Source organism: Nitrospira sp. CMX1 (assembly GCF_054902215.1).
The window spans coordinates 1-57671 of sequence record NZ_JBUBKD010000028.1 but is presented as its reverse complement, the minus strand read 5'-3'; the positions used below and the strand labels follow the sequence as shown (position 1 = coordinate 57671).

The 57671-nt window shown below is 54.0% G+C and carries 59 protein-coding genes, 2 tRNA genes and 1 pseudogene (1 of these 62 running past the window's edge); 18 read left to right on the top strand and 44 right to left on the bottom strand.

Annotated features, from left to right (window positions below):
• Both bioA and lhgO read left to right on the top strand, forming a co-directional pair.
• Positions 1–902, top strand: the 3' portion of a protein-coding gene (gene bioA, locus ACYX34_RS07825; RefSeq protein WP_462075994.1) for an adenosylmethionine--8-amino-7-oxononanoate transaminase. 499 nt of this gene lie to the left of the window's left edge; only the last 902 of its 1401 coding nucleotides appear in the window; its start codon lies beyond the left edge, outside the window; it ends in the stop codon at positions 900–902.
• A 15-nt stretch (positions 903–917) separates the two neighbouring features.
• Complete coding sequence (gene lhgO / locus ACYX34_RS07820) at positions 918–2117, top strand: L-2-hydroxyglutarate oxidase (RefSeq protein WP_462075993.1); 1200 nt, start codon at positions 918–920, stop codon at positions 2115–2117.
• Positions 2118–2123: 6 nt separating this feature from the next.
• Here lhgO and ACYX34_RS07815 read toward each other — a convergent pair whose 3' ends face one another.
• From ACYX34_RS07815 to ACYX34_RS07755, 13 genes are all read right to left on the bottom strand, one after another.
• Complete coding sequence (locus ACYX34_RS07815; protein ID WP_462075992.1) at positions 2124–2921, bottom strand: SAM hydrolase/SAM-dependent halogenase family protein; 798 nt, start codon at positions 2919–2921, stop codon at positions 2124–2126.
• Between the two features lies 1 nt (position 2922).
• On the bottom strand, positions 2923–3399 hold the full coding sequence (gene greA / locus ACYX34_RS07810; RefSeq protein WP_462075991.1) for a transcription elongation factor GreA: 477 nt from the start codon (positions 3397–3399) through the stop codon (positions 2923–2925).
• 221 nt (positions 3400–3620) lie between these two features.
• Positions 3621–6872, bottom strand: a complete 3252-nt coding sequence (carB, locus tag ACYX34_RS07805) for a carbamoyl-phosphate synthase large subunit (RefSeq protein ID WP_462075990.1) — start codon at positions 6870–6872, stop codon at positions 3621–3623.
• A gap of 19 nt (positions 6873–6891) precedes the next feature.
• Positions 6892–7851, bottom strand: a complete 960-nt coding sequence (locus ACYX34_RS07800; protein WP_462075989.1) for a M48 family metallopeptidase — start codon at positions 7849–7851, stop codon at positions 6892–6894.
• Positions 7852–7919: 68 nt separating this feature from the next.
• The gene (gene sppA, locus ACYX34_RS07795) at positions 7920–8870 is read right to left on the bottom strand and encodes a signal peptide peptidase SppA (RefSeq protein WP_462075988.1); all 951 of its coding nucleotides are present in this window, start codon (positions 8868–8870) and stop codon (positions 7920–7922) included.
• The gene (gene carA, locus ACYX34_RS07790; RefSeq protein ID WP_462075987.1) at positions 8863–10035 is read right to left on the bottom strand and encodes a glutamine-hydrolyzing carbamoyl-phosphate synthase small subunit; all 1173 of its coding nucleotides are present in this window, start codon (positions 10033–10035) and stop codon (positions 8863–8865) included. The genes sppA and carA overlap by 8 nt, the downstream gene beginning before the upstream one ends.
• Entirely contained in the window at positions 10032–10544 is a 513-nt protein-coding gene (locus ACYX34_RS07785; protein ID WP_462076031.1) for a DUF4149 domain-containing protein, read from the bottom strand. The genes carA and ACYX34_RS07785 overlap by 4 nt, the downstream gene beginning before the upstream one ends.
• 13 nt (positions 10545–10557) lie before the next feature.
• Complete coding sequence (locus tag ACYX34_RS07780) at positions 10558–11844, bottom strand: dihydroorotase (RefSeq protein ID WP_462075986.1); 1287 nt, start codon at positions 11842–11844, stop codon at positions 10558–10560.
• Between the two features lie 70 nt (positions 11845–11914).
• Entirely contained in the window at positions 11915–12838 is a 924-nt protein-coding gene (locus ACYX34_RS07775) for an aspartate carbamoyltransferase catalytic subunit (protein WP_462075985.1), read from the bottom strand.
• A gap of 22 nt (positions 12839–12860) precedes the next feature.
• Complete coding sequence (gene pyrR / locus ACYX34_RS07770) at positions 12861–13430, bottom strand: bifunctional pyr operon transcriptional regulator/uracil phosphoribosyltransferase PyrR (RefSeq protein ID WP_462075984.1); 570 nt, start codon at positions 13428–13430, stop codon at positions 12861–12863.
• 395 nt (positions 13431–13825) lie between these two features.
• The gene (locus tag ACYX34_RS07765; protein ID WP_462075983.1) at positions 13826–15472 is read right to left on the bottom strand and encodes a magnesium transporter CorA family protein; all 1647 of its coding nucleotides are present in this window, start codon (positions 15470–15472) and stop codon (positions 13826–13828) included.
• Between the two features lie 408 nt (positions 15473–15880).
• Positions 15881–17047: a THUMP domain-containing class I SAM-dependent RNA methyltransferase gene (locus ACYX34_RS07760; protein WP_462075982.1), complete on the bottom strand. Its 1167-nt coding sequence runs from the start codon at positions 17045–17047 to the stop codon at positions 15881–15883.
• A 445-nt stretch (positions 17048–17492) separates the two neighbouring features.
• On the bottom strand, positions 17493–18068 hold the full coding sequence (locus tag ACYX34_RS07755) for a YqgE/AlgH family protein (RefSeq protein WP_462075981.1): 576 nt from the start codon (positions 18066–18068) through the stop codon (positions 17493–17495).
• 466 nt (positions 18069–18534) lie between these two features.
• Here ACYX34_RS07755 and ACYX34_RS07750 point away from each other — a divergent pair, with 466 nt between their 5' ends.
• Together ACYX34_RS07750 and ACYX34_RS07745 are read left to right on the top strand one after the other, a co-directional pair.
• Positions 18535–19122: a tetratricopeptide repeat protein gene (locus tag ACYX34_RS07750; protein WP_462075980.1), complete on the top strand. Its 588-nt coding sequence runs from the start codon at positions 18535–18537 to the stop codon at positions 19120–19122.
• Between the two features lie 361 nt (positions 19123–19483).
• Positions 19484–19951: a tetratricopeptide repeat protein gene (locus ACYX34_RS07745; protein ID WP_462075979.1), complete on the top strand. Its 468-nt coding sequence runs from the start codon at positions 19484–19486 to the stop codon at positions 19949–19951.
• A 59-nt stretch (positions 19952–20010) separates the two neighbouring features.
• Here the strand turns inward: ACYX34_RS07745 and ACYX34_RS07740 are convergent, their stop codons facing one another.
• The 8 genes from ACYX34_RS07740 to ald all read right to left on the bottom strand — a co-directional run bounded on the left by ACYX34_RS07740 (position 20011) and on the right by ald (position 25407).
• Positions 20011–20406: a c-type cytochrome gene (locus ACYX34_RS07740; protein ID WP_462075978.1), complete on the bottom strand. Its 396-nt coding sequence runs from the start codon at positions 20404–20406 to the stop codon at positions 20011–20013.
• Between the two features lie 36 nt (positions 20407–20442).
• A complete protein-coding gene (queC, locus tag ACYX34_RS07735; RefSeq protein WP_462075977.1) occupies positions 20443–21141 on the bottom strand; it encodes a 7-cyano-7-deazaguanine synthase QueC in 699 nt (232 codons plus the stop codon).
• Positions 21142–21189: 48 nt separating this feature from the next.
• Positions 21190–21750 (bottom strand): TraR/DksA family transcriptional regulator, encoded by a 561-nt coding sequence (locus ACYX34_RS07730; RefSeq protein WP_462075976.1) that lies wholly within the window; start codon positions 21748–21750, stop codon positions 21190–21192.
• Positions 21751–21862: 112 nt separating this feature from the next.
• Positions 21863–22387 (bottom strand): adenine phosphoribosyltransferase, encoded by a 525-nt coding sequence (locus ACYX34_RS07725; RefSeq protein WP_462075975.1) that lies wholly within the window; start codon positions 22385–22387, stop codon positions 21863–21865.
• 5 nt (positions 22388–22392) lie between these two features.
• Entirely contained in the window at positions 22393–23346 is a 954-nt protein-coding gene (locus ACYX34_RS07720; protein WP_462075974.1) for a sigma-70 family RNA polymerase sigma factor, read from the bottom strand.
• A gap of 16 nt (positions 23347–23362) precedes the next feature.
• A complete protein-coding gene (locus ACYX34_RS07715; RefSeq protein ID WP_462075973.1) occupies positions 23363–23659 on the bottom strand; it encodes an acylphosphatase in 297 nt (98 codons plus the stop codon).
• Positions 23660–24191: 532 nt separating this feature from the next.
• Positions 24192–24268 (bottom strand) — tRNA-Pro (locus ACYX34_RS07710).
• A 35-nt stretch (positions 24269–24303) separates the two neighbouring features.
• A complete protein-coding gene (gene ald / locus ACYX34_RS07705; RefSeq protein ID WP_462075972.1) occupies positions 24304–25407 on the bottom strand; it encodes an alanine dehydrogenase in 1104 nt (367 codons plus the stop codon).
• A 178-nt stretch (positions 25408–25585) separates the two neighbouring features.
• Between ald and ACYX34_RS07700 the strand changes: the two genes are divergently transcribed.
• The 4 genes from ACYX34_RS07700 (at position 25586) to ACYX34_RS07685 (ending at position 27066) form a co-directional block, all read left to right on the top strand.
• Positions 25586–25969, top strand: coding sequence for a hypothetical protein (locus tag ACYX34_RS07700; RefSeq protein ID WP_462075971.1), 384 nt, complete (start codon positions 25586–25588; stop codon positions 25967–25969).
• A gap of 11 nt (positions 25970–25980) precedes the next feature.
• Entirely contained in the window at positions 25981–26334 is a 354-nt protein-coding gene (locus ACYX34_RS07695; RefSeq protein ID WP_462075970.1) for a (2Fe-2S) ferredoxin domain-containing protein, read from the top strand.
• Positions 26335–26353: 19 nt separating this feature from the next.
• Positions 26354–26767, top strand: coding sequence for a hypothetical protein (locus ACYX34_RS07690; RefSeq protein WP_462075969.1), 414 nt, complete (start codon positions 26354–26356; stop codon positions 26765–26767).
• Positions 26768–26832: 65 nt separating this feature from the next.
• The gene (locus ACYX34_RS07685) at positions 26833–27066 is read left to right on the top strand and encodes a hypothetical protein (RefSeq protein ID WP_462075968.1); all 234 of its coding nucleotides are present in this window, start codon (positions 26833–26835) and stop codon (positions 27064–27066) included.
• A gap of 45 nt (positions 27067–27111) precedes the next feature.
• Here ACYX34_RS07685 and ACYX34_RS07680 read toward each other — a convergent pair whose 3' ends face one another.
• Positions 27112–28170, bottom strand: coding sequence for a phytoene/squalene synthase family protein (locus tag ACYX34_RS07680; RefSeq protein ID WP_462075967.1), 1059 nt, complete (start codon positions 28168–28170; stop codon positions 27112–27114).
• 513 nt (positions 28171–28683) lie between these two features.
• On the opposite strand from ACYX34_RS07680, the gene htpX reads away from it, so the two are divergent.
• A complete protein-coding gene (htpX, locus tag ACYX34_RS07675; RefSeq protein WP_462075966.1) occupies positions 28684–29604 on the top strand; it encodes a protease HtpX in 921 nt (306 codons plus the stop codon).
• Positions 29605–29643: 39 nt separating this feature from the next.
• Here htpX and ACYX34_RS07670 read toward each other — a convergent pair whose 3' ends face one another.
• Together ACYX34_RS07670 and ACYX34_RS07665 are read right to left on the bottom strand one after the other, a co-directional pair.
• Positions 29644–29928, bottom strand: coding sequence for a hypothetical protein (locus tag ACYX34_RS07670; protein WP_462075965.1), 285 nt, complete (start codon positions 29926–29928; stop codon positions 29644–29646).
• Positions 29929–29949: 21 nt separating this feature from the next.
• The gene (locus tag ACYX34_RS07665) at positions 29950–30621 is read right to left on the bottom strand and encodes a hypothetical protein (RefSeq protein WP_462075964.1); all 672 of its coding nucleotides are present in this window, start codon (positions 30619–30621) and stop codon (positions 29950–29952) included.
• 66 nt (positions 30622–30687) lie between these two features.
• Here ACYX34_RS07665 and ACYX34_RS07660 point away from each other — a divergent pair, with 66 nt between their 5' ends.
• A complete protein-coding gene (locus tag ACYX34_RS07660) occupies positions 30688–32097 on the top strand; it encodes an MFS transporter (RefSeq protein ID WP_462075963.1) in 1410 nt (469 codons plus the stop codon).
• Here the strand turns inward: ACYX34_RS07660 and ACYX34_RS07655 are convergent.
• On the bottom strand, positions 32091–32312 hold the full coding sequence (locus ACYX34_RS07655; protein WP_462075962.1) for a hypothetical protein: 222 nt from the start codon (positions 32310–32312) through the stop codon (positions 32091–32093). The two genes, ACYX34_RS07660 and ACYX34_RS07655, sit on opposite strands and share 7 nt — an antisense overlap.
• 153 nt (positions 32313–32465) lie before the next feature.
• Here ACYX34_RS07655 and ACYX34_RS07650 point away from each other — a divergent pair, with 153 nt between their 5' ends.
• From ACYX34_RS07650 to ACYX34_RS07615, 8 genes and pseudogenes are all read left to right on the top strand, one after another.
• Entirely contained in the window at positions 32466–32912 is a 447-nt protein-coding gene (locus tag ACYX34_RS07650; protein WP_462075961.1) for a GatB/YqeY domain-containing protein, read from the top strand.
• Positions 32913–32990: 78 nt separating this feature from the next.
• Complete coding sequence (locus ACYX34_RS07645; protein ID WP_462075960.1) at positions 32991–33629, top strand: response regulator; 639 nt, start codon at positions 32991–32993, stop codon at positions 33627–33629.
• Positions 33630–33676: 47 nt separating this feature from the next.
• On the top strand, positions 33677–34681 hold the full coding sequence (locus ACYX34_RS07640; RefSeq protein ID WP_462075959.1) for a GGDEF domain-containing response regulator: 1005 nt from the start codon (positions 33677–33679) through the stop codon (positions 34679–34681).
• Between the two features lie 215 nt (positions 34682–34896).
• Entirely contained in the window at positions 34897–37098 is a 2202-nt protein-coding gene (locus ACYX34_RS07635) for a response regulator (RefSeq protein WP_462075958.1), read from the top strand.
• Positions 37095–37421: an Hpt domain-containing protein gene (locus ACYX34_RS07630; protein WP_462075957.1), complete on the top strand. Its 327-nt coding sequence runs from the start codon at positions 37095–37097 to the stop codon at positions 37419–37421. Before ACYX34_RS07635 ends, ACYX34_RS07630 begins: the two co-directional genes overlap by 4 nt.
• Before the next feature lie 471 nt (positions 37422–37892).
• Positions 37893–37968: transfer RNA gene (locus ACYX34_RS07625), tRNA-Ala, on the top strand.
• Between the two features lie 284 nt (positions 37969–38252).
• A complete protein-coding gene (locus tag ACYX34_RS07620; protein WP_462075956.1) occupies positions 38253–38963 on the top strand; it encodes a pentapeptide repeat-containing protein in 711 nt (236 codons plus the stop codon).
• Positions 38964–39252: 289 nt separating this feature from the next.
• Positions 39253–40021: pseudogene (locus ACYX34_RS07615) on the top strand (IS5 family transposase).
• Positions 40022–40030: 9 nt separating this feature from the next.
• Here the strand turns inward: ACYX34_RS07615 and ACYX34_RS07610 are convergent.
• The 19 genes from ACYX34_RS07610 to ACYX34_RS07520 form a co-directional block, all read right to left on the bottom strand.
• Positions 40031–41392 carry a sigma-54 interaction domain-containing protein gene (locus tag ACYX34_RS07610; protein ID WP_462075955.1) on the bottom strand — a complete coding sequence of 454 codons (1362 nt, stop codon included), beginning with the start codon at positions 41390–41392 and terminating at the stop codon, positions 40031–40033.
• Between the two features lie 17 nt (positions 41393–41409).
• Positions 41410–41814, bottom strand: a complete 405-nt coding sequence (locus ACYX34_RS07605) for a response regulator (protein WP_462075954.1) — start codon at positions 41812–41814, stop codon at positions 41410–41412.
• Positions 41815–41864: 50 nt separating this feature from the next.
• Complete coding sequence (locus ACYX34_RS07600; RefSeq protein ID WP_462075953.1) at positions 41865–42659, bottom strand: hypothetical protein; 795 nt, start codon at positions 42657–42659, stop codon at positions 41865–41867.
• Positions 42660–42767: 108 nt separating this feature from the next.
• Positions 42768–43469, bottom strand: a complete 702-nt coding sequence (locus ACYX34_RS07595) for a hypothetical protein (RefSeq protein WP_462075952.1) — start codon at positions 43467–43469, stop codon at positions 42768–42770.
• 506 nt (positions 43470–43975) lie between these two features.
• Positions 43976–44656 carry a M90 metallopeptidase family protein gene (locus ACYX34_RS07590; RefSeq protein ID WP_462075951.1) on the bottom strand — a complete coding sequence of 227 codons (681 nt, stop codon included), beginning with the start codon at positions 44654–44656 and terminating at the stop codon, positions 43976–43978.
• A complete protein-coding gene (locus ACYX34_RS07585; RefSeq protein WP_462075950.1) occupies positions 44637–45311 on the bottom strand; it encodes a hypothetical protein in 675 nt (224 codons plus the stop codon). The genes ACYX34_RS07590 and ACYX34_RS07585 overlap by 20 nt, the downstream gene beginning before the upstream one ends.
• A 29-nt stretch (positions 45312–45340) precedes the next feature.
• Positions 45341–46309, bottom strand: coding sequence for a trypsin-like serine peptidase (locus tag ACYX34_RS07580; protein WP_462075949.1), 969 nt, complete (start codon positions 46307–46309; stop codon positions 45341–45343).
• A 57-nt stretch (positions 46310–46366) separates the two neighbouring features.
• Positions 46367–46861 carry a hypothetical protein gene (locus ACYX34_RS07575; protein WP_462075948.1) on the bottom strand — a complete coding sequence of 165 codons (495 nt, stop codon included), beginning with the start codon at positions 46859–46861 and terminating at the stop codon, positions 46367–46369.
• Positions 46858–47376: a hypothetical protein gene (locus tag ACYX34_RS07570; protein WP_462075947.1), complete on the bottom strand. Its 519-nt coding sequence runs from the start codon at positions 47374–47376 to the stop codon at positions 46858–46860. Before ACYX34_RS07570 ends, ACYX34_RS07575 begins: the two co-directional genes overlap by 4 nt.
• 94 nt (positions 47377–47470) lie before the next feature.
• Entirely contained in the window at positions 47471–48421 is a 951-nt protein-coding gene (locus ACYX34_RS07565; RefSeq protein WP_462075946.1) for a hypothetical protein, read from the bottom strand.
• Between the two features lie 27 nt (positions 48422–48448).
• A complete protein-coding gene (locus ACYX34_RS07560) occupies positions 48449–49123 on the bottom strand; it encodes a hypothetical protein (RefSeq protein WP_462075945.1) in 675 nt (224 codons plus the stop codon).
• A 30-nt stretch (positions 49124–49153) separates the two neighbouring features.
• Entirely contained in the window at positions 49154–49462 is a 309-nt protein-coding gene (locus ACYX34_RS07555) for a hypothetical protein (protein WP_462075944.1), read from the bottom strand.
• 69 nt (positions 49463–49531) lie between these two features.
• On the bottom strand, positions 49532–49897 hold the full coding sequence (locus ACYX34_RS07550) for a hypothetical protein (protein ID WP_462075943.1): 366 nt from the start codon (positions 49895–49897) through the stop codon (positions 49532–49534).
• A 13-nt stretch (positions 49898–49910) separates the two neighbouring features.
• Positions 49911–50816 carry a transglutaminase-like domain-containing protein gene (locus tag ACYX34_RS07545; protein WP_462075942.1) on the bottom strand — a complete coding sequence of 302 codons (906 nt, stop codon included), beginning with the start codon at positions 50814–50816 and terminating at the stop codon, positions 49911–49913.
• 380 nt (positions 50817–51196) lie between these two features.
• Entirely contained in the window at positions 51197–51871 is a 675-nt protein-coding gene (purN, locus tag ACYX34_RS07540; RefSeq protein WP_462075941.1) for a phosphoribosylglycinamide formyltransferase, read from the bottom strand.
• Positions 51861–52901 carry a phosphoribosylformylglycinamidine cyclo-ligase gene (purM, locus tag ACYX34_RS07535; RefSeq protein WP_462076030.1) on the bottom strand — a complete coding sequence of 347 codons (1041 nt, stop codon included), beginning with the start codon at positions 52899–52901 and terminating at the stop codon, positions 51861–51863. The genes purN and purM overlap by 11 nt, the downstream gene beginning before the upstream one ends.
• Before the next feature lie 170 nt (positions 52902–53071).
• On the bottom strand, positions 53072–54463 hold the full coding sequence (locus ACYX34_RS07530) for a sigma-54-dependent transcriptional regulator (protein ID WP_462075940.1): 1392 nt from the start codon (positions 54461–54463) through the stop codon (positions 53072–53074).
• Between the two features lie 82 nt (positions 54464–54545).
• Entirely contained in the window at positions 54546–56879 is a 2334-nt protein-coding gene (locus ACYX34_RS07525; RefSeq protein ID WP_462075939.1) for a sensor histidine kinase, read from the bottom strand.
• A 141-nt stretch (positions 56880–57020) separates the two neighbouring features.
• Positions 57021–57410 (bottom strand): DUF1844 domain-containing protein, encoded by a 390-nt coding sequence (locus tag ACYX34_RS07520; RefSeq protein WP_462075938.1) that lies wholly within the window; start codon positions 57408–57410, stop codon positions 57021–57023.
• Between the last annotated feature and the right edge of the window lie 261 nt (positions 57411–57671).

Genomic DNA, 57671 nt, shown 5'->3' with positions numbered 1-57671 from the left:
TCGAACTGTTCCATGCTCGATTTAAACCGCTCCTCTTCCCGACGGTGGAAGCCGATCCGCCCCACTGCTACCGCTGTCCACTTCAACTCAGTTATCCCTCTTGCAACATCGCCTGCATGGAGCCGATTGAAGAGATCGTCAAGAGCCGTCACCGAGAGTTGGCCGGGGTGATCATCGAACCGCTCATGCAAGCCGCCGCCGGCATGATTCCTCAGCCGCCCGGCTATTTGAAACGAATCCGTACGCTCTGCACACAATTCAACCTCCTCTTGATCACCGACGAAGTGGCGACGGGATTTGGACGCACCGGCAAGATGTTCGCCTGCGAGCACGAAGGCGTCACACCGGATCTGATGGCACTCAGTAAAGGACTCACCGGGGGGTACATGCCCTTGGCGGCAACCTTGACAACGGATGAGATCTATCGCGGTTTTCTCGGCGACTATGACGAGTTCAAAACATTCTTCCATGGCCACAGTTTTACCGGCAACCCGCTGGGCTGTTCCGTGGCGCTCGCAAACCTTCATGTGTTTCGCCAGGAGAAGACGCTGGCTCGACTCCTTTCCAAAATCAAGCTCTTCAGCAGATTGCTGGCTCGGCTCGAGGCGCTCCCTCAAGTCGGCGACATTCGTCAACGAGGATTTATGGTAGGAGTTGAATTGGTCAAGGAGAAAACGACCAAAACCCCCTACCCACTCAGCGCCAAGGCCGGCCACCGCGTGGCAGCCATCGCCCGATCAAAGGGATTGATCTTGAGACCGATCGGGAATGTCCTCGTGCTCATCCCGCCGCTCTCGATCTCCAACCAGGAATTAAACAAACTGGTGGACATCCTGAAAGAATCTATAGAGACTCTGCAAATCGATTCAGAGTCCATCCACGGTACGCACAACAATCGGTAGCATGGTAGGCTCACTATGAAGACCTGCGATTTTCTTATCATCGGCGGCGGAGTGATCGGCCTCAGCATCGCGCGTGAGCTGCGAAGACGACGCGGAGATGCCAACATTCTTTTGATTGAAAAGGAACCGTCGTGTGGAGCCCATGCCAGCGGACGCAACAGCGGGGTACTCCACGCCGGCTTCTACTACTCGCCGGACAGTCTGAAAGCCAAATTCACACGCCTTGGAAATGAACGACTCACCGCCTACTGTGAGGAGAAGCGGATCTCCATCAATAGATGTGGGAAACTGGTCGTCGCCAAGGATGCCGCGGACTTGCCGTCGCTTGACGAGTTATTCCGACGAGGCCAGATCAACGGCATCGAGCTCCAGCCCCTCACAGATGCAGAAGCCAAGTCGATCGAACCTCGGGTCAAAACCTATCAACGGGCGCTGTTCTCCCCCCGTACATCGACCGTCAACCCGCTCCATGTCGTCAATGCGATGCAGCAAGATGCGGTTCGTGAGGGGATTCACATTCAGTGCAGTACGGCCTACCAAGGCCTGGACGACGAGACTATCCTGACAAATCAGGGCCGCATTGCCGCCGGATATGTCGTCAATGCCGCAGGCCTCTATGCCGATAAAATTGCTCTGAACTATGGCTTTTCAGAAAAGTATCGAATCCTCCCGTTTAAGGGACTCTATCTCTACTCCGATGAGCCCCCCGGATCGATTCGAACCAATATCTATCCTGTTCCTGATCTGAGAAATCCGTTCCTTGGTGTGCATTTCACGATCACGGCGGATGGGAAAGCGAAAATCGGTCCGACCGCCATTCCGGCATTGTGGCGAGAAAACTATGAAGGGCTCAGCAACTTCAACTTCGGCGAGCTGGCTGAAGTCGCGAGCCGAGGACTCGGCCTCTTGACCGGGGCGGGATTCGATTTTCGACGATTGGCGATGGAGGAAATTACGAAATACTCACGAAGTAAGATGGTGTCGCTGGCGTCGGTCCTCGCCGAAGGCGTCGACGAACGCAATTATCAGAAATGGGGACGCCCCGGCATCCGCGCGCAGCTCCTCGACATCACCAAAAAGAAACTTGAAATGGATTTTGTGCTCGAAGGCGACCATCGTTCCATGCACGTATTGAATGCGGTCTCACCGGCCTTTACCTGTTCACTCCCCTTTGCCGATTACGTCTGCGACCACATCGATAAGGCGATCCGCTGACAGGTGTCAACACAGACGGACTTCTTCACCCACGCCGACCTGAAGACAGCGGGCTGCACTATCTTCCTGTACGAAAATCTCCAAGTTTCCATCGCTATTGATCAGCGCAGACGGACTCTCACGATGCCCCAGGCTGTAACTTCCGACCACATCGCCGATGATGGAGGCTCCGATGTGAATCTCCACGGATTGTCCCATTGCCCCTCGAAATTCACGGATTTGTCTCGCCGTGATGTTGGAAATAAGATTTCCAAAACGGTCGACCGACACGATCTTTCCGATCAGCACATCCTCATGCCAGACCGGTATCGCAACAGAACGTCGAATGGGATCATGGACAGCGGGCCCGAAAAAGGACGGTGGGACTCCTTTGCTCAGCCAAGCCGCTGCCGGTGCAAAGACATCTCGACCGTCAAAGGTCGATCCGGCCGTTTCCAAACGATACTGTGGATTGCTGATCTGCCAGACCTTGGCTCCAAGCTCCTGCTCCAAGATCTCCGTGAATAACCCGTTATCCGGACCGACGAAGAACGACCCGGCGGCAGCCAAGAGCAGCGCCCGACGCTCGGTCCCGACTCCTGGATCAACGACCGCCACATAAATCGTTCCGGCAGGAAAATAGCGATAACAGGACTTCAGGAAATACCCGGCTTCCTGAATCTGATGGGACGTGATTTGATGGGAGAGATCAACCAGTCGCACAGCGGCATTAATCGAGAGAATCACGCCCTTCATGCTGGCGACAAAACTGTCACGTTCGCCAAAATCGGTCAGCAAGGCGATAAGGGGTCGTGCCTCCGGCACGTCAACATTCCTCGAATTTGATCTCCACGACTTCGTATTCGACCATCTTGACCGGAGTCGTCACCTCGACAAAATCGCCGACACGTTTTCCGATCAAGGCACGACCGACGGGAGACTGCACCGAAATCTTGTTGAACTTCATGTCGGCTTCGTCTTGCCCGACCAAGGTATACTGTTTCTTCGATTGTGATTCCTGCTCAATGACCAACACGGTCGCGCCAAAGACAACCGTTTCGGTGGTACGCCCGGTGATTTCGACAATGCGCGCATCAGCGATCTTCCCCTCGAGTTCGGAGAGCCGGGATTCAATGAACCCCTGCCGCTCTTTCGCGGCATCGTACTCGGCATTCTCACTAAGATCGCCATGTGCTCGAGCCTCGGCAATGGCTTCAATCACCTTGGGACGTTCGATCTTGCGCAAACGATCCAATTCAGCCTTGAGTGCTTCATAACCTTTCTTCGTGATTGGGGTCGGCATACTCCGGTCGCTCCTCAACTGGTTAGCAGAATGCTGCAACATGCCGCCAGCAGCATGACCACATCGCTCAGGGCCTCACTGTATTAGGAGAGTCCCCCTTCGCTCGCTGCAGCCTTGCCGGGCAGCCTTGTTGAGCATCTTCACAGGATTGTGGCATACGCACCGCACGGAACACTTCATCAGCTCACTGATGGGTATGAACCAAGTTGTACCGCAGCCTGTCAGGTCCGATGATACTCCTGCAAGGTCCGGATCGATAGATCTTTTTTCAGGATGGCTTCGATCGCCATCGTCGCAGCGTGTGCCCCTCGCATGGTCGTAAAATAAGGAATTCCTCGATGCAACGCTTCTCGTCTGATTGCGAGCGAATCGACATGTGCCGAGGCCGTACGTACCGTATTGACGACAATGGCTACCGATCCGTTCTTGATATGGTCAACGATATGCGGTCTACCTTCGGCCACTTTGTTCACGACCTCCACGGGAAGACCATGCTCTCGTAGATAGCCTGCCGTCCCGCTTGTCCCTTGAATTCGCATCCCCAGTTGACTCAATACCCTCCCGACTTCGAGCGCGGCAGGACGGTCCGATGCCTTCACACTAATGAACGCCGTTCCTGACGTCGGCAACACGGCCCCGGCCCCGGCTTGGGACTTGGCAAAGGCCCAACCAAAATCCTCATCGAGTCCCATCACTTCCCCGGTTGATTTCATCTCCGGCCCGAGGAGCACGTCGACTCCAGGAAATTTATTGAAGGGGAACACCGCCTCTTTGACCGAGAAATGCTCAGGGACCGGAGCCTGCGTAAATCCAAGCTCCTTAAGCGTTCGCCCCATCATCACCTTCATCGCTAACTTTGCAAGCGGTACACCGATCGCTTTGCTGACGAACGGAACGGTCCGGGATCCGCGTGGATTGACTTCCAATACATAAATCGTCTCCCCCTTGACGGCAAACTGGGCGTTCATCAGCCCGACCACTCCCAGCTCCTTGGCTAACATTCGCATCTGCCGCTCAATCTCGGCGACAAGAGACTTCTCAAGCGTATAGGGAGGGAGCGAGCAAGCTGAATCTCCCGAATGGACCCCAGCCTCTTCGATATGCTCCATAATGCCTGCGACCACTACGGTTTCCCCATCGGAAATCGCATCGGCATCGACTTCGATCGCATCGGCGAGGTACTTGTCGATCAACACGGGATGATTGGGCGATGCCTTGACCGCCGACCGCATGTATTCCAACAAACCGGCTTCGTCATAGACGATCTGCATGGACCGTCCACCCAAGACATACGACGGACGGACCATGACCGGGTAGCTGATCTGCCCGGCAATCTGCACCGCTTCCTCAACAGACCGAGCAGTCCCGCTCTCTGCCTGACGCAGACCAAGCCTATTCAACAGTTCACGAAACCGTTCGCGATCCTCCGCCAGATCAATCGCATCAGGGCTGGTACCGAGAATCTTGACACCGGCCTTTGAGAGCGGAAGCGCAAGCTTCAAGGGCGTCTGTCCCCCGAATTGCAACACCACGCCAAGCGGTTGTTCCCGATGGACGATATTCAGCACATCTTCATGGGTGAGTGGTTCAAAGTACAAACGATCAGAGGTATCGTAATCCGTACTCACGGTTTCCGGATTGCAGTTCACCATGATGGTGTCGATTGCCTCTTCGCGCAGCGCCATCGCCGCGTGGACACAACAGTAGTCGAACTCAATCCCCTGCCCGATACGATTGGGACCGCCGCCGAGAATCACGACCTTCTTTCGGTCTGCTGGTCGCGCCTCGCACTCGTGGCCATAGGTGGAATAGAGATACGGGGTCTGTGCCTCAAACTCCGCGGCGCAGGTATCGACTCGTTTATAGGTCACACGCCGGTCCCGATGTTCCATCCGTGCCTTCGCGACCGCCCCAGCTTCACAGCCTAATAAGAGGGCGATCCGATCATCTGAAAACCCGAGCTCTTTGGCTTCCCAGAGCAATCCTCCGCTCAAGCACCCAGCCGAGTTGGAAGCCTGCCCGACCAGGGATCGCTCAAAATCCACCAACTGCCTCACCTGATCCAAGAACCAGGGATCGACTTTTGTGATTGCAGCCAGCTCCTCATCGCCCAATCCGAGGCGCATCGCATCAGCCAGATACCACAATCGCTCGGGTAACGGTGTGCGCAACACGCTCTCAAGCTTCTCAATGGCCTCCGGACGATTAAAGCCAGTCGGCACACCGCGATCCAGACCAAACCGCGAAACCAAGCCATTCAGATCCAATTCCAACGAACGAATCGCCTTCTGGAGGGACTCTTTAAACGTTCGTCCAATCGCCATCACCTCACCAACCGACTTCATTTGAGTCGTCAAGGTCGGATCAGCGCCCTTGAACTTTTGAAAGGCGAATCGAGGAATCTTCACGACAACGTAATCGATGACCGGCTCGAACGATGCCTTGGTGACCCCGGTGATATCGTTGGTGATCTCATCCAGAGTGTATCCGACTGCGAGCTTGGCGGCGATCTTTGCGATGGGAAACCCGGTCGCCTTCGAGGCCAACGCCGAACTTCTGGACACCCGAGGATTCATTTCAATGACGACCATCTCTCCATTAGCCGGGTTGATCCCAAACTGGATATTCGACCCACCCGTGTCGACTCCAATCTCTCGAATAATACGCAGAGCCGCATCCCGCATACGTTGATATTCTTTATCGGTCAAGGTCATGGCCGGCGCCACGGTGATGCTGTCCCCAGTATGGACCCCCATCGGATCGAAGTTTTCGATGGGACACACGATGACGACATTGTCTTTCAGGTCACGCATGACCTCTAACTCATACTCTTTCCAACCGATCACCGACTCCTCGATCAGCACCTGACTCACCGGACTCATGGCCAATGCCCACTCAATCAGCCGCTCAAATTCTTCACGATTATAGGCAATATTTCCCCCTGTTCCCCCCATCGTGAACGAAGGTCGGATGATGGCGGGAAACCCGACGGTCTCCACAATCGCGACGGCCTCCTGCCGACTGTGCGCCGTCCCACTCTTGGGCACACGGAGCCCAATTCGCTGCATGGCCTGCTTAAAGGCTTCCCGATCCTCGGCTTTGTGAATCGCCTCCGCCGACGCGCCCACGAGGGTGACTCCGTATTTCTCGAGCACGCCTCGCTTGACCAAGCCCATCGTGGTGTTTAAAGCCGTTTGCCCTCCCATGGTCGGAAGCAGGGCATCCGGACGTTCTCGGTCAATGACTTTTTCGACCACGTCCAACGTAATCGGCTCCACATAGGTCCGATCGGCCATCTCCGGATCCGTCATGATCGTGGCCGGATTACTATTGATGAGGATGACCTTATAGCCCTCGGCTTTGAGGGCTTTACAAGCTTGTGTACCGGAGTAATCGAATTCACAGGCCTGCCCGATCACAATCGGGCCTGATCCGATCATCAGAATTGATTGGATATCCGTCCGTTTTGGCATGATGGTCCGCTGATAGTGGTTAACTGGATGGAAGTTCTGGGCCAATTAAAGGGTGATAAGGCGCCGGCGCTGGCCCCTGATTCTCCTGCGTGGCATGGTAATACTTCAAGGCTTCGGGAAGCCAGGCTTCGATCTGATTGATACGCGCAATATCAGACGGATGCGTGGACAAAAACTCGGGAATCGTATGTTGGGATCGGAAACAGACTTTATCAATCATCTGCCGAGGACATCCACTCATCCGCTCCCAAAACGGAACCGCCTCCCGGGGATCATACCCAGCCTGCGCCATCAGTTTGAGCCCAATGTAGTCGGCCTCTGATTCCTGTTTTCGCCCAAACGGTAACGACACCCCGACGCCATAGGCACTCATCGCCGCGATTGCCGCATCCGGTCGGCCGACTGCGGCTCCGGCCGCCAATGCTCCGACCTGACCGATCGTTTCCAAAATACTCCGACTATACCGTTCTGCTCCATGTCGCTGGAGGGCATGCGCGACTTCGTGACCGATCACGGTCGCCAAGCCATTTTCGTTTTTCGTAATCTTCAAAATTCCCGTAAAGACTGCCACCTTCCCGCCCGGAAGGGCGAACGCATTAATCGTGCGATCATCTCGAATGATTGCAAACTCCCATTGATATTCTGGTTTGTTGGCAACGGCAGCAATTCGATTCCCCACCCTATTGACGAGCTCATTCAACTCAGGATCGTCGCTCACCGGGGCTTTTCGAAGTAATTCCCGATAGGCACCGACCCCCATTGCCATTTCTTTTTCTTCGGAAATATAAATAAACTGATCGCGTGCCGTTCCTGGAGCTCTGACACATCCGCTCACTGCCGAAGCGACGGCTCCCATGGACCCTATAGTCAAAAGACACGAGAGCTCCGCCGCTCGGCGAACAACCCCACGCAGCAATGTTCGCCGATCCATGGGCACAGAGAACAATCGGTTGATCTCGTGGTCCGACGGTTGCGCCATCTTGGTTCCTATACGCACCCTCCAATTTCATTCTAACACCAGCCACACGATCGGCATTCTTCTTTTTGCTACGGCATCCACAGGTACATAAATTGAGGAGTTCCCCCACGCACCAATGTGGCAAGGTCGAACTCCGCAAGACTGGCAAGTCCGCTTGGCGCCATCAGTTTAGAATAGACATTGTTCGAATACTCACCCGGACGTTGGTACGTGACGACGCGGGCTTCCGTCAAACCGGCCTGTTTCTTCGCGACCTCGACGGCGTCTTCGAGGTAGCCGATCTCATCGACCAGCCCGGCCTCCTTTGCTTGCTCCCCGGTATAGATGCGACCATCAGCCAGCCGCTTGATCTGCTCCATCTGCAAATTGGCACGGCCTTCCTGCACGATACTCAAGAATCGCTGATAAAATGAATCGATCAGCCCTTGGAAAATCGCTCGTTCTTCCACCGTCATCGTTCGAAAAGGCGACCCCATATCCTTGCGAGGCCCGGACGTCACGGCCGTCGCCTCGACGCCAACTTTCTCAAGCAACCCTTTGGCATTGACCGTGAGCATGATGACGCCGATACTTCCCGTGACGGACGACGGATGTGCCAAAACCCTGTCGGCTGCCGCTGCAATGTAGTAGCCTCCCGAAGTTCCAAGATCCATGATGGAGGCGACAATGGGAATTTTTCTATTGGCTTTGAACGTCTTCAACTCGTGATAAATAATGTCCGACGCCGTCACCGTTCCTCCAGGCGTGTTGATGCGCAAGACAACCGCTTTGATCTGGTCATCTTTCGCGGCCCTGGTCAATTGCTCCTTCACGCTGGCAAGCATACTGGAGGTTGGCCGGAATCCATCTTTTTCCTGAGAGCTGATCATCCCGGAAATCTCGATCAACAACACCTTCGCCTTTCCCCTCCCATCGACCTGCGTTTCCTGTAATGGGCCAGGGCCAGGGAACAGGGGGAAATTGAAGGTACAGCCGGACAACATCAGACCAATCACACCCATCACAACAGCATTACGCATAGTGGTTCTCCATACGCCGCACAAACTCACCGAACAAATAGGCAGCATCGTGCGGTCCCGGGGCTGCCTCCGGATGGTATTGGACCGAGAAAACCGGATACTCAAGAGAGGCCATCCCTTCAACCGAACCATCGTTCAAGCTGATATGGGTCAACGCAAGTTGTCCGTGCCGCGTATCAATCACAGGCGAGATCTTCGGCACATCAACAAATGCCGTCGGGGCCTGTACGGCGAAATTATGGTTCTGCGACGTGATTTCCACTTTTCTGGTTCGAAGATCCATCACGGGGTGATTTGCTCCATGGTGACCGAACTTCAGTTTATACGTCTTGAGTCCAAATGCGAGACCCAAGATCTGATGCCCCAAGCAGATCCCGAAGATGGGATAGCGGCCGATCAGTTGCTCCACCGCCTTTGCCGCATACGGAACACCCGCCGGATCTCCTGGACCATTCGAAAGAAAAATTCCGTGCGGCTTGAGGGCTTCAACGGCTTCGACCGGCGTAGCGGCAGGAACCACGGTCACATCACACCCAACATCGACCAATCGTCTCAGAATGTTGTACTTGGTCCCGAAATCATAGGCGACCACACGCCAACGCTCACGCCTTCCAGCTTCTTGCCCGCTGGGCCAAGGTGCCCAGTCACCGGTCCCTGTCGTCCAGTCATAGGGCTGTGCACAGGTGACGGCAGCCGCAAGATCTCGCCCGACAATGCCGAGGGCTTGCCTCGCTCGTCCAATTGCCCTTGCATGGTCGAGATCAAGATGCGTAATGCAGCCTTGTTGTGACCCATGCTCACGCAAATGCCTCGTCAACGCCCTCGTATCGATCCCCTCAATGGCGACAATCTTGCTCTCTACCAACGACTCGTGGAGAGTCTGTTTGCCTCGCCAGTTACTGACCAATCGGCTCGCCTCAAGTACGACGAATCCTTCCGCCCAGGCTCGACGGGATTCCACATCTTCAGGAGTCACGCCGTAGTTCCCAATTTGTGGGCAGGTCATCGTGATGATCTGCCCCTTGTAGGAGGGATCACTGAGGATTTCCTGGTACCCGGTCATGGCCGTGTTAAACACGACTTCGCCGACCGTTTCACCTTCATAGCCAAGAACACGGCCTTCGAAGACTGTCCCGTCCGTCAATGCTAAGATCGCTTTTTTCACGATTGTTTTCCGTCGTGCTCAAGTATGCGTTTCGCCTTCATCCCAATAAGCAAGAGGCCCAATACCAGATTGATCATGTACAGCGATCGAATCGGCAACAACACACGAAAGAATGCCTCGAACGCCGCTTTTTTGGCACCTTCATCCTTCATCGAAAATGCCTGCAGCTGTAGAGCCGCTGCCTCTGGATGCAAGACCATCACGATCACCCCTGCGATGACCACCATCGTCGCCAATACGATGATCTCGCTCTTACGAACCGCCACGTGAGCCTTGCCGCTCAACCACCGGCCTAACAATGCCACAACAAGAATGCCACTGGCCCCGACCACGAAGCGATGGTAGCCTTCAAACGCACGTGTTAGAAACATCCCCCCGGAATCCTGCCCCCCGAATGTATTGAATACCGCCGGAATCACCGCGCCGCTCAGCACGATCATTCCCCCTACCCACACCGCGAGAGCCACCCACTCGAGCGTGAGACAACAGACCATCCCCCAATGGGGCATCCATCGCACGACACTACTGCTCTGCAGGGTTGGCTTCGAATACCACCCGGCCACCCACGATCGTGGTCTGCACACGCCCTTTTACTTTCCAACCGGCAAACGGCGTGTTTCGGCTCTTGGATCGAAATCTCGCTGGATCGACCACCCACGGTTCATCCTGATCCACGATGACGACATCGGCGTCTGCCCCCACCGCCAACGTCCCTTTCTTGAGTCCAAACGCGGCTGCCGGAGCAGCCGTAAGCTTCTGAACAGCCTGCTCAAGAGAAAGGACCCCGTCTTCCACCAATCCCAAGGTCAGTGAGAGTGCGGTCTCCAGTCCGACAATTCCAAACGGAGCCTCGGTGAAGTCCTGCTGTTTTTCCTGAGTCGCGTGAGGCGCATGATCCGTTGCGATCGCATCGATGGTGCCGTCACGCAATCCCTCCCTGATGGCCTGGACATCGGTCCACGTCCGCAAGGGCGGGTTCATTTTGGCATGCGTGTTGTAGCCACGCACCAGTTCTTCCGTCAACGTGAAGTGATGCGGACAGGCTTCCGCCGTCACGAGGATCCCACGAGCCTTTGCCTCTCGCACCATCCGTACCGACCCGGCCGTGCTGATATGCGCAAGATGCAACCGAGCCCCTGTCAATTCGGACAGCGACAGGTTACGCGCCACCATGACGTCTTCGGCTGCCGCAGGTATACCGGGTAATCCAAGCTCGGTTGAAATCAATCCCTCGTTCATACAACCACCCTCGGCGAGATGGATATCCTCACAGTGATCGACGACGGTGAGATCAAAGGCCGAGGCATACTCCATCGCACGCCGCATCACCAAACTATTCATCACGGGCTTTCCGTCGTCGGAGATCGCCACACAACCGGAACGCCGCAAATCCCCGATCTCCGATAGCTCTTTCCCTTCAGACCCTTTGGTAATAGCCCCGATCGGTAACACATTAGCCATACCTGCCAACCGTGCCCGTTCCAACATGAACTCGGTCACCGCTTGATTATCGTTGACCGGATTCGTATTCGGCATGCAGCAGACCGTCGTAAATCCTCCCGCCACCGCCGCTGCACTGCCGCTCTGAATCGTTTCCTTATATTCGAAACCCGGCTCACGAAAGTGGACATGCAAATCGACGAACCCCGGCATTACGAGCTTGCCGTCGGCTCGAATCGTCCGACTACCGACGGGAACAGACAACTGAGTGCCCACGGCCGTGATCTTCCCATCCTCAATGAGCACATCGGCCGTTCCGACAAATCGACCTGGATCGACGACTCGACCGCCTGCAATCAAAATCGACACGATACGCCCTCTCTAAGATTGTTCCGGATCTGGTGATCTGTGAAGTCTCACTTCAACAGTTCAGCAAGGTTCACGAATTGGCTCCCGACACGAGGTAGAGAATTCCCATTCTAACTGCGACACCGTTGGCCACCTGGTCCAAGATCACCGACGACAAACTATCGGCCACCTCCGGAGCGATCTCCACGCCTCGATTGATGGGACCTGGATGCATGACGATGGCATCGGAGTCGGCCAGCCTCACACGCTCCGCGGTAAGCCCGTAGAGTCGAGAGTATTCTCGGATCGAAGGAAACTGTGCGCGCCCTTGCCGCTCCAATTGCAGCCGCAGCATCATGATAACATTCACGTCGCGTAAACCTTCGTCCATGTTGGCGTACACCTTCGCCCCTAACTTTTCGACCCCCCAAGGCATCATCGTCGGCGGCCCCACCAGTCTGACCTCGGCTCCAAGTTTAACCAGCGCGTAGATGTTCGAACGAGCGACACGGCTATGTGACACATCGCCGACAATCGCCACGCGCAATCCTCGAAAATTCATCCCTCGTTGCCGAATCGTATAGAGGTCAAGCAACGCTTGCGTCGGATGCTCATGCCATCCATCGCCTGCATTGATCACGGCCGATTTGACGCCGCGCGCCAGCGTTTCCGCAGCTCCTGCCGAAGAGTGACGCAGAACGATGATATCCGCCTGCATCGCCTCAATATTACGTGCGGTGTCCAGCAGCGTCTCTCCCTTCACCACACTGCTGGAGGACGGAGAAAAATTGATCACGTCGGCACTGAGCCGCTTCGCCGCCAACTCGAAGGAAGTCCGCGTTCTCGTGCTTGGCTCAAAGAACAGGTTGACGACGGTCTTCCCTCTCAGTGCCGGCACTTTCTTGATCTCGCGTCCCGTCACTTCCTTAAAGGAATCTGCCGTATCGAGAATAAGCGTGATCTCATCGACCGCGAGCGGGGCCAGACTCAACAGATCTTTGCGCTTCAAGCTCATGGAACCCTCCATTCCATGATCGTCATCCTGCCCTCAAGATGACCACCCGGTCGTTCTCTCCATCCTCTTCTAACAGCACCTGAATCTGCTCCTCTCGGGCGGTCGGCAGATTCTTCCCGATGTAATTAGCCTTGATCGGTAACTGCCGATGGCCGCGATCGACCAACACCGCCAACTGAATCTCCTCCGGACGTCCTAAATCCATGAGCCCATCCATCGCAGCCCGGATCGTTCTTCCAGTAAACAGAACATCATCGACGAGGACCACGACTTTGTTCGCCATGTCGAACGGGACCGACGTTTTTCGCAAAATCGGCTGATTTTTTCGTAATGCCAAGTCATCTCGATACAACGTAATATCTAATTCCCCGATCGGAACCTGAACGCCTTCGATGCCATGAATCCGTTTGGCCAGCCGATGCGCAAGATAGACACCGCCGGTTCGAATCCCAACCAGCGCGAGATCCTTCACCCCCTTATTCCGTTCCAGGATCTCGTGTGCAATGCGCGTCAAGGCCCGGGCAATATCCCCGGCATCCATGATGAGCTTCTCGTCTTTTCGTTCGACCGGCTTATCCGTAGAAGTTGTCATAGCAACAACCACCTGTCAGCGATCGGCTCTCAGCCATCAGCTCGGAAAAACACTGAAAGCTGACGGCTAAATGCTGATGGCTTGGCCTCTATTTTTAGACATAAAAAAACCTCCTCACCACAACAGTGAGAAGGTCGAATCGGACATTCACATGATTCAGAAGGCTGCACATACTCGACTCCTTGCTCACCTCACTGGATGAGCATTAAAGGCTGGGCTATCCTACTGGCTCATTGATACTCTGTCAAGATTCGTCTCGAGGAGCCCCTTAGAACCTTCATCTCCATCTCGATGGAACCACGGCTACGATGCCTTTCCTTTGCAGAGACAGCTCCTACGATAGTGGAGATGACCGGGATGGCTCTGTACTGAAACACCCGCGGTCGCGTGGCGGACTACGAATCCCGTCCGTGTTTGCTCCGCCATACCGTCAGCAATGCAGCGAGTTTGTCTTTGGACGACCGATGTTCCTCAGCTAAGGTCTCCAAAAAATCTGAGAGCCTTCTGGATTTTAATACCGTATACAGTGTGACGATAATCACTGGAACCAGCACAATGAGAAAATACACGATGCGCGTGATGGACGGTTCCGCACCCAAATCGAAGAGGTTCATCCCCAACACGCCGGTCGTGGCGACTCCGATCAAGCCGACTGTCGCCACGACCGTCAGGCGAACCATCGTTTCTCCTTGGCGACGGAGTGCGTCACTGTCGAGATATTGGCTCATATCTTCTAATTCTGAACGGAGTTCGTCATAGAGTCGCCCGGTGCCCAAGTGTTCGCTGACCATCCGGTAGAGCTCCTTTACCTGCCCGTGATCCGATACCTGATGGGACCAGTAGCGATGGGTAAATCGCAGAAAGATGCCGAGGGTTTGGCGAATCACGCGGCGAAACTGCCGAACGGAGTCAAGCTTTGTGAGATCGAGCTGATTCATCGCTTCAACCAGGCGATTCGTCAGCATCAATAATGCCGCCTTATGAAAATGCGGGATCAAAAACAACAGAAAGTACTCATGACGAAACTGCTCCAAGTTAGTTTTGCGATCCTCGAATGCCGGATCTCCTGCCTCCCCCACCATCGTGAACACACGGCCTGTGCACATAAAGCGTGCGCCCGGAGAACCTTGGCCCTGCCCGTTCCAATACCGGTCATAACAATGGCGTTCTTCAAAGTCACGGAGATAGCGTTCTGAAAACGGTAACGTATCAGCACTACCCGGTGCCGCTGCCAATCCCACCCGTGCGAATTCCCCCCGCGTCAATGCGCCCGGATTGTCGAGCGTGAGATACGCCATCACCGGCATCAGGTGATACTCAAGCTGCCGATACCGAATAAGACCGACCTTTTCAGAATGGTGCAACACCAGCGGCTCAAGCAAGAATTCCCAATGAGAGGCAAGACTCAGTGACCGATGCTGACAGACAAACGAGAGATATTTTTCACGGTGATCGTAATCAGAGACGGCAAGCACCGTCCCATCTGAGGCAAGCCATTCGACATACTTGGGACAATGACCCCCATGCCCGTCGCGCTCCCAATAGGTAGGGTAACATCGTCCGAAGCGAAACAGTGAATTCTGTACCTGCGCTAGCGGCACGTCATCGGCATAAATCTCGACGACCAGAATCGCCACATCGATATCGTAGAAAAAGTACAAATCGACATGGGCCACCGTAAAGGTCGCAGCCGTCCCGTGGGGGCCAGGGAACAGCATTCGCACCTTTGCAATATCATTGCGACGAAAAACGCGAATCGCGGATTCCTCGCGAACTTCCGATCTCGTTCTTTTCCCTTCACCGTACAAAAACCGCTGAACGTAGGGGAGGAACGTCACAAATTCGCTGTAATGTCGTTCTTGGAACTGTCGAGGATCGCCCGTAAACTCGTCCACCACCTCACACCACGGATTATTTGAGTGAGTCGCCTGCAAAAGCTCCCAATGTTTTTGGATCGGTGCGTCTTCGCGGATGGGGGTGAGCTGCATTGGCCACAGCAGGATTTGTCGAAAATGCCGAACAATCTTTGATCCGTCAGTCATCGCAATGAACCTCAGGTCGTCGTGCACCGTCGTTCAAGTGAACGTCCGGATACATGTAGATTCCTAAGAGGGACAGCAGTCACAACCCTATGACTTATACCATACAGGATTCTAGAAGGCGCAAAAGTTGGAAGGAAAAACGCCTGTCACTTGGCGACTGGAGACACGGTCAGATTGATGGCCTTCATGATCGCAACAGTCTGGCGCTCACGCACCGACCCTACTCTCCATGCCGATTCTTTTGCCCTTTCACCTAGAAGTAGGAACAGCCAGTCAGAGCGAACACCCGCTGCTGATGAAAACTCGGCGCGGGCGGCGTAATCCGGAAGACACTCGCTGCCGACTCCCACGCCGACCGGCCCAGTCAAAAAATTTCGCTCTCAGGGTATTCCATCCGGCGACTGAGGCTTACCGCATCCCCAGTCGCCGTCGTGCACCGCCTGGGACGATGACGAATTCGTACAGCCGGCATTCCAGGTCGCCGTTGAAGAGGGGGATGCGTTTCGACGGGGCGAGGCCGATGAGTTTCGGCACACGGGCGTCGCCCGTTAACACATAGACTCGCCATCCGGCAAATCTCTGCTTCAGCCAATCGCCCAGCTTTGGGTAGAGTGACGCCAACTCATCGGGATGACTCAAGCGAACGCCATAGGGCGGATTGATGACCATGACACCCTGCTCCGCCGGAGCCTCCAGGTCCAGAATGTCGCTCTGCTTCACACGCACATCGACCACCACCCCCGCCCCTTGAAACGCCCGCTGAGCAATCTTCACCATGGCCGGATCCTGATCCGACGCATAGATGGCGGCGGGAACATCGGTCAGGCGTTTGGTGAGCGCCGCTTCGCGCAGACGGCCCCACAGTTTGTCATCGTGAATCATCAGCCGCTCAAAGGCAAAATGGCGGGCCATCCCCGGGGGAATCCGACGGGCCATCAACGCGGCTTCGAGGGCGATGGTCCCGCCCCCACACATGGGATCAAGCAGCACGTCGCTCGGCGTCCAACCGGCGAGCCGGAGGATGCCTGCCGCCAGATTTTCCTTCAACGGCGCTTCGACCGACGCGATCCGGTAGCCCCGTTTGAAGAGGGGTTCGCCTGAGGTGTCCAAGTAGAAGGTGATGGTGCTCTGATCGAGAAAGGCATCCAACTTGATGTGGGGCCGTTCCGTGTCGACGCTGGGCCGCCGTTGCCGCATGGCGACGAATTTGTCGCACACGGCGTCTTTGATTCGGAGGGTGAGAAAATCCAGACTCGGGAGCGGGCAGCGCCGCGCGCTCACTTTGACTTTGATCGTCTGCGAGGGCGCAAACCAGTCGGGCCAGGGGAGCGCATAGGCTGCGCGATACACATCGTCTTCTGTTTGATAGGGACCCTGGCCGACTTCCCAAAGGACACGACTGGCGATGTGACTCTTGAGATTGACCCAATACATCGTCGACCAGGGAGCCGTGAACCCGACGCCGCCGTCGGTCTTGAATGTGGCCGGCACACCCAGATCGTGGAGTTCCTGCTCCAGTACCCCCTCCAAGCCTCGTGGGCAGGGGGCAAAGAATCGTCGTGATCTTCCGTCCATTTCGTACGTATCCTTCGCAGAGGCAAGGCCAAGCGAACCCATGTCGTCTTGACGTTCAGTTGTTGCGTAAAGACGTCCAGTCTGGTGGTTTTCTTCCAGAGCATGGTGTGAGGAGGGTACCGCCCACGGTAGGACCTGTCAATGCGAGCTCTGGTCAGATTGAGGATCGTGTACGACGAGAGGGCAGGACGGTAAAATACCCGCGTCGCTTCTCATGGCCGTTCCCTATGCCCGCTCCTCTTCAACTCTTGAGGCCAAACGGGTGTCCCTCGGAACCTTTCCTACAATGTTGAGAGGGGTCCTCATTACAGAAGTGGATTCCGGTCACATCACACAACACCTTACTCCTGCCAGAGAACATTCAAAACCGGGCACACATCTCTCGGAGCCTGTTTTCTAGATTTCTCCATGTTTCCAGTTGCACACAGACAGTTAGTCTATTCAGCTACCGCTCGTTGGAAATAGTTCTCGGAGCCTGAAGGAGGCCGATGCTATCTGGCCAGAGCGTCCTAGGATCTTTACTGAAGATGTCAAAGGCGTTGGATGACAAGACACCCCATGAGCCTTGATGCATCTCATATTCGAGTTGCCCCGGCGCCCAGCCGGCAAAACCAGCAAAGCCACGGAAGGCTTCGTTAGGCTTAGGGCTAGCCATGACATGTTCCAGCACGATCGGTGTACCCAGGTAGACTTTGTCCACGATGTGCCGTACATCAGGCAATATCCGCCCAAGCCTGAACAGCAACACCAGCTGTGTGCGCCCGACCGGTCCTCCTCCAAATAGCCTGTGGTCGGTCTGCTTCAACATCGGGAGATCCTGCAACACCTCTGCTAACAGCACATCCGTAGGGCGGTTCAGAACAAGGCCGAGGGTCCCACCTTGCCCATGTTCGACAATGAGCAAAACAGTTTGAGTAAAGTTGGGATCGGCCAAGGAGGGGCTGGCGACCAAGAGCGCCCCTTTGTGAACTGATGAGGGCGCAAATTCCTGCTGGGAGAAGGCCAGCGTAGCAGACAGCAATGATGCTACGCCTAGCAGCCAGCTTGCGATTCTATGCAACTGAGACTGCGAGACGGTGGAATACATAGGAAAAGGTAACCTAAGCAGCCTGAAACAATAGACAGATCCCTTGCCGCGATAGGCTACGATTCTTGGTATCGGGTGTCAATCGTAGGGGGAAGCGATCGGAAAGATTAAGTGGACACCACCCGATCTGACCCAAACTTCTTCTTGTACTCGAACGCTCTCGAAATAACCCAGCACACAGAGCAGGAGACGCGTTGATGAAAAGAGAGCCTTCATTTTCGCCTCCTGGCCAGACAATACAAGAATATATGCGAGGTAATCCGAGACCTTGGACCATGTACACACACATGGTCGTTTTTCGGGCAGAACCTGTGCTACCTGTATGGTTCGGTGCCGGACCACTTGCAAGACATGACGCGACAAGCTACCCTTTTATCTGCTTACACAAAGGAGAATCTTCATGACCACCGGCTTGCGCTATATCCTCGCCATCACCATCATCGGAAGTCTCCCGGGATGCATCGATCCACCCAAATCCCCCTATGTCGACGTGCACGATACCGTGTCACAACTCGATGAGTCTCAGTCGGCCGCAGAACAAGGGAGCGCTGAGGACCAATACAACCTTGGCATACGATACGAGAACGCACGTCCGGCAGACCATCGAGAAGCCGTGCGGTGGTATCGCATGGCAGCGACTCAGCGTCATGCGGGAGCGTTCTATCGGCTTTGCGTACTGTCAGACATCGGGCGGGGAATGCCGCAAGATTATCAGGAGGCACTCCGGTGGTGCCGTCTGGCGGCGGACCAAGGACATGGGCCTGCGATGTTTCTCATCGCCACCCACTATGAGCAAGCACGAGGCGTCCCGAAAGACCTTGTGCAGGCCTATCACTGGTATAACCTCGCAGCAGCCAATGGCCATGAAGCCGGCGCCAAATGGCGGAATCGATTAGGACACGACATGACACCGGCCCAGATTGCTCAAGCGCAATTTCTTACTCGGAATTGGAAACCGAAAGGGCAAGAACAGACTCAAGAACAATAGCGGGCAAGTTCGTTTCTTTGAGCACGCTTCCATTCGACCAGTGGGCTGAAAACTGTATCCTTGATCACCCTAGTAAAGAGGGTTATCCTACGCATAGCCTTGGCTTCCTCTTTCTTATGGTTCTGTCCCCTCAATTTTTCCCTCAAAAGCCTACCACCTATTCCAGCCTTGAACTCCCAGCCTTGGGCTGAGTAGGATATGCCATAGAGAAATTATTACACCAAAGATGTCACCACAATCCCGCCACCGCACGTTGCTTCCAGTGATCGGCCTACTCATACTGTGTACGGTTGCATCAAGCTGTACCTCCCCCCCTCAACCTTTACCCCACCCCCCGTCTCAACCACCTCCGAATGGAACAATGGTTAGTGAGCTGCTGAAGCGCGCACAAGGGGGGGAAGCTGACGCCCAAAACCAGCTGGGCATCCACTACAGTGAAAGCCAAGGGTTGACACAAAACTATCAAGAAGCAAAGTATTGGTTTAAAAAAGCAGCAGATCAGGGCCATGCAGGCGCACAGGTGAACCTTGGCACGCTCTACTCTTTAGGGCAGGGCGCTCCGTTCAGCGACCCGATGGCATTGTTTTGGTTTCAGAAAGCGGCGGAGCAGCGCAATGCGTTGGCCTTTGCTAAACTCGGTATGATGTATGAACGAGGCCGCGGTGTCCCACAAAATCTGGTTGAAGCACATATGTGGTACAGCCTCTCCGCCGCCTACGGCGAAAAACGAGCCGCAGAATCCCGCAGTACCTTAGCCAAACACATGACAGTCGAGCAAATTGCTGAAGCCGACGCACGAGCCAAGAAGTGGACGCCTCTTCGTCGATAATCCCTTCACAATCAAATACGGATTGCGACTGATCACCTCGACTACTGCCGTCGGCGGGCTTAGAAAATGCCGGCTTGTTTCTGCAGCCAACGAATATATTTCACGATATCGTCCACGTCCTCAGGCTTGACGGCATCAATCTTCGGCATATCGCCAAACTGCCAATGATGGGCCTTAACCCCATTGGCTGCCGCCCGCTGAAAAGCCACATCGCCGTGATGGTTTGGCTCATAAACTTTGTGTAGAAATGGCGGACCTTGGGTTGTTCCCACTCCACCAACTCCGTGGCATCGGGAACAGTGTGTCGTGAACTTCTGCTCTCCCACCTGGAACTCGACTGGAGCTGTGGAGGCAGTTCCCGGTGTCTTTGGCTCCACTCCACTCTGGCTGCACGCCGGAGCAACTCCGAGTATCAACACCACTGAACCGAGCAACATGATTTGTGACAACCTCATAGGCATTCTCCACCTAATTTCCACAAAATTATTCACTCAAGATATCGCATAGGGAATCGGATCTACAACTCCCACCTCCGCAAACCCTCGCCGACGAATGAGACAGCTGTCACACCGTCCGCAAGCGATCGCATCTGTGGGATCATAGCAACTGTGCGTGAGGTGAAGTGGTGCACGGAGAGCCAGGCCAAGACGTATAATCTCCGCCTTGCTCATGTGCAGAAGCGGCGCCCGAATTTCAAAACGTCCTCCCAGCATGCCCACCTTGCTTCCGAGTCGCAACGTCTCTTCCACCGCCTTGATGAACTCTGGACGGCAGTCAGGGTAGCCTGAGTAGTCCACCACATTGGCGCCGAAATAGATCACTGAGGCCCCCACGACTTCCGCCTGAGCAGCTGCGATGGAGAGAAAAATTAAATTTCTGCCGGGCACATAGGTCACTGGCACATCTTCGCTGCATTCAGCGTCCCGCCGATCTTTCGGAACCGGAACATCCCCGGTGAGCGCTGACCCTCCGATTGAGTGGAGATCAACAGCTACCACTTGGTGATGCTCTGCCTTCAACGCACTCGCTACATGCTTCGCCCGTTCAATTTCCACGGCATGCCGTTGTTGGTAGGCAAGGGTCAAGAGATACAACTCATAACCCTCTTGTCGGGCAACAGCTGCCGTGACGGTAGAATCCAAACCACCACTGGCAAGCACGATAGCTCGTTTGAGAAGCCGCCCACTCATAGACAGAACACGTTACGGCAGGATGATGTCGAAGGCAGAATGAGGAGCCTAGTCGCGATCTTCTTCCCGTTCGATTTTCTCCAGTAACTCAGCACGTGATTGGCACTCAACACACAGCTTGGCAAAAGGCACCGCTTGAAGCCGCCGCTCGCTGATCTCAACTCCACACTCCGCACAAATTCCATAGGTTCCCTCGTGCAGACGCGTGAGAGCTTCATCAATCGACTGCCGACGGCGATTACGCATCTCCATCAGAGAAATACCCAGTTCACGCTCCAGATCCATGAGGGCTTGGTCTCCAACATCCCGCGCGGACTCCAGGCGTCGTTGCTGATCTTCGGTCAGTGATTGCCCCAGACTCTCTTCAATCTCCTTAATAATTTCTTGGCGCTTACCAAGAAGCATTTTATGAAGTACTTCCTGTCGCTGTTCCCGTGCTTCTCGCTCTTTTGCGGTTTCTTTCGGACGCACAGGTCCTTCGTCAACTTCGACCGATGGTTTCGCTGTAGCTGGCATGCTGACCGTCGCGGGTTGAAGTTTCTTGGCAATGGGTTCAACCGACTTCGGTTTCAACTCACCCTTCTTCTTTATCTGCCCCTTCGTCACCATAGTGATGCATGCTCCGCAGTTAGGTCGTTTGGAAGGTTATACTCGAGCTTCTGTCTCATGGGAAAATTGTCAGTTACAAGAGGGGACAGGAAGATATCTCCCACCTCTTCTGCTAAGGATACGTGATGGTCGAATGAACGTCGTACCCGCTGAGTTTTTCACGTCCGTTCAGGCTCTTTAACTCAACCAAGAAATCCAGTCCGACGATAGTTCCCCCCAGCTGCCGAACGAGATTCACTGTCGCTTCCGCCGTTCCCCCAGTTGCAAGAAGATCATCAACAATCAACACATGCTCTCCGAGCTCGATCGCATCACGGTGCACCGCGAGGCTGCTGTTGCCATACTCAAGGTTATACTTGACCTCATAGCAATCAGCAGGAAGTTTCCCGGGTTTACGAACCGGGACGAATCCAGCTCCAAGCCTCGCCGCCAGAATGCCGCCGAAGATAAACCCCCGAGACTCGATGCCGACAACTTTCTGAACCCCTCGATCCTGGTATCGCGCCGTCAATTGGTCGGACAGACTTCGAACGGCTGCAGGATTTTTCAGCAATGTGGTGATGTCATAGAAGAGAATACCGGGCTTTGGAAAGTCCGGCACTTCGCGGATCAGTGCTTGATAGTTGACGGTGGTCACGGAATCTAGAGCAGATCTGCCCGTGTCATGGTTTTTCGCTCAATGGTGTGACGAAGACGGGCGAGCGCCGCCATTTCGATTTGACGAACACGCTCTCGAGTCAACCCCATGGTCCGCCCGATCTCTTCCAATGTCTTCGCTTCCCCTCCATCAAGCCCGAACCTCGACACAATAACAGTTTGCTCTTTTTCTGGCAACTCCCTCACCCAGGCAATCAGTTCCGCTCGGCGCCGAACCCCATCAGCAGTTTCGTCGGGGGATAGCCCCGTCGGATCTTCGATCACATCACGAAGAAACGTATCGGTACGATCATTGAGTGGGCTATCGAGTGAACAGGTCGTGCGGACCAACTGTTTCAGGTCCAAGACCTCCTCTTCCGACGTCTTCATCTTGATCGCAATTTCTGCAGCTCTCGGTTCACGCCCGAGTGCCTGCACCAGTTGCTCCGTGCGATTCAAATAGCGATTCAGCCGTTCCACCACATGGACAGGGAGTCGAACCAGTTTCCCTTGATTGATGATCGCACGTTCAATGTACTGCCTGATCCACCAAGACGCATAGGTGCTAAACCGAAATCCACGCTTGTAGTTGAACTTTTCGACGGCCTTAATCAACCCAAGGTTCCCTTCCTCCACGATATCGGAAAAAGGAAATCCTCGATGCATATACCGTTTGCCGATGCTGATCACCAGTCGTAGGTTTGATTCGATCATCTGTTGACGAGCCCGCTCGTCTCCGGCCATGACGCGTTTTCCAAGTTGCTGCTCTTCCTTAAACGTCAGCAACGTTGATCGACGAACTTCGCGCAAATAGCTCTTGAGCGTATCAAGGCCCTCGGCCCGACCGGTTTCACGCTCACTCTCCTCTGGGGCACTCCCAGCTTCGGAGGCACCCATCTCATCATCCAGATGTCTTCGCGCCTCGCTCGCGTCGGATTCCCCGTGATAGTGCCGACTCATAGTTCCTCAGGAAGACCTAATACCAAATTTCAAATTCGGAATATCGCCCAGTCGCCGCCCCCCACTCCACCTCAATCTTCGTGACTCGCGCGGCCGGAGAACCGATCCGCAGCTGCCGTTCGAGCGCTTCGATCACAGACCTCTCGCCCTCAACATCAAGCTCGACTCGGCCATCCGTGAGATTACGCACGCCACCAACCAGCCGGAGATCTAAGGCCATTCGTTCGGCAAAGGCACGGAACCCGACCCCTTGGACGCGACCATACACAACGAGACGAGCCCGCACCGGCAACTCATCGGCGGGTTGAGTCATACGCCTCCAGCCGAACCCTCGGATCCCACGAGCCCCCACGGCTCTGCTCTGCGGATATTCTCACACCTCTCCAGGCCCGTCACGCGATTTACCAAATCTACGCCCTGACTATGTCGTCATCCTGCCAGGATTTCTTGAGGTGTCGTTTCCAAAAACACCCCGGAATCGCTCAAGAAATAGGTGTGGACGACCTAAAACGCTCCATCCAGGTTCCCCATCCGTGAAACACCACAAACTGGCATGCAGAACAGTAACTCTTTGATTTAAAAGTCGGATCATCATGACGAACGATATCTATTCACGATCCCCAATGACATGAAATATTCAGGCACCACACAGGTGGTTTTTTATCTGGAGCCGGAATCTTGCAGAACACAATGCTCTGCTGACAATGGTCCTGATTGATGGAATACAGAACGACCAAAGTGAAGGGATCCGGCGCTGATTATGAGTCAGGAACCCAAAAGAACGAACCGTGCTGCCGGCCGTCTTGTTTGTTGAGGAGGGCACTCACGATCAAGCCTACTTGGTTTGGTCGGGGCGAGAGGATTTGAACCTCCGACCCCTGCGTCCCGAACGCAGTGCGCTACCGGGCTGCGCTACGCCCCGACAAGACCGAGCAGTCAATCGACGGCGTGATTGTCTTACAAGAGAGGGGTAAAAGGCAACCCATGCGATTTTGCCACACCAGCATGCGTAACCTTCCCCTCTTTCAAGTTGACCCCCTTCGCGAAACCAGGATCAGACCGAATCACTCGCTCGAGCTCCTCAGAAGTAAGGCGAATGAGATATGGCATGGTGGCATTGGTCAATGCATACGTAGATGTGCGTGGAACGATTCCAGGCATGTTGGCCACACAATAATGGAGTACCCCATCCACTACGTACACGGGATCGGAATGCGTTGTTGGTCGGGTTGTCTCAACACAGCCGCCCTGATCGACTGAAACATCGACGATCACGGATCCGGGTCTCATCCGCGAGACCATCGCACGTGACACCAACGTGGGTGCCTTGGCGCCCGGAACAAGCACCGCACCAATCACCAGATCCGCCGAACATACGGCCTCTTCAATACCAGCAGAACTCGCAGCGCAGGTAACAATGCGTCCGTGATACTGATCATCAAGAGATCGTAACCGTTCAATGTCAAGATTGATCACCGTGACCTGTGCGCCTAATCCCACCGCCATACGAACAGCTGATGCCCCGACCACTCCCGCTCCTAAGACGACCACGCGACCCGGCTCGACTCCTGGAACCCCTCCCAACAAGACTCCGCGTCCCCCTTGAGCTTTCTCAAGGTAGTGAGCGCCAATCTGGATCGACATTCGCCCCGCAATCTCACTCATCGGCTTGAGCATGGGAAGACTCCCATCCGAGGCCTCTGTCGTCTCGTAAGCCAGAGCCGTCACCTTTTGGCTAAGAAGCGCGTTCGTGACATCCGGGACGGCTGCAAGATGCAGATACGTAAACAAGAGGTGCCCAGGACGAAAGAGCGCACATTCAGAAAGCAGCGGCTCCTTGACCTTCAGAATCAACTCCGCCTTTCCAAACAATTCAGCTTTGGAACTGGTAATGATGGCCCCGGCTTCACGGTATTCATGATCGCTAAACCCACTCCCCACACCTGCTGAGGCCTCGACCCAGACTTCATGCCCTTGCTGACACAACACTGCAGTGCCATCCGGCGTCAAGCTGACGCGATATTCATGATCCTTGATCTCCTTTGGGATACCGATCACCATACGACCTTCACCTCCTTCGGCTGGCCATCCTTACCGTCTATCCTTTCATTATACATAGACCGCTCCATCTACACCTCGCAGTCTCAAACTAGACGCCGTTCCTGAGAACTCTCCGGAGCATGGACAGTACAGAAAGTCCTGTTGTAATATGCGTCGTTTGCATCGTGAGGAGGTAGAGATGGACGTCTGGAATCACGCGTGTCAGGCTTGTGGATCCACCGGCAACCCACTGACAAAGTTGTCACTGGGGAAAGATTTTTTTGGACGCCCCTATGATCGGTTATCCCCTTCGTCGGATCAAAACCCGAGGTGGTACTGCACAACCTGCTCGTTACAGAAACAGCATCATCGAGATTTCCGCGACATCCTTGCCGAATTCAACAAGTTGCGGTCGGGATTCAGCTCAGAACTGTCGAAAGCCGACGAGTTCCGGCGAGCCTCGTTGCGATTATATGAAATCAGGGCGGTTCTGAACGTGCCCCATCAGACATCCCAGTTCCTCAACAACCGCGACGTCACCGTGCTGATGGAGCGACTCAATACCTTGACGATGCCCGTGTAGGGACACCATCCATGCCACCATTTCAGCGACATATTTTCGTGTGCACGAACCAGCGTCCCAAAGATGATCCTCGCGGGTGCTGTGCCAATTTAGGGGCTGAAAAACTTCACGCCCACTTCAAGAGCGAAGCCAAGCGACTCAATCTGAAAGGTCTGGTCCGAGCCAACAAAGCCGGTTGTCTTGACCATTGTGACCTTGGTCCAAGTGTAGTGGTCTATCCAGAGGGAGTTTGGTACTGGGTCGGGTCAGAAGCCGACGTAACGGAAATTATGGAACGGCACATCCTCAAGGGTGAAATCGTCACCCGATTGCTTATGCCGAACCATCCGGTTCCTGAACAGCTCATTCCGCTCAAGCAGCCGTAGAACGGTCCCCTTCATCGCTATGCCTACCGAAGACAAATGGAAGGCCAATATGGAAAAAGTGGCCTTCATTAAACAATTTCCAGGGCTCACACTAGACTGGACAGCCTGTGAATGGAAAACGGTTGAAACCGTGACTCCGTTGACTGGGAAACCGGGTACATCCGTGATTGTGTTTACCGACGGTTCGTTTACAGTCGCCCCTCCCCTGACACCGGAGCCATGGGAGTTGGGCCAGGCCCTACTGGACGCGAGACAACACCTGGAACCTAAACACCGAGAAGCCTATGAGGATTTTGACCGGCTCGCTAAGAAGGATAAGGAAGCGCTTCGCTCCGCTCGGTTAGAAAAAATCATCGGCGCGATTCAGAACAATGTGGAACAGATTCCGGAGCTCAAGGATCGGCTGAAAGAACTCGTCAAGGAATGGCAGTGAGCAGTCTACCGAACAAGAATATGTTTGAGATCTTCTCGCAAGGTCTCTTTGAAGGAGTCAAACCCATGCTGGTCATTCGTGATCATCTCGTCCGTCATCCTGACCGTTGTACGCACCAGGCCGTCTGTGTCCCAATCTGCCCAACCAGCGCCTGGCTCTCGACACCTCCCTACAAATTTGATCCCTCTCGCTGTCTTGAAAGCTGTCGGCTCTGCCTAGATGCCTGCCCCTCACAAGCAATTTTTTCCGTCTTTAGGAAGGGCGATAAACTGTTGGAACCGCAAAAGAAGACGGAGTAGGCAGATACTGACCCAGAGCAGTCAACGTTTGGCACACTCCGGCACTCACACAAACTGTTTGCGCAGATGCCCCCAATAGGCAGTCCCGGCATAACCGCAGGCAACAGTGCCTGTCGTCATGGCCATGATTTGATAGACCTTACTGCGGGGGATTTTCACTTTCACGGTGGGATTCAATAGGTCGGGAGAATTCATGACGAGCTTGAGGGATTCTCCAGCGGAAAGGATCGGCCACATACAAGCCAACCGCAATCGCGTTTCATGACGTGGAATCGCCATCGTATACGCCCAACCCTGATCCAGGTGTGCCACCGCAAGACGAACAAGCTTGCTCAGCACAGGTCGGAAGCGAGAGAGGTTCTCCTGATGCAATAAATCATGGGGTTTGAGTCCTACTTCAGTCAGCATCGTTTCAGGAATGTAACATCGTCCCTTCTGAAGATCATGGGCGATATCTTTGACGATATTCGTCACCTGTAATCCCTTCCCAAATCGTATCCCTCGCTCGGACATCACAGGCACATCCCAATCGGCAAGAGCCTTGCGATGGGCACACATCAGCCCGGTCCAAAACTCACCGACGCAACCAGCCACCGAGTACGTATAGCGGTCCAGGTCATCCATGGTCTTGAGCGCAATCAGTTCATCCGGGGCAGTACCAGGAAAGACACTCAGATCCATTTCCATTCCCTGCGTGAGAGTTATGATCACGCGCCGAATCCGATGTCGATCATCGAGTGAACAGGCCAGAAACACGTGGAAGCATTCATCCAGCCGTTCCAATAGGAGCCGTTCCGCTGAATCGTGTTGTACTGACGCAACGGCCTGTTGAATCAACCGGATCTGTTCCCAATCAAGATGCTCGCTGACAAACTGCTCCCGGAGGCGGTAAAGAAAACTGAGTCGACGTGATCGATCAATGAGTTCGGTATCGGCAATCGTATCGGCAGCTCGTGCAAAGAGATAGGCCAGCCCCACCTGATCACGCACATTTTCCGGCACCACCGCTAACGTCGTGTAAAACAGACGTGAGACCTGCTTGAGCAGATCCCGGAGCAGTGAGGATTTGTTCGATGAGATGTGGGCCGAAATAGACTGCGTCATACGACGTTCACTATTTGATTCGTGCCTGTACTTCAATGACTTTACACGAGCCGCACGCGTGCCCTAACAGATTGGGAAGCGGCATCACTATGGATGCCCCTCCCACGTGCGACATCACCCCACTCTGACAATTCCCGAATCAATACCGTGCTGCACAAAAAAGACACACGCCGCACTCAAAGATGGATCAGCCCGCGTCAGACCATGATAGGGATCGTTGACAGCCCGCTACTCCTCTTGCACCGTCCGATCAATAAGACTTCATCCTTCCGACATACGAAGAACCGGCAGAGGCTCCAGATGAGAACTTTTTAACAGGAACAACCAGAAACGGTCAACTTTATCTCGTACTATCAGGCACTTCGCCAACCTTGACTTTCAAAACATTGTACTTATTTCTTGGGTCAATGACGTCCGAAGGCTGCAACTCTCAAAAATGATTTGTGTATAATAGGTCTTGTTTCGTCTTGTATTGCGTGCGGAGGCGAACGCTTATCGCCAAGGAGGATATTCATGAAGTGGCTCAAAGGCATCGGCCTGTTCCTGATTGCAAATTTTCTCATCTACATCACTCTGTCGCTGACAGCTACACTCTTGGTCAATGTTGTGTTACCCGCATTTGGCATCGATGTGCGGGGAATTTATAACCAGCAGCTCCTCGTCTGGGCATTGGTCATCGGGTTTGGCGGCGCCTTTATCAGCTTGGCCTTCTCCAAGCAGATGGCACGAGCCATGCTGAGCTGTGAACAAATCACCCAGCCTCGGTCACATGCTGAACAAGTCATCTATGGGTCGGTTCAGGAGATTGCCCAACGACTTCATATCACGATGCCGGAAGTCTGGATCTATGATTCCCCTGATCCCAATGCCTTTGCAACCGGCCCCAGCAAGAATAATTCGATGGTTGCCGTCTCCACGGGTCTTCTGCAGAACCTCAAAGAGGACGAGGTGAAGGCCGTCCTTGCCCATGAAATGGGCCATGTCTACAACGGCGATATGTTTGCCACCACGGTGCTCTCTGGATTGATGAACACCTTTGTCTATTACATCAGCAACTTCCTCTCACAACTCGTCGGGCAACCCCAAGGAGATCGAGAGGAAGGGAATACAGGCAATCCCATTCTGGCTCTTGTGGTCTACATCTTCCTGCAGGTCGTCTTGTCCTTCCTCGCCATGCTGGTCGTAAGCTGGCACTCGCGCCGCCGTGAATTTGCGGCCGACGCCTTCTCCGCCAAGGTCTATGGGAAGGAGGCGATGATCAACGCCCTTCGCGGCATTGACCGATGGGTGAACCGCACCCAATTCGAATACACCGGCCAAGATGCCTTGGCAACGATGAAAATTTCCGGGAACTCATCCGGAGTGATGCATCTCTTCGCGACACATCCTCCAATCGAGGTACGGATCGAAGCCCTGCAACGATTGACTGCTTAACACTGGACAGCAGGTATGACACCCACAGCCTTGTGGGTGTCATACCTGCCGATAAAAGACGAGGTGTTCACGGTATTCTTGAATCGCAGCTGCTAGCGCATTCTGGCCAAGCACAATGTTCGCTTCAAGCGTGGCCTCAATCCCTGGATCAGTGATCTCGACCTCATAGCGTTCTTGAATGTTTGTTCGCACAGGCCCCTGCGAGACATCGCGAGGCATGAAAATCTCTTTCCAGACCTCTTTCTCAACCAAACAGACATCTCGAAATCGCTCATAGAGCAAGGCCAGCTTTTCTGGATCTGTAATTTTCAGACGTTCTCCCATATCACTCCTGTTCCGAGGAACCTACCTGATCAGGTCCTGTTCAGAGGGCACAATACGAAAACGCATCATGCCGACCTGATTCACTGCATGAAACGGTTGCTGCCCGATCGGTGCGATATAAATCTTGGCAACATAGTTACCCACGATCCACCGATCACCTGATCGTGTCATCTCCAGATACCCATACCGCTCATGACCAGGCACTTCCAAGACATCCTTGCCCAACAGTTTCTGATGCATCTGACTGTTTGGCTCCTCTCGATACCATTGCACAGCAAATTGGGTCGGGTCTTCCAGAGGAGCTACTTCGAATACAATATAAATGGCTGGAGTCTCCGGTGTGAACACAGAGCCAGATCCAATTGGTTTTAAACGAGGATCTTGGGTGTACCACCCTTTTCGACCAAAGGTATCCCACTCCACATCAAACCCTTTGGCCAGGTTGATCCAGGTAAAAAGAGACTGCGGAACATCTTTCTCCTGATCGTCAAATGACGGACTCTGAGTTGACCCAACCTCGGTCGACTCCTGTTCCTTCAGCGGCAAGAGATCCTTCGCATCGACTACCGGCTGACAAAAAAGAGTCGCAGACAACATAGAGGCAACCATGTAGATATCTGACCATCGCCTTGCAGCAGCATCGGAGAGCATGGAGCGTATGGTACTGACATAGACCTGACCGGTCAATTCCATGAGGCCATCATCACTGAAACCTTGTGCCTGGTCCGAGGTATGGTAGAGTGACTCCAGCGTTATCGTATGATTGATCAACCCACGCCCCCTTCGCGTTCAATAGAGCGAGATCGTCGCAATCACCCCGCAACGTTAGAGCCGCATGAATCCGGTCGGCGCTTCGGCATTCGTGACGGGATCTTTCAAGCCATCGCTCAAGGAGGAGGCGAGCACTATCTTTCGGCCTTCGCCCTTCTCCTCTCCGCTACACCGCTTCAGTTGAGTATTCTCTCGGCCATTCCTCAGCTTCTCGGTACCTGGGCTCAACTGGTTTCCATCAAAATCTCGCACTGGTTTCCAAGCCAAGCATCCCAAATCTACTGGGGTATTATCGGTCAATCCGTTTCCTGGATTCCCATTTTTGGCTTACCCCTACTCTGGCCAGAACATGGTCCCTGGCTTCTCATTGCGGGTGTCGCGATCTATTTCACCTGCACCCATTTCACCTCCCCAGCCTGGAACAGTCTCATCACCGAATTACTGAATCCCAATGAGCGGGGCACGTACTTCGCCAGACGATCACGCGTGGTTGCCATCACAAGCCTACTGGTGCTCTGCTTGGCAGGGGGCTTACTGAGCATCTTTGAGAACCGAGACCTGTTATGGGTTGGCTTCTCGATCCTCTTTCTGACAGTAGGGCTCTGTCGGAGTGCATCAGCCGTATTACTTCAACAGGTTACCGGACTCCCTCTGCATACCCCCAACCGCAATCCAACGGGCTTTCTGGACTTTCTTCGTACGGGCGTCTCCCACAACTTTCGCCACTTCTTACTCTTTTCAGGGCTCATGCATGCTGCGGTGCTGATTGCAGGTCCGTTCTTTGTCCTCTACCTGATTCAGGACCTTCACCTCGCCCATTGGCAATATGGAACCTGGATTGCGGCAGGCATTCTTGGTCAATTTCTGACCTTACCGGGCTGGGGGCAATTCGGAGATCGTTTTGGCAACAAGGCGTTGCTCACCTTCACCGGACTGCTCGTGGCGTTCTTGCCGATGCTCTACCTGTTTTGTACAGCGTGGGTTTTTCTGGTCACCGTGAATTTCTTCGGAGGCGTGGTCTGGGCGGGATTAGGGCTTGGGTTGAACAATTATGTCTTTGACGCAGTGCACCCAACGGATCGTGCAAAGGCCGTCGCCGTCTCAAGCATTGTCAACGCCATCGGGTGGGCGCTTGGGACCGTAGCCGGAAGCTTCTTGATTCATACCGTACCGAGCAGCCTCCATATGGGAGCCGTCACGTTGGAACCGGCCTCCAATCTCCCGTTTATTTTCTTTCTCTCCGGCTTGTTCCGCCTGCTCGTGTCAGTCACGCTGTTCCAGACTTTTCACGAGCCTCGTCAAGTTGAACAACGTGCTCACCGCCGATTACTCTGGGAATTACCACTATTGAAACCGTTACGACAGTTTTCGCGGCGACCGACCGGCACCGATCAGTAAGGCGCTGGTCCAGACCCAGCCGTACGATTGTTCTCCTCTTGTTTCAGTCTTTCAAACAACTTATCGGCATTACCCTTGACCTGATCCTGCGTGATTATCGGCGCCGGCTTGGGTGAGTCAGCAGCACACCCTGCAACACTTGCGACTCCAATTCCAATCAAAACAACCACCACCCGATAGGTGTCTCCTATCCTCTCCATGAGCCGTTCAACCATGCTCATCCTCCTTAGTTAGGATCGGTGATTCATCGTGCATATCATACCACCTCTTATCCATTGAATACCGTAGGACTCCAGCTCGTTGACTCGTTCGAACAAGGCGGGTATGCTCCGCAGCACCTATATCCTGCAACCACCAAGAGGCTCCTCATGTCGCTCTATGATCGCCTAACCGAAGACCTCAAGCTCGCCATGAAATCGCGGGATCAGCTCCGCATGGATGTGATCAGAATGATCAAAGCGGCAGTGCTGAACAAAGAAGTGGAACTGAAGCGTGACCTTGATGACGCTGAAATGAGCCGAGTCATGACCACGCTCGTCAAACAACGTCGCGAGTCGGTCGAACAGTTTGAAAAAGCGCAACGACAGGAATTGGCCGCCAAGGAGCGTCAAGAAATTGAGATCATCGAAGCGTATCTGCCAAAACCGATTTCACCGGAAGAACTTGAGACCCTGGTCACATCTGTCGTTGCCGACACAGGATCCCGGTCGATGAAGGATATGGGAGCTGTGATGAAGGCTGTCATGGCACGTCTTGGAGGGCAGACTGTCGACGGCAAGCACGTCAGCGAGCTTGTGAAGCGCAAGCTCTCCTGATCCCGCCCTCGTGTATCCACTAGCATCGGTCTTAACCCGGCTTCAGTTTTCTTCGATTTCAGCCGTAGAGTAAGAGCGATGGCCATTCTCATCGTTGACGACTCAACAGATCACTATGCGCTCCTCCGATCCGTCCTGACCAAAGCAGGCCACGGTCAGATTCTCGGCGCAGAGTCCGCCCAAGCGGCTTTTTCAATATTGAATCTGGATGGTAACCAGTCAGCAAGCGACATCGACTTGATCCTGATGGATGTGCTCATGCCAGAGATCGACGGTGTGCAGGCTTGCCGAAGGATCAAACAACATTCCCATCTTCGCGACATCCCGATCATCATGGTCACCGCCAAAAACGACCTCGAGAACCTGCAGGATGCCTTTTCTGCGGGAGCCATGGACTATATTAACAAGCCCGTGAAACGCGTTGAGCTTCTCGCACGAGTCACCTCCGCCCTCACGCTAAAGCAGGAAATGGACTGCCGCAAACTGCGCGAAGCTGAGCTCCGTCGGAGTAACGAGGAGCTCCAGCAGGCCCTGCGGGAAGTCAAAGTGCTGCGCGGCCTGATTCCAATCTGTGCCTCCTGCAAAAAAATCCGTAACGACGGTGGCTTCTGGCAACAAATCGAGGAGTATATCGGTGAACATTCTGAAGCCGAGTTCAGCCACGGCCTCTGTCAACCCTGCCTCAAAAAGCTTTATCCTGGTGTTTACCAAGGCTAGCTGTTAGGATTCGACCAGTTCACATCTTTCTCAACATTTGTGCACCTATGAGCATCCTCCTCGTTGATGATTCGCCGGATGATCGTCTCCTGCTCCAGACCATCTTGTCTGCGGCCGGTTACGAAAATATCATCGCAACAGACTGCGCAGCCGCTGCGTTCAAGCAACTCGGGCTAGATGGAGGAAAACAAGGCCTTGCACGGGTGGATCTTATTCTCATGGACATGCTCATGCCACAAATGAACGGCATCGAAGCCTGTCGCCAGATCAAGGCCGTTGACCGTTTCCGCGATACCCCGATCATCATGGTGACCGTGAAAACCGACCCTGTTGATCTCCAGCTTGCGTTCGCCGCCGGTGCGATGGACTATGTCGCCAAGCCGATCAATAAAATCGAGCTCCTCACACGAGTGAGATCGGTACTCCGACTCGTTCACGAAATCGACCGCCGCCGCGCACGAGAGCACGAACTCCTTGAGGTCATGCGTCAACTTCAGGAGGCCAATCAAATGTTGCTGCGGCTCTCCTGTCTAGACGGATTGACCGGCATCACCAACCGACGCCAGTTCGATGATTTTCTCGATCAAGAATGGCGACGATCCCTGCGTGAGTCGACCCCATTATCTCTCATTATGTTCGATATCGATCGATTCAAGACCTACAACGATTCCAAGGGGCACACCGCCGGCGATGAATGCCTGAAGCAGGTCTGCGCGGCGATTTCCAGTGCTGTCAATCGTCCCGGAGATCTTGTTGCGCGCTACGGAGGAGACGAGTTCGTCACGGTCCTCCCCGGAACAGGAATTGACGGGGCCGCACAAGTCGCCGAGAGTCTTCGCCGCCGTGTCGAGGCGCTCGGCATTCCACAAGCCGATGGGCAACCCGTGACCATCAGCGTCGGGTATGCCTGTGTGGTTCCAAGCAGACACTCTTCTCCCACGGACCTTGTGAAGGCTGCAGATCAGGCCCTCTATCAAGCCAAACAAGAAGGGCGTAATCGAGCCAGATCCGCCAGCATTTTGTCGTTGGTCCAAGATTCACCGAATACGTAGCGAACAATTGACGCAGGCTCTGTCGCCCTATGAGCGTCGGATCGTTTGAAGATGCTGGACTGAATCGGTCCCGTCTGTAGGATGGTCTGACATGTCGACCAGTGGGACTGCTCCTATTCCCTAAGCATTCTGGCCCCATGCCACGACGTCTATCCCACAAGCGAGTTTCGAGAACCACCCAGCGGTCTCGACCTCCTCAATTCACTTCCAAGCATATGAGCGCGACACCACGATCCCAAGCTCCCCGCACATCTCCACCATCGACGAAAGGGGACACCAGTGCTGTTCTGAGACAGTACCAGGACGCGCTCCATCAACTCGCGCAAAGTGAGGCCTTGAGTAGTGGCGACCTGGTCCATGCGTTCCGGGCAATTTCGAAAACCTGTTCCAAACTGTTACGCGTCAAGCGAACGAGTGCCTGGCTGCTTTCTGAAGACCAGGATGAAATCATCCTCCTTGATCTTTCCGAATCGAGCCAAGGGCACTCAAGCCACGATATCATCGTTGAATCCAAAGACTGCCCGGTCTATCTACGATCACTCGATCGTGAACGTCGTGCCATTGCCGTAGAACACGCCTCACACGATCCACGCACCCTCGAGTTGGTACCGCGCTACTTTACTCGCTTTAAGATTCAATCGACCTTGAGTGCGCCGATCAGACGGAAGGGGAAGTTGATCGGGATACTTTGCGCCGAGTCTGTCGGAACAACTCGACAGTGGAGCCAACAAGACATACACCTCTGCTGCCTGCTCGCAACCCTGGCGACACTCGCACTGGAAGCAGCCGAACGGCATTACGTCGAGCAAGCACTTCGTGTCGCCAAAGAAGTCGCTGAAGTCGCCAGTCGCGCCAAGAGCGAATTTCTCGCCAGCATGAGCCATGAAATTCGAACTCCTATGAATGCGATCATCGGAATGGCTGACCTTCTCTGGGAGACATCCCTGACCCCGGAACAACGAAAGTACCTGCGGATTTTCAGGCGTGCCGGAGGGACACTACTGAACCTGATCAACGATATCCTTGATCTCTCGAAAGTTGAGGCGGGACGTCTAGAACTGGAGACCATTGAGTTCGACCTCAGCGAAACGCTGGACAAAGCCATCGACATATTGGCCTTGCGGGCCAATGAGAAGGGAATCGAGCTGACATCCCATATCGACCGACAAGTACCGTGCCGCTTGATCGGCGATCCAACACGATTGACACAAATCGTGATCAATCTCATCGGCAATGCCATTAAATTTACCGATACAGGGAACGTTGAAGTTCGCGTCATCAACGACCCTGACCGTACGAGCGCTGGTGCGATTCGGATTTCCGTCAGTGACACAGGCATCGGAGTCCCGACCGATAAACTTCGCTCCATTTTTGACAGCTTCACACAGGCCCACACGTCGACGACCAGGCAGTATGGAGGGACCGGGCTTGGTCTGGCGATTACCAAACGTCTTGTGGAACAGATGCAGGGTCAGATTTGGGCGGAAAGTACGGTGGGGAAAGGCAGTACGTTTCACTGTTCCCTCCTCTTTCAGGTTCAAGCGCCTCCCCCCCTTCAGACACCCATCCCCCCAATCGATCTTGCTGGAGTAAATGTCTTGGTCGTGGATGACCATCCGACGAACCGTCAGATCCTTCGTGAAACGTTGAGCGCCTGGGGAGCTCATGTGACAGATGCGTCAGGTGGGCAGGCTGCCTTAGAAGTACTCCGCAGTGCACGGGAACAGCATGAGAACTATGACATCATGCTCCTCGATTGCCGAATGCCTGAGATGAACGGCTTTCAGGTTGTGGAACAGCTCAAGCAGTCATCCGATCGGAACGACCTCACGGTGGTCATGATGACCTCAAACCATTGGGCCGACGATATCGCCCGCACATACGACCTTGGCCTCGGCGGCTACCTCATCAAACCAATTCGACGCGCGGATCTACTCCAAACGATCGGCATCGCGATGAATCGAAAAAATGGCATCCCGCCGCCGACGAGGCCGCTCGAGACCATGAAAACCTCGTCGAGCGTTTCAACCAAACCCTTTCAGATTCTTCTGGTTGAGGATTCGCCAGATAACCAACTCTTGATCCGGTCCTATCTAAAACAGACTGACTATCTCCTCGACGTCGCAGACCATGGCAGAATTGCCGTCGAGAAATTCAAGACGACTCATTACGATTTGATCTTGATGGACATCCAGATGCCCGTGATGGACGGCTGTACTGCAACAAAGGCGATCCGAACCTGGGAACGAGACCAGGACCTTCCCTCAATACCGATCATTGCCTTGACGGCGCTGGCCCTCAAAGAAGAGGGTGCTCGCATTCTTGAGGCCGGGTGTAACACCCATGTCACCAAGCCCGTCAAGAAATCCACGTTACTAGAGGTACTTCAGGTCTATAAGGAGCGCACCGCCTCATGACAGTTCCTCGATCCCCTCACGCTCAAGCCCCCATACGGGTGGAAATCAGTCGAGACCTTGAAGATATTGCGCCAATCTTCCTGGAAAACAGAAGGAAGGATCTGCAGACACTCCGCACTGCTGTAGCCGTACAAGACTTGGGGACACTTCAAACGCTTGGCCACCGCATGAAGGGGGACGGCGGTGGCTATGGGTTTGCAGTCATCTCAGAAATCGGTGCAAAGCTGGAGAATGCTGCAAAACGACACGACCTACCCCCCATCGAGCAATATATCGTAGAACTAGAAGATTTTCTCAATCGAGTCACTGTGTTCTATCGATGAAAGTCCGATCCTATCCATACGGCCGTCATTCCGACGACACGTGAAATTTCAGGAATGTGTACGATCCTGCCCACTCTCTTGCGAGAAAGCTGATCAAACCCTCCCTCGCCTAAAGGGTGCCCAGGACTGCATACAATTGATTGAGCGCATCAGCAGTTGGAGAAAAGCGATACCTGCTTTCTCCGCAGACGAACTTGTATCATCCAACTTCGACGGCTCACCATGTTCCGTACACCACTATCTCGAGTTTGGTCACAGGTGTGGTAAAATACATGGTCTCGGAAAAAGACGTCTCCAATAAAAACTCAGAAAGGTACTGTAGAGTCTCGGCCACAGGTTGTGTATAATGCCGTCCACGGGAAACGCGACTCGATATTCCTCCCCGTTCTTCGACCGCAGTAACAAACCTGCACAATCATGTGCGGCAAAGCCTGCGGGATCCATGAGTCGCGATCCCAACATCCCAAGCGTGGGGGGCTAGCTCAGTTGGGAGAGCACTACGTTCGCAACGTAGGGGTCGGGGGTTCAACTCCCCTGCCCTCCACCAAACCCTCTTAATCTTCCCCGTCAGACCTTACTGGCCACAATCCGGTAGAGAAATCGCCCCGTGGATCAATACCCTGGGGCAAGTGTCCCTCTGCTCACGTTACTACAATCTGCGCCTGCTCAAGCGCTCCAGCTTCATCTTGCTCTTGACCAAAAAAGACAATTCCCTGTTGGCTCCGCACATTTCTCCGAAGACTGTCTTGGTGTATACTAACACCTCGCATCAGAATGCGCCGACAACCGTTAGAACGACTCAATTCCTTTCGAGAAGCCTACTCTTCACACATGTACAAGTTGTCTCTTGAGCTTGCGGCTGGGATCCTCGCTCTCATCGCGGGGATCTTTGCAGCAAAGAACGGTGTAATCTTGGATCGGTTGGATAATGACTTTCACATGGTTGCAGCTGTATACGCAACGAAGAGCGAAATCATAGTATGGTCATGCATTACACTTGCCTCCATTTTACTGAGTCTCGCTCTTCGACGATGGATGCAGATTACCGGTCATCAAAAATGGGAAAAGATCCTCTGGCCACTTGTACTTACGCTCGTTCTCCTGCTTGGTTCTTGTTCCATAACCGGACGGTCTACTCCACCCAGCGTCGAGACTCAGCACTCTGCGAACATCGGCAGAGCTGAAAACCCCTATTCCGGCGCTATCCCAGGACAAATGCTTGCCGGTGCACGCAAAACAAACGCCATGCTACACGGCGCCAATCTTCAAAGGGCTATGCTCGCTGGCGCCGACCTGCACGGATCTGATCTCGAGTCTGCAGACCTGCGCAGTGCGATGCTGTTGGGCACAAACCTGGGTGGAACTAATTTGACAAATGCGAACTTGGAAGGGGCCATGCTCTTGGGGACCAATATGGAGGGAGCACGAATTGACGGTGCAGATTTCACCGGTGCAGCATTCCTCACACAGGAGCAAATTAATGAGACCTGTGGAGCGCCTCGAGTCTTACCTAAAGGACTTAACGCACCGAAGCCTTGTTAGCAGACTGATATAGGCTCCCCCTCCAACGCACAGTCAGGCCGCATAGCGGTGAGGTTCGACTGTACGCATATGTCCGGCCTCGTGGTGACCCCCATCTGTGGGGTCTGGCAGTGAAGGACTTACGCGTGCCGAGTCTTCACCCAACAACCGGCCTGTCATGGCCAGACCGGTTGGCACGCGAAGGACATTACCTAGGGCGTGTCATCAGGTAACGGCACTATAAGTTTCTGGATTCACATGAGAATTTGCGTGTGCTTCACTATTCATGAGCCCGGGGAGTGGCTTATGAATGGCGAAGAGACGCTACGCGTTGCGAGATGATCAATGGAAACGGATCCCGGATGTTCTGCCGGGCCGTGAGGGACCTGTCGGGGGAACGGCCAAAGAGAACCGGCTGGTTGTTGAAGCGGTGTTGTATCGTGACCACGCCGGGATCGCCTGGCGCGATCTGCCGGAGCGGTTCGGGGATTTCCGGGTGATCCATACGCGCCACACGCGCTGGAGCAACAGTGCGTCTGGCAAAGGATTGTTGAACATCTGGCGGAAGATGCCGACAACGAATACGCGATGATCGATTCCACCCTCGTCCGCGCCCACCAGCACTCAGCCGGCGCAAAAGGGGGGACAGGGAAACGGAATGCATCGGGCGCTCAACAGGCGGATTGACGACAACAATCCATGCGTCGTGCGATGCGCTGGGCAATCCAACGGGGGGGCACCTGACGCCGGGGCAAGCCCACGATCTGGACGGGGCTGAGAGGCTGCAGCCCCATCTCCTTGAACCCATTCAGGCGTTTCTGGCGGATCCCGCGTAGGATGCGCAGGCGCGTGTCCTCGATCTGCTGGCAACAGCGGGCGTCAAAACCGTCATCCCGCCCCAATCAAATCGCACGGAACAACGCGAATACGATCAAGACATGTAGCAAGCCCGGCACCTGATCGAGAACTGCTTCGCAACACTCACGCAATACCGCGCCATTGCCACAAGGTACGAGAACCGGGCGCATAATTTCCTCGGCGCGATCTATCTTGCCGCCTCGGTCATCTGGCTCAACTGATGACACGCCCTAGTTCGGCAAATAATTTTCCTTCAAGTGGTGTTTCTTCAAAAAATAGGGAAAATTTCGTGGATCCACTCCCAGAATGCTTGCCGCTTGTCGCTTAACCCCATTTGCACGGGCCAGCGCTTCCATGATGATCTCCTTTTCACACACGGCAAGTCTCGCCCTTAACGACTCTTCCCCGGAAGGTACAGAGAAGTTTTCGGTTTCCTCCAATTGTCCCAAATTCGTCGGGAGACTCGATGGAAGAATGAGGGCACCCTTCTCCACAAGAACAGCATGTTCTATAGCGTTCTGAAGCTCCCTCGCATTACCTGGCCAATCATGCCGAAGTAGGAGTGTTAATGTCTCCGGGGCCAAGGCACAGTGCTCCTTACCGATCCTTTGGGATGAGCATTTCAGAAAGTGTGTCGCCAGAAAAGGAATATCTTCTTTCCGCTCACGCAATGGAGGAAGTGCTATCGTAAACACGTTAAGACGATAGTAGAGATCCTCGCGGAACTTACCTTCCGCAACGGCCTTGCGTAGGTCGGTATTGGTCGCGGCAAGGACACGCACATCCACGGCGGAGGTTACCGAACTCCCAACCGGCTCAAACTCCTGCTCCTGCAGGACGCGCAGCAATTTTGCTTGGGCGGCCAACGACAGACTGCCGATCTCATCAAGAAAAATCGTGCCGCGATCTGCTTGCTGAAAACGCCCTCGGCGATCACGAATAGCGCCTGTGAACGCGCCTCTCACATGACCAAACAATTCACTTTCCAAGAGCGTTTCGCTGAGCGCCGCGCAATTGACCTTGACGAAAGGTTCCCGGGCACGAAGACTGTGTGCTTGAATCGCATTGGCCACCACTTCCTTGCCGGTCCCGCTTTCGCCTTGGATTAATACCGTCACGTGACGTTTTGCGATCGAACCGATCAACTGGCACACCTCACGAATCTTCTGACTGCGACCGATAATCGTCGGGAAATTTATCTCCTCCTGCCAGAGGGCGTCCCGCCTCCCCTTCGACTCATTGCGCGAAGGCACGACTGTATCGGCCTTGCGAACAATCAGAAACACAAAACTAGTAATGTCGCGATCAACACGAAATGTTGTCAGGCTGATAGGAATATGCTCGCCGTCTTTCTTGAGAAGTTCCAGGCCCTGCCAGGAGGCATTCTGGCTCCCAAATAAGAACTCCAGATCGCCGGGAAACTGCAAGAGGCGATCGATCACGAGTCCGCGTAGCTCTTCCGTTTGATAGCCAGAATACTCCATAGCGCAGGCGTTCACCTCAATGACGGTTTTTGTTGTAACGTCAATGATGAACACAGGATCGTTGAGCCCATTGAAGAAGTTTCGGTAGAGATCACATTGGTGATTCATGACGACGCCTCTCCTTCTCAATATCCCTTCCTGTTCCCAGCCTTGTCCGCCTTTTCTCGATGACATGAAAATCCATGCTGCGACATCACATCAGACAATGATGAATAGATATCCTCTTTCATGATGTGCTCATAGATACCCGGTTGGATGAGACGCCGGTCAGCGGCCTTAATGAGAAAGATGATCTTCGCACTCGGCTGATGCCGTTGAATGACCGTTGCCCATCGCCGTTCGCATGGCACTTGCTGCGTAAGCTCGATCAGTACATACCTGTAGCGCGTGAGATGTAACCGCGCCAAAGTCTTTCGAACCGTAGTTGTACTATCTACGCTCACAAATCCCGCTGTAAATAGAAAATTTCGCAATGCATCGAGAAAGAGCGGGTCTCGATCATACACAAGAATGGTAGGTAATGCGTCCATCGGCTAGAATTAGCAACGTTGTCCTCTTGCACGCAGCGCGATCATTTAAGTTACAAAGCAATTAGCTGAAGCCAGGTAGTACGTTCCATAACTCGCTTGTCAAAATTAGGACCATCAATTGCCACGTCTCCTGAATCCTTCGCTGCCGATCGAGCAGCAAGCTCAAACCTTTTCTTGAGATCCTTCACATCGCGATACTCAGCGTAGTAGTACGCCCTCAACTCAGCGATGAACTTATCCCGGCTACTGTGACCTCTTAGCAACGGATAACGCAGGTGGAAAGATTCATGCAGTAATGTCATTTTGAGTTTCTTGGTGTTGAAGCCGAGGTCAGATCTGAGCAAGTAGATATGTCGATCGTTAGCGGTAGCGAATGTAATTGCATTCGCAGCTAAACCAGGCAATTGCGCGCCAACTTGGCCTGGGAGAGGTTTCCCATCAGGACCCATTTGAGAATGAGGGAAGATGTAAATATTTGCCATGGGCTGCCCGGACATTTGGCTGTTTCGCATTCTGGTAATCGCGGTGCCCAGTGAAACTGGTTCATCGTTCTGAGCCTTGTCGATCAAAAGTGGTGGGAAAGTAACGACACAGTTGCCGTTTGCAATCTCCGTAGCAACCGTTTGCTCATTCAGATCGCTTGATTGGCTCATCTCGTCCAAAGCTTCCTTGAGTCGCCGCTGCATACGAGGCGATTCCTTTAACCCGACCAAGGGATCTACCATTGGTTGTTCTAAACCCTGCATATGATCGTCCCAAGAGTACCGTTGACAGCATTGCAAAAGGCTTGGCTTTTCTTGGCGAAGACGAGGCAATGTGACTAAGAATCGATCATAGAGGTACATGTATCTTCCTCCTAATGACTCATGATGAATACAGCATGCGCCGTATCTCTCTTGTGTTCAGAACAGAAGCACCGTCAATTCTGTGTCAGATATCATAAATCCCATCAATTATTTGCCCCAAAGGACGTTTATCGGCCTCTTGCCAGTATATTCGCTAGGCCCATTCTCAACAGTAAACGACTCATCTGCCAACTTATAGTAACCAGCCGGAAGCAGCCCAATAAACGACCCGGTTTCCTTAATTATCTGTTCTGCAAATGCGATACTTTTCAACTGATCTGGAGTTGGTAGATCCGGTGCTGTTGACAGTACCACGGCAATTAATTTCAGCTGCGCGCGTTGTTTTTTTGACGTCGACTTCGAACGTGGTGCGACGGTGACCGATCCAAAGTTGTTATTTGTATACTCCAAGGACTCAAGGATCGGCTTCAGCAACGAATCATTGGTTCCCCCGACCGCTGTATCCAGCGACGTCTTGGCGCGCCACAGTCTTTTCCACCAGTTCAGCATATCGCCGAATGAACGGGAAGCATTTGCACCCTCCTTATGGATCGCAGCCGGACCGCCAAGTCCTCTCGGGATCAAGTTAAACGCTTCGTCCCCCATGCTTTCCAGAGTCTTGTAGGCTCTCTCGACACCTGTCCATGCATTCCTTTGTGCAAGCTTGATTATTTCATCTGTTAGCCGTGCCACTTCCGCCGTTTGAGTGACTGGCGATACAGCTTCCGGACGTTTTCCAAACCCTCGCAACACGGCATTTTCATCACCTGCTAAATTTAATGTCCTTAATCGAGTCTCATAGATATACATCTAGTCTTTCCCTCATGTTCAAGTAATGACGTTGCGTCACACGCTATCTGGCAACTATGAGCATAGAGTACATGCAATACATTTCTGAGATGCGAATTCCACCAACAGCTAGAGAGAGAACCAGTGCGAGGCCAAGAGGTCGACCGAGGGTTCTTCCCCAATCCGTGCTCGCTGGGCTCTCGCCTCTGTTCAAACGTATACAAGTACATCTCGCGCCTCTTTCACGCTCGCTTTCGTACAGACGGTGAACGTCCTTGCAATGCTACTTTGACACTAATGCTGTGCAATGACTGTTGTCTTCTTTCTGCAGCCGAGCTGTCCCGCCTGAACGCTTCGTCCTGCCAGTTGCCCGACAGTCCACATCACTCGAGACCGAAGCTACTGGCTAGGTCTTACCTTGTACGACTCTTTCGTTCACTACTTCTTCCAGCTTGTCGATGACATACCCTGACCCCTTTGCTTCACCGTGGGTGCGTGGAGACATGGATGTACATTGTTGCAGCCTTTCACGAACGAGCGCGCTTGTAGACATCGGCCAGAAGCGCATACATCGGTCTGTCGTTATCCTTGAGCCACGCACGATTGAAGCGAGCTACTTCGTGCGTCTTGTTCGTGGGCGCGCGGCCGAAGAAGGCCGAACTAGAGGAGGCGAAATACTCCTCGGCGTTCGAGCTTGCATAGGTGTCCACCCACGGGCCTTGCATGTTCGTCCGTCTTTCAAACGCGTCGTCCAATCGGACCTTCTGCGATTTCGTAAGGGCAAACAGTCCCACGACGTGCGCAGTCTCATGAGATGGGACAGCGCCTCTCGTGAAGCCTAGTTTCTTCCCTGTAATCGACATGAGCGTCTCCTGGCCGACAGCAAACAGGATGCTTCTTCCGAAGCGCATGCCACCCACACTGCGTACGTCTTCGTAGTTCCTACCATCGTGAGTCTTCTTACCTCTCAACGATTCGAACTCGAAGAGATCAGTAAGCCGTTTGTCGTGAGGAACGATGTGCAGCTGCACGTCGATTCCATCTAAGACCGCGACGTTGGCGGGACCTAAACTTGTGAGGACTTCGTTCATGAAGATCGTGGCTTCGTTCTTCGCAAGGTCGGGAGCACCGTGGCTCCACACTGCGGCTTCCACTCCGTCCGGAGTTCGACGAGCGACGAAGGGCTTTTCAATAAATCCGATGTACATCGGGTGCCTCTCGGTCTGGAATGGGCCCCGGCGCGTGTCTGAACACTGCACTCACGAGACTATGGATTTGAGGATCGTTCTGATAGAGCCATGCACGATTGAAGCGATAGCCGAACAACGCCGCGGTCGACGCGCTAAAGTAGGCCTCGGGACTGGAAGCCGCATCTGCGCTGACCCAGGCGCCGCCCTTTTGCTTTCGCTCGTTGAACAAGCTCTGAAGCCACTGCTGCTCGCTCTTCGTCAGGGCAAAGCGCGCAACAACGCGCGCCGACTCCTGTGCGACAATGAAACCTTCCACGATGGATTCTTCCCCGACTGCATACTCGATTCGCGATCTCGATCTTATGGCGTCGACGACACGTACGGAGTCGTAGGACCCTCCGGTCGGTGCCGTTTTATCCTTCAACTTCCTGAATTCAGCAAGATCGGTGGCTTTCTTGCTCTGCGGGATGATGTGCAGGTGAATCGACAGTCCTCGAAGGATGTCGACATTCGACGGGCTGAGGCCCCAGAAAATTTTATCCATCACTGCCGTGGCCGCAGCGACTGCCTCGTCGGACGCCCCATGTTTCTTCACGTCCAGCTCGGGCAGAGGAACGAAACGGCCCAACATCGGAGCGCCCTGTGTTCCGGAGATGGGCTCGTGAATGTACATATGCCGTCCCTTTCATCTGCGATCGCGCATCAAAACGCCGGTCGAATCCCTGCGAGCAAGATACGCTGACGCAGGAGATCGAGAATTTCAGATCTCAGCGCAAGCGCGACACCGAGTTGCAGCGGAATCTTAGGGTTCGTAATGTTACGGAAATTGGCGCCGACATGAATGGCAACAAGCTGCAAGTTTCCTGTGTTCAGCCACACCGGCGCCCCATCCATGCCATAACACGCGGCGGTGTCGTACAGGAGCTGGCCCCACTCCACCAGACCAGGCTGACTGGGCTGGACGGTGCCGAACGTTTCCCACTGAGTCGAATTCTCTCGCTTGGCCATCCGGGTAAGCACCGTAGGTTGCGGAAACGGATTCGATGCGGTAGGCAACGGGGCCTCGTCGAAACACACTCCGTCCGTGTACCCGCAAGTTGTTAAGGTAGCCCCGACCAGTGATTCGTTTGTCGCGGCCTTGATCGTCGTCCGTGGCGAAAAACCGATGTGCCCCCAGTGGCCATACGGCATGCCGTGAAACGATGGAATTTCACGAGGCAGCGTGAGCACCGCCACGTCCCATTTAAAACTAAGATCGCTGAAGAATTGGTTCGGGACCCACCACGCCGCTGGTTGGAGTTCGATGGATCCGACCGGGGCTCGCTTCTTTCCCAGCTTTGGCGTGCCATCGAGCGCCGGCGTTACAGTAACTCGCTGCGCGTCAACGCGGAAGCCTGTTTTCGGGTGAGATTCCTTGAACGGCGGCTCCTTCCGAACCACGTTGCTGGCCGATGTTAGGATATGCCGGGGACTAATGAGAAGGCCCGTGCCCTGGATCGACGCGCGTGTCTTGTCGCGTTCAGGAAACTGCACATCGAGCGCACAGATCCACCGATACGGCCCTTGCGTCGAGTCATCGATCCGCCGACACTTTACAGAACCAAGGAACTCGCCAAATACGGTACGCGCGGCCCACGGGAATGTTGAAGGCGGGTAATCGTAGGGAGACATGCGAGATTCTGGTACACGGATATACATGGGTTTTATTCTTCTTTCTGTTTCATTCACTTACAAGCGATTCGGCACCCCTCCGTAGATCGTGTTGTACCAAGTCCGACCCAACAGCCGTCCTCCGACTTGGGACAATTCTTGCGGAACCGTGGCCGCTTTTCTTCTCACAACAAACCTCAACGTACACCCCTCTTCCATTCTCAAATGAATAGGAAGAGCATTTTGGCCCCATGGGTTTAAGATCAAGTCGAAGGGCAGATAGGGCGCTCGAGGTTGATTATTGCAAAGGATCACCCATTCATACCCAGGCGTCTTCGGAAATACTTGTCGCCGAGTTTCAGCTAATTCGGCGTACTGCATGAAATAGAGCAACGTGCCACAGTACTGGGAGTTCAGTTCATAGCGAGCGAGTTCGACTTCCTCTCCAACCAGAGGGGCCGTCTTGATGCCGGCGACATCGAAGTAACCAGCATCCTGTGGGATGCCACAGAAATGGCACACATTTTTGTAGCCGACGTCCTTAGGACTATCGCAGGTATGGGTTATGTTCATGACATCCCCGTCCCATAGCCGAGCATTTTGTAGCCGTGCAGCACGATGAACAACTCTGCGCCTGCGATAGTTGCATCAGCGTCGCTTCCCGTCACTTCTTCGACCTCAATCCGAACAGTAGAGCGCGGCATAAATACCATAGGTTTCGCGAGGACTCGGAACGGCCGCTCACCGTTGGGCTCGCCCAATCCTGCAATATTGTGTATGGGCCGGTTCTGCAGTTCGCGTCCGCTGCCGCTGTCAACAATGCTGTATTTGAAATCAATCGCCCTGTTGTTAGCCGGGGTGGGAGATGTGCCTGTCCTTACCGGGGCAGGGATAAAACTGTAGCCGATCGTGACGGCCACAAAAGCACCATCGATGCTGATATTGATGACATCCTGTAGGCGGTTGCCGGAGTTTCCCGTGAGGATGAATCGCGCCACATAATCGTAAGGAATTTCTTTGGTTGCCAGTGTAGCAGTCGGTGATAGTGTGGATGCCGCTTCCTGCGCTTGGCTGAGTCCGAATCGCATAGTCAATACCTCCTCCTACACTGCTTTTCTCTCTTGGCCGTTCTTTTTCAGCAGTGAGACAGAACCTGACTTAAATAAGCATGAACGAATCCACTCACCATAATGGCTTCCAAATCTCTGGTGGCGTTGGCGATACGACGTGCCAAGGAGTTTGGGGAGGCGTCTGAGGCACATAGGCATCCAGTCCGCTCATATCATCCTGCCGCACATAGCCCTCAATACCTCGCATATCCCGATCTTCCCCAATGCCTCGCAGCTCTTCATCTTCAGCAAAGCCCCGTAGTTCCTCGTCCTCATTCAAACCGCGTAACTCTTGGTCTTCTGTCGCACCACGCAACTCCCCCTCATCTAGGCCTCGAAGTTCATCATCGGCGGAGAAACCTTTGAGTTCCTCGTTTTCGGCAAAGCCTCGGAGATCTTCTTCTGCAAACCCCTGAAGCCGATACAAGGAGCCGTCGGGTGCCTCGTACAGATACCCTAAACCATCATAGCCTGAGACGCCCTTCCGCTTAAGGAGCTTGCCGGCCACGTCCAGACCGGCCGACGCGACCGGCCCGATGCCCGGAATGAACCTGGTGGCAAACTTTGCAATCGGCAACAACTTTTTGAAGAATCCTCCCTTCCTACGTCTCGATTGCGGCGCCGCTCTCCTAACCGCAAATCCCGGTCGCCCAGGCCGCCGTTGAATAAACCTTCGCCGAGCTTGCACCCTAGGTCTTCCGGCCTTCGGTGGTTCATCTTGCACCGCAGACTCTGATTGCTCGGCTTCTTCCGGTACTGCTTCTGCTTGTGTTCCTGCTTCCTCTGCCGCTCCCTCCTCCTCTGAGAGACCCTGTATCTGATACATGGTCCCATCCGGTGCTTGATACAAGGCTCCGAATCCCTTCAAATCGGCATCTTCAGACTCGGACAACCCATCCCAAGAACTTATCGCCTCCTCCGATGCATCCACTCCTTCAACCCACTCGTACAAATTACCGTCATCGCCCAGGTACAAGCCAATGCCCTTCATCTGGGTCGCGTCATCATCACCAAAATATCTCATGGTTTGTTCTCCTTCGGATTCAGTTGACTACTGGACATCACGAGTTAGATAACCATCGAGCACGACCCAGATACGTAGCGGGCCTATCACATGAGCTAACTTGTTCTTATCGTCTTGCACTATCCCCGCTGCTACTCCGGGTACCCCCTGTGGGAAAGCCATCTCGACTCGGAAGTTCTGCTGCGGCTCGATATACACCGGCTCGGCAAAACGAAATGTCGCGGTGGGGTCCGGTTCACCGTGGTTGGAGACCGTGAGGCCCGGACTTACACCAGCACCAGACGGGAACCAAAAAGTCGGCATTTCGATCATGATCTTTTCCCCTACGATCAATGAGGTCACAGAGTTGTAGATCAAATCGGCTAAGATCGCGCTCTCATTGAAACTGGTTCTTGGTGCCGTGCCAGTTTTCGTCTCTGTGCCGGTACTGGTCTTGAACTCTGTGGGGCGGAGATTTGATACCACCACGCGCAACGCGCGGGCTTCGAACGTATTCAGGCTGGGGAGAACTCCGGATGCCTGCAAGTTCGTTTCCAACTTGGTCTTATTCTGAATGTCCACGAAGAAGCGGATGACGCGTGGATCCGTCATGAAATCCACGAATTTCTTCGGTGTCGTTCCATCTTTCATTTCCTCTTTGATAAAAAACGCGTCGTAGAGAGGAGAATGCAGTTTTTCTTTCACGCCTTGCACCTTCGCCATGACAACCTCCTTTAGTATTCAACAACCGTCTTACAACTCAACTCCGTACAATGTGCCGTCGGTCCCAAGGAAATACTGGCCGACTGCACGAACCTTATCTTCCTCGAAGACTTCGTCTAGCTCGTCACCAAGTGCGACCGAATCTTCCTCAATCCCGTGCACTTCGTACAGCGAACTGATTTCTTCAAATTGTCGCCATGCATGAAACCCCTCGTCCTCACTCAGACCTTCCACTTCGTACAACCTGCCGTCATCGCCCAGATACATCGCTTTCATTCTTGATGAACTGGGGTTCACAATCATCAATTCATCTAGGCCAAGCCGTCGATCTCGTTTCATGGCATTTCCTTTCTTCCTCTACCCCACAAATCAACAGCTCAGAGCTTCGCGAACATGCGTCTCCCTGCTCTAGCCTTCTATTCCTCGAGACGTAACTCGATAACTGCCGCCCACAATATAGAGTTGCGTCCCCTCTACATTACTGACCAGATGCGGTGGGTCTTCCATCCGATGAATGTAGGTACGCGGTCGGCCAGGCCGTCCTTTGTCGGAGCGATACATCACGCCGACCAATTCGCCCAGCTCGACAACAATGGGTGGCATGACGCGAGAATGATCCACCACCTTTACACCGGACGGTCCAAAACTATTGAACAAGCTATAGAGATCAATCCCTCGTTGCATGTGCTGGAGCTGCACGGTATTGATACCCGCGCCCACAGGAAAGACCTTACTATCTCCATAGGCCACACACTTCGAACAGGTACAGGCCATTTCGGCATACCCCTTATCGATGTGCCCGCACCGGTCTGACCGGGACAACCCGCACCGGCCGCATGACCATTGGAGGTCGTCTAGGATGATGTGCCGCTGGACCAGTTCCCCCCGGAGGAAGAAGACCGATCTGTCGCAGACGCGTTACCAGTTTTTCCGTCGTCAGTGGGCGTGGACGAGCAGCAAGTCCCTTCGTCCAAATACGCTGTAGAACTTCCTTGATCCATGGGTGCGTGCTTAACTGCTGCCGCTTTCTCAATTCATTCCAGAGTGACCTCACTCGCTCGTCTTTTGGCCGTATCGCCTCGCTTCTTATTGCCCGGATCAGACTTCTCAGCCACGTCGGGACTTCTAGCTCCGCCCCGAAGCCATGTAGATCCATGTCTGCTGACATCATGCTTGGTCTCCTTTCCATCGCGATGATCTTTTTAACGAATGTCTTCGGTGCCCAGCCCATCGGATAGGGCATGGTGGCATCCAGCGAGATCCAGCAACCCTTGTGAAAAACCTCAAGATAAATATGCGTAAAGAGATCTTGTTTGAGTGGATCCGGCCCGATGATCACCAACCGTACAGGATGGCCAATTGACTCCAACATCGCTCCCAATAGGATCGACATGTCGTCGCAGTCCCCTGCACGGAGTTCCAACATCCGTCTGGCTGAGTGAAGCACCTCTACTCGAAACGTGTCTTTGGTATAACGGATGTTCTGCTGTACCCATTCGAACAGCGCTTTAACCTCACCCAAGTAGTCTTTGGCTCTGATGCCTCGTTGTAACAGGATGTCAATCGCGGTCTGACGTACATGAAAGTCCTTCGCCCCTTGTTTAACCAGATCGATGATATGTTTGAGCGTTCGTACTGTACCCTGATACCCACTCGGGATCTGTTGCAGAGTGATGTTCAATGGCCTGTCCATACATCCTTCATTCGTTCATTCGGTTTTCTGTTTGAAACAAGCCAAAGCAAGCCCTGTGCTAGCTGGCCCTACAGAAAGGAAGATTGCTGTCAATATCGCGTTTTATAAGGAGATGAGATCAATTCGAACCGACACGCCCGAGAAGATCACGGGGATTGAAAGTCATGAAGTTTATGGCAGGTAAAAGACTGCAGTACGTCTCAACTATTTGGCATGTATACGGTTGGGCATCAATATAAATATTATGATGGACATCACGAACTTCATGCCCAATAAATGTATCAAAAGTGAACGATGCGTCTGAATTTCTCGGGATTGTTGGATCAACGACGTGAGGCAGGGAAAAGATGAAAACAACGGCAAGAGCGCACTACGCCGCGCTACGATAGACTGATGATCGCCTCGCCATCTGACTTGGCTACATCGATAAAAACTCGGCGTCCGTCCACTCTGAGTCGACCTTCGGCGAAGAGCTGTACGGCTCGAGGATAGATGTTGTGTTCCTGCACAAGTATTCTGGCGGAAAGGGTTTCGGAGGTATCCGTGTCAAGGATCGGCACAGCCGCTTGGATGATGATCGGCCCCTCATCCACTCCTTCCGTCACGAAATGCACGGTGCATCCGGCCAACTTGCAACCCCACTCGATGGCCTTCTTCTGCACCTCCAATCCAGGGAAGGACGGCAGCAGCGAAGGGTGAATGTTCATCATGCGATCAGCATAGGCATTGACCAAAACCGCCGTGACTATTTTCATATAGCCTGCAAGCAAGACCAGTTCGACACTATGCTGCTGAAGGATTTCCAACAAGGCACGATCGTAGGCCTCACGACTGTCAGGTTTCCCCGCAAAGGGCTTGGGATCCACAAACAGATCTTTGAGCCCATGCTTCCGAGCCCGCTCCAGGGCGACGGCGTCCTTCTTATTACTGATAACGGCAACGATCTGAGCTTGAACTTGCCCTGCTTCAATTCCATCGATAACGGCTTGCAGGTTGGAGCCACGGCCGGATGCCAGCACCGCCACACGTAATGGGGTCGTTCGGCTAGTCGACATACTCGACCTCCGGTTCCTCTCCGGTAGAAGACACGATCTCGCCGATCTGCCAACCCCGGTCTCCCAGTGTTGCGGCTTGAGCCAGCACGCCAGGCACTGCATCAGGAGGGACTACGAAAATCAACCCGATCCCCATGTTGAACACCCTGTACATCTCTTCTCGATCGATCCGTCCCACACGACTCATCACGTCGAAGATCGGCGACACCGGCCAGGCCGTGCGAGTAATTCTTGCCCGGACTCCTTTTGGAAACACGCGTGGCAAATTCTCCGTAATTCCCCCCCCCGTGATATGCGCGATCCCTTTAATGGGAAACTGTTCAACAAGCGCCAAAATCTGCTTTGCATAAATCCGAGTCGGTGTCAGGAGCACCTCCCCGATGGATCCATCAAGCTCAGCCAGGCGGCTGGTCACGCTCAACTTGGCTTGTTCGAACAGAACGCGCCGGGCCAGAGAGTAGCCGTTACTATGGAGCCCCGAAGAGGCCACACCGATGATCACATCCCCGGGCATAATGTGCCGACCATCAATAATCTTGGGACGATCCACGGCACCTACGGCAAAGCCGGCCAGGTCGTACTCCCCCTCGGGATAGAATGACGGCATCTCAGCGGTTTCTCCTCCGATCAGCGCACAGCCGGCTTGACGGCAGCCTTCGGCGATCCCAGCAATCACTTCACGAGCCTTCGAGACAGACAACTTCCCGGTCGCGAAATAGTCCAAAAAGAACAGCGGTTCCGCCCCACTCACCGCAATATCATTCACACACATCGCCACCAGATCGATGCCGACGGTGTCGTGCTTATCCAGCATGAAGGCAATCTTCAGTTTGGTCCCGACTCCATCCGTTCCAGAAACGAGGACAGGATCTTTATATTTGCCGGCTTGAAAACCAAAAAGCCCGCCAAAGCCTCCCAAGTCGGTCAGGACTTCAGGACGAAACGTCGATCGAACGAGCGGCTTAATGCGATCGACGAATTCATCACCCGCATCGATATCCACACCGGCATCGCGATAGGTTGTCATAATGAGAGCGTCACATCGTCTATGGTGATTCAACAGGAAGCAGTGACTAGGAGCCGCATCTTATCGAAGGGTACCGGAGAGGTCAACGCATGCGATCGTCGTGAACTTCGATTCATTTACGAGAGCACTCATGCATGAGCTGCATAATACGCGAGAGATGCGCCCTACATCCCTTACCCTTCCGGTCGCATCTCCACATCCAATAGCTTGATCTTTCGGTGAAGATGACTCCGCTCGATCTTGAGATCATCAGCCGTCCGGGAAATATTCCAATGGTGCTCCCGCAGCTTTCGGCTGATGTATTCCTTTTCGAAGGCGTTCCGAGCATCCCGAAGTGAATCGTAGGATTTGGCCAGAAGCGGGGGCGCCGCAGAGGCATTGGCCGAAACAACACCCGTAGTCCGGCCCTGTAACGAGAGCGTGGCCTGTGCGGCTTCAATGACAACACTCGGCACCATGATCATAAGCCGCTCAATCAAATTGCGAAGTTCCCGGATATTTCCCGGCCAGTCGTATTGCTGAAAGACACCCATCGCTTCCGGTGACACGTCCTTCATCCGCAGCCCCTGTTCTTCGGCGTGCAACTTCATGAAATGTTGGATGAGCGCCGGAATATCTTCTCGTCGCTCTCGCAACGGCGCGACCACGATCGGAACGACATTGAGGCGGTAGTACAAATCTTCTCGGAATTGCCCCTTGCTAATTTCTTTTTCTAAGTCCTTATTGGACGCGGCCAACACCCGCACATCCACCTTCATCAACTTCGTTCCACCGACTCGCGTAAACTGCTGTTCTTGCAAGGCGCGCAAGACTTTGGCCTGCGTACTGAGGCTCATGTCACCGATCTCATCGAGAAAGAGCGTGCCGCCGTCGGCCTGTTCGAACTGTCCCCGTTTCATGGATATGGCACCCGTAAAGGAACCCTTCTCGTGGCCGAACAGCTCACTCTCGATCAAAGTTTCAGGAATGGCGGCACAATTCACCGCCACAAAGGGATGGTCCGATCTCGTGCTATGGAGATGAATCGCTCTGGCAACAAGCTCCTTTCCGGTTCCATTCTCTCCCCCGATCAGGACCCGACTATTTGTCGGACCGGCCGTTTCGATGAGCGCTCTCAGACGCTGCATCACCGGAGATTGCCCGACCAGCTCAAACTTTCTCTCAACCTTACTCCGTAACGCCCGATTCTCCTGAGCCAATCGATACTGCTCCAACGCCTGTTTCACGCGAAACGTCACGTTTTCCAGCGACAACGGCTTCTCAATATAGTCATACGCTCCCAGCTTAATCGCCTTCACCGCCGTTTCGATGGAGCCATGACCAGATATCATCATCACTTGAGTCGTTGGCACAAACTCCTTTACTCGTCGCAAGGTTTCCAGACCATCCATCTCCGGCATCCAAATATCCAGGATCATGAGGTCCGGAGGATCCGTTCCATAGATCTTCAGCGCTTCAAGTCCATTGGCTGCAACAGCGACTTCATATCCCTCATCTTCAAGGATACTTCGCAGCGACGTCCGAATGGCCTCCTCATCATCCACGATCAAAATCGATGCTGACATCTACCCCCCCTCCAGGAAACATCGACAATCGGTCGGCAGCCGTTCCCCATCTCAGCTGTCGTATGACCCACCACTCATCTTGCTATACCGGGAGATCGAACTTAAACACGGCGCCTCTCGGCTGATTGTTGCCTACCTGGATCTGTCCTTCGTGATCGGTGATTATTCGGCGAACGATTGCCAATCCCAATCCGGTTCCCGTTTTCTTGCGGGTAAAATACGGCACAAACAGTTTGTCATGATCCTCTGGAGCAATACCGGGACCTTCGTCCGCGACAGCCACCACGGCACGTCGGCGTTTCGTGTCGTATCGCGTACCGACCCAGAGTCTCCCGCGCTGACTCATCGCTTGAACGGCATTGTCGAACAGATTCACAAATACCCGCCGTAGCTGTTCGCGATCAAAATTGATGAGCGGCAACGTTTCATCCAGCTCGACGATAAACTGGATATCCTTCTGCGCCTCACGATACAACGTCACCACGTCACGGAGCACGTCGTGCAGCGATTGTCGCATCATTTGTGGAGCAGGCAGCCGGGCGAATTTGGAAAACTCGTCCAACATCTGTTTGAGACTGCCGACTTCGTTGATGATGACATTCGTCGCATCATCAAAAACCCGGTCGAGATCCGGAGATTTCTCGAAGAACTTCTTGCGCAACCGCTGGGCCGACAATTGAATCGGCGTGAGCGGATTCTTGATTTCATGCGCAACCCGCTTGGCCACCTCCTGCCAAGCCGCGACTTTCTGCGCCTTGATCAACTCCGTCAGATCTTCGAAGACCAACACAAATCCGAGATCCTTGCTGGCCTCGTCCCGCATTCGAGACCCCTTTAAGCCGATCGTGAGCAACTTCCCCTGAACATCCAGTTGGCCCTCCAGATCAAAGTCGTCGCGCTCATCGCCCAACATACGGTCATAGGCCGTCTGAAACAAGTCCAACCCAAACTCCTTGAAGACCTCATTGGCCGGTCGCCCTCTCAATTGATCCCCGGCGAGGCCCAAGATGCGCTCTGCCGATGGATTGAAGGTGGTGATCACCCCGTTACGATCAATCGACAAGAGGCCGGCGGCAATCGTGTCCACCACCGTTTCAATGTAGGCTCGGCGCCGATCCAGCTCGACGTTCGTATGTCGCAGCGTCAGGTTCGTCTCCTCCAGTTTGGACTTACTCCCTTGCAGGTCCTGCGTCATGCGATTGAACGACGCGATCAGTGTCCCGATTTCATCCGTTGCTTTGGCATCGATCTGAACCGTGAGATCTCCTTGGGCCACCGCCTCTGTGGCCTCCGCCAAACGTTGAATGGGAACGGTGATGCCACGGGCCACATAGAACCCGAACCACGTGGCGCTGAAGAGAATTAAGACGGTCACCACCCCAACAAACAAGTATGCCCCTGCCTTAATCGGGTTTTTCATCGCCTTGATCTGTTTATATTCTGTATACTGCCGACCGATCCCCTCCATTTTTGTCAACAGCGACTCCGGGACGTACGTCTCGACGACCACGACCCCCTCGATCTCACCCCGGCGGCTCGCGGAAGCCACCGGAATCGCCGCGCGAACCAATCTCCCGGTTTGCGCCTCCTGTACCGAGGTAAACTCTTGCTTGCCGTTAATCACTTGTAAGACCAATTGACTGATCGGCAAATCCAGCACACCGGTTGGAATCTGAGTATCCAATGCTTTCGTCAGGGTCTCCATCCTGTTCGAAAACACTTCTATCCCGGCCACCCCATACTCCATACGTTTCCTTGCCATGGCCGCAATCAAGAGATCTCGCTGTACCGGTGTCAGCAAATCCTCCCGAAATAATTCCTGAGAAATCGCCCTGGCACTGTTCACGGCAAGCGCCACATGCCCCGCATGTTGCATTCGAGCCACTTCATAGGAGTCTTTCATGACCTTTTCGATGTGTTCGCTGAACCAGACATCAACGGCTTTGTTCACCAATCCGCTCGCCACAAGAGCCAACAGCACGGTGGGAATCAGCGAAAAGCCGATGAACGCCGCGATCAGTTTCGTTCGGAATCCCGACCCTACGAGCCGATGTCGACGTTCAAAGTAGGCCTTGATCAGATTTCTGGACAGCAGGAGGACCAGCACCACCAGGCCGATCAAGTCCAAATTCAGCAGGAGTAGCACCAGCGCGTAGCTGGTCGTAGGCAGGAATGAACCGGTTTCCTCACTCCCCGGTGCGACCACTTGTGAGTAATACAGCGTCAATGCGACGCAAGGGATCAAAAGAATGAGAACAATCCAAACGGGACGGAGGTGGGGCGGTTTCTGGTCAAATTTCCGTGAGTGGTCAGGCAAGGCCCGATGCATACTCCGACTGAACACGATGGGGTGAACATCGTCGACTTCTTCGGAGGCTCGCCTGAATGTCCCGCTCGGCTGATTCAACTCAGACATGCACGTGTCCTCTGCGCACCCTCATGACAGGGTAACAGGTATGACCCTCACTATAGCCGACATACCAAGCAGTCTCAAAACCTACCGCACAAATAGCAGTGTCGGGAACTGAGCAAGACAACAAACCTAAGAGATGGGAGACTACTTCGGTGAAGCCAGCGTGACATACTTCATACGAAGGGCATAGAGCATGTCGCGCAGAACCGTCTGTTCGTCAGGGGTCAGATTGCCTTTGGTCTTGTCTTCCAGGACGGATAAGAGATCGATGATTTCCTTGGCTTGCGGCAAGTTCACAGGCATGGACGGCTGTTGAGGATCCAGCTGTTCCCCCATCAGCATGAGCGAGGATGAGCCGAGGGAAATGACGAAGGACGAAAAGGTCACCGGAGGGAGTGGGGCCGATTGAGAGGATTCCGGCGGGGGCGTTCCCACCGACCCCGACGCATGGGCGGTCGAAGTCGCTACAGGAGGAGCCTCTGTGCCTCCACTGGCTCTGCGATCCCGAACAACAAATCCCTGTTCTTCTGCCATAAGGCCTACTCCCACCGAGTTGAGAAATTCGTCGGTACCCTACCATAGGAACTAGCTCGTCGCAAGCCATGAACAAGATTGAAGAGACGGTCTCACTCGGTATACAGTGACGACAATTTGGAGCAGGTCAGAGGAGATCGGAACCTTCCATGTCAGCACGGTTTGACAAAGTCGTCGAGGTGATGGCAACCCTGCGTGCGGAACAGGGATGCCCATGGGACCGCAAACAGACTCATGAGTCACTGAAACCTTACCTTCTTG

What these genes read in the sequence shown, in the direction of transcription:
- lhgO (WP_462075993.1), top strand. Translation starts at nt 918, where the DNA reads ATGAAGACCTGCGATTTTCTTATCATCGGCGGCGGAGTGATCGGCCTC.
- greA (WP_462075991.1), bottom strand. Translation starts at nt 3,399, where the DNA reads ATGCCGACCCCAATCACGAAGAAAGGTTATGAAGCACTCAAGGCTGAA.
- carB (WP_462075990.1), bottom strand. Translation starts at nt 6,872, where the DNA reads ATGCCAAAACGGACGGATATCCAATCAATTCTGATGATCGGATCAGGC.
- ACYX34_RS07800 (WP_462075989.1), bottom strand. Translation starts at nt 7,851, where the DNA reads ATGGCGCAACCGTCGGACCACGAGATCAACCGATTGTTCTCTGTGCCC.
- sppA (WP_462075988.1), bottom strand. Translation starts at nt 8,870, where the DNA reads ATGCGTAATGCTGTTGTGATGGGTGTGATTGGTCTGATGTTGTCCGGC.
- ACYX34_RS07785 (WP_462076031.1), bottom strand. Translation starts at nt 10,544, where the DNA reads ATGCCCCATTGGGGGATGGTCTGTTGTCTCACGCTCGAGTGGGTGGCT.
- ACYX34_RS07775 (WP_462075985.1), bottom strand. Translation starts at nt 12,838, where the DNA reads ATGAGCTTGAAGCGCAAAGATCTGTTGAGTCTGGCCCCGCTCGCGGTC.
- pyrR (WP_462075984.1), bottom strand. Translation starts at nt 13,430, where the DNA reads ATGACAACTTCTACGGATAAGCCGGTCGAACGAAAAGACGAGAAGCTC.
- ACYX34_RS07765 (WP_462075983.1), bottom strand. Translation starts at nt 15,472, where the DNA reads ATGACTGACGGATCAAAGATTGTTCGGCATTTTCGACAAATCCTGCTG.
- ACYX34_RS07760 (WP_462075982.1), bottom strand. Translation starts at nt 17,047, where the DNA reads ATGGACGGAAGATCACGACGATTCTTTGCCCCCTGCCCACGAGGCTTG.
- ACYX34_RS07750 (WP_462075980.1), top strand. Translation starts at nt 18,535, where the DNA reads ATGACCACCGGCTTGCGCTATATCCTCGCCATCACCATCATCGGAAGT.
- ACYX34_RS07745 (WP_462075979.1), top strand. Translation starts at nt 19,484, where the DNA reads ATGGTTAGTGAGCTGCTGAAGCGCGCACAAGGGGGGGAAGCTGACGCC.
- ACYX34_RS07740 (WP_462075978.1), bottom strand. Translation starts at nt 20,406, where the DNA reads ATGAGGTTGTCACAAATCATGTTGCTCGGTTCAGTGGTGTTGATACTC.
- queC (WP_462075977.1), bottom strand. Translation starts at nt 21,141, where the DNA reads ATGAGTGGGCGGCTTCTCAAACGAGCTATCGTGCTTGCCAGTGGTGGT.
- ACYX34_RS07730 (WP_462075976.1), bottom strand. Translation starts at nt 21,750, where the DNA reads ATGGTGACGAAGGGGCAGATAAAGAAGAAGGGTGAGTTGAAACCGAAG.
- ACYX34_RS07720 (WP_462075974.1), bottom strand. Translation starts at nt 23,346, where the DNA reads ATGAGTCGGCACTATCACGGGGAATCCGACGCGAGCGAGGCGCGAAGA.
- ACYX34_RS07715 (WP_462075973.1), bottom strand. Translation starts at nt 23,659, where the DNA reads ATGACTCAACCCGCCGATGAGTTGCCGGTGCGGGCTCGTCTCGTTGTG.
- ald (WP_462075972.1), bottom strand. Translation starts at nt 25,407, where the DNA reads ATGGTGATCGGTATCCCAAAGGAGATCAAGGATCATGAATATCGCGTC.
- ACYX34_RS07700 (WP_462075971.1), top strand. Translation starts at nt 25,586, where the DNA reads ATGGACGTCTGGAATCACGCGTGTCAGGCTTGTGGATCCACCGGCAAC.
- ACYX34_RS07695 (WP_462075970.1), top strand. Translation starts at nt 25,981, where the DNA reads ATGCCACCATTTCAGCGACATATTTTCGTGTGCACGAACCAGCGTCCC.
- ACYX34_RS07690 (WP_462075969.1), top strand. Translation starts at nt 26,354, where the DNA reads ATGCCTACCGAAGACAAATGGAAGGCCAATATGGAAAAAGTGGCCTTC.
- ACYX34_RS07685 (WP_462075968.1), top strand. Translation starts at nt 26,833, where the DNA reads ATGCTGGTCATTCGTGATCATCTCGTCCGTCATCCTGACCGTTGTACG.
- ACYX34_RS07680 (WP_462075967.1), bottom strand. Translation starts at nt 28,170, where the DNA reads ATGACGCAGTCTATTTCGGCCCACATCTCATCGAACAAATCCTCACTG.
- htpX (WP_462075966.1), top strand. Translation starts at nt 28,684, where the DNA reads ATGAAGTGGCTCAAAGGCATCGGCCTGTTCCTGATTGCAAATTTTCTC.
- ACYX34_RS07670 (WP_462075965.1), bottom strand. Translation starts at nt 29,928, where the DNA reads ATGGGAGAACGTCTGAAAATTACAGATCCAGAAAAGCTGGCCTTGCTC.
- ACYX34_RS07665 (WP_462075964.1), bottom strand. Translation starts at nt 30,621, where the DNA reads ATGGAATTGACCGGTCAGGTCTATGTCAGTACCATACGCTCCATGCTC.
- ACYX34_RS07660 (WP_462075963.1), top strand. Translation starts at nt 30,688, where the DNA reads ATGATTGATCAACCCACGCCCCCTTCGCGTTCAATAGAGCGAGATCGT.
- ACYX34_RS07655 (WP_462075962.1), bottom strand. Translation starts at nt 32,312, where the DNA reads ATGGTTGAACGGCTCATGGAGAGGATAGGAGACACCTATCGGGTGGTG.
- ACYX34_RS07650 (WP_462075961.1), top strand. Translation starts at nt 32,466, where the DNA reads ATGTCGCTCTATGATCGCCTAACCGAAGACCTCAAGCTCGCCATGAAA.
- ACYX34_RS07645 (WP_462075960.1), top strand. Translation starts at nt 32,991, where the DNA reads ATGGCCATTCTCATCGTTGACGACTCAACAGATCACTATGCGCTCCTC.
- ACYX34_RS07640 (WP_462075959.1), top strand. Translation starts at nt 33,677, where the DNA reads ATGAGCATCCTCCTCGTTGATGATTCGCCGGATGATCGTCTCCTGCTC.
- ACYX34_RS07635 (WP_462075958.1), top strand. Translation starts at nt 34,897, where the DNA reads ATGAGCGCGACACCACGATCCCAAGCTCCCCGCACATCTCCACCATCG.
- ACYX34_RS07630 (WP_462075957.1), top strand. Translation starts at nt 37,095, where the DNA reads ATGACAGTTCCTCGATCCCCTCACGCTCAAGCCCCCATACGGGTGGAA.
- ACYX34_RS07620 (WP_462075956.1), top strand. Translation starts at nt 38,253, where the DNA reads ATGTACAAGTTGTCTCTTGAGCTTGCGGCTGGGATCCTCGCTCTCATC.
- ACYX34_RS07610 (WP_462075955.1), bottom strand. Translation starts at nt 41,392, where the DNA reads ATGAATCACCAATGTGATCTCTACCGAAACTTCTTCAATGGGCTCAAC.
- ACYX34_RS07605 (WP_462075954.1), bottom strand. Translation starts at nt 41,814, where the DNA reads ATGGACGCATTACCTACCATTCTTGTGTATGATCGAGACCCGCTCTTT.
- ACYX34_RS07600 (WP_462075953.1), bottom strand. Translation starts at nt 42,659, where the DNA reads ATGTACCTCTATGATCGATTCTTAGTCACATTGCCTCGTCTTCGCCAA.
- ACYX34_RS07595 (WP_462075952.1), bottom strand. Translation starts at nt 43,469, where the DNA reads ATGTATATCTATGAGACTCGATTAAGGACATTAAATTTAGCAGGTGAT.
- ACYX34_RS07590 (WP_462075951.1), bottom strand. Translation starts at nt 44,656, where the DNA reads ATGTACATCGGATTTATTGAAAAGCCCTTCGTCGCTCGTCGAACTCCG.
- ACYX34_RS07585 (WP_462075950.1), bottom strand. Translation starts at nt 45,311, where the DNA reads ATGTACATTCACGAGCCCATCTCCGGAACACAGGGCGCTCCGATGTTG.
- ACYX34_RS07580 (WP_462075949.1), bottom strand. Translation starts at nt 46,309, where the DNA reads ATGTCTCCCTACGATTACCCGCCTTCAACATTCCCGTGGGCCGCGCGT.
- ACYX34_RS07575 (WP_462075948.1), bottom strand. Translation starts at nt 46,861, where the DNA reads ATGAACATAACCCATACCTGCGATAGTCCTAAGGACGTCGGCTACAAA.
- ACYX34_RS07570 (WP_462075947.1), bottom strand. Translation starts at nt 47,376, where the DNA reads ATGCGATTCGGACTCAGCCAAGCGCAGGAAGCGGCATCCACACTATCA.
- ACYX34_RS07565 (WP_462075946.1), bottom strand. Translation starts at nt 48,421, where the DNA reads ATGAGATATTTTGGTGATGATGACGCGACCCAGATGAAGGGCATTGGC.
- ACYX34_RS07560 (WP_462075945.1), bottom strand. Translation starts at nt 49,123, where the DNA reads ATGGCGAAGGTGCAAGGCGTGAAAGAAAAACTGCATTCTCCTCTCTAC.
- ACYX34_RS07555 (WP_462075944.1), bottom strand. Translation starts at nt 49,462, where the DNA reads ATGAAACGAGATCGACGGCTTGGCCTAGATGAATTGATGATTGTGAAC.
- ACYX34_RS07550 (WP_462075943.1), bottom strand. Translation starts at nt 49,897, where the DNA reads ATGGCCTGTACCTGTTCGAAGTGTGTGGCCTATGGAGATAGTAAGGTC.
- ACYX34_RS07545 (WP_462075942.1), bottom strand. Translation starts at nt 50,816, where the DNA reads ATGGACAGGCCATTGAACATCACTCTGCAACAGATCCCGAGTGGGTAT.
- purN (WP_462075941.1), bottom strand. Translation starts at nt 51,871, where the DNA reads ATGTCGACTAGCCGAACGACCCCATTACGTGTGGCGGTGCTGGCATCC.
- ACYX34_RS07530 (WP_462075940.1), bottom strand. Translation starts at nt 54,463, where the DNA reads ATGTCAGCATCGATTTTGATCGTGGATGATGAGGAGGCCATTCGGACG.
- ACYX34_RS07525 (WP_462075939.1), bottom strand. Translation starts at nt 56,879, where the DNA reads ATGTCTGAGTTGAATCAGCCGAGCGGGACATTCAGGCGAGCCTCCGAA.
- ACYX34_RS07520 (WP_462075938.1), bottom strand. Translation starts at nt 57,410, where the DNA reads ATGGCAGAAGAACAGGGATTTGTTGTTCGGGATCGCAGAGCCAGTGGA.